The organism is Sphingopyxis macrogoltabida (assembly GCF_001307295.1).
In the GTDB taxonomy this organism is placed as follows: Bacteria; Pseudomonadota; Alphaproteobacteria; order Sphingomonadales; family Sphingomonadaceae; genus Sphingopyxis; species Sphingopyxis macrogoltabida_B.
Genome location: NZ_CP012700.1, coordinates 4,091,091 through 4,148,594, shown reverse-complemented (window position 1 = coordinate 4,148,594; position 57,504 = coordinate 4,091,091). Strand labels below are relative to the sequence as shown.

The 57,504-nt window shown below is 66.3% G+C and carries 51 protein-coding genes (2 of these 51 running past the window's edge); 29 read left to right on the top strand and 22 right to left on the bottom strand.

All coding sequences use genetic code 11. The features are described 5' to 3' along the window. The 6 genes from AN936_RS19215 to AN936_RS19190 form a co-directional block, all read right to left on the bottom strand. Positions 1-1,472, bottom strand: the beginning of a protein-coding gene (locus tag AN936_RS19215) for an error-prone DNA polymerase (RefSeq protein WP_054589494.1). It extends 1,810 nt beyond the left edge of the window; 1,472 of the gene's 3,282 nt are visible here — the first part of the coding sequence; it begins with the start codon at positions 1,470-1,472; its stop codon lies off the left edge, out of view. Beyond that, a complete protein-coding gene (locus AN936_RS19210; protein ID WP_054589493.1) occupies positions 1,469-3,007 on the bottom strand; it encodes a Y-family DNA polymerase in 1,539 nt (512 codons plus the stop codon). The genes AN936_RS19215 and AN936_RS19210 overlap by 4 nt, the downstream gene beginning before the upstream one ends. Next, on the bottom strand, positions 2,910-3,695 hold the full coding sequence (locus tag AN936_RS19205; protein ID WP_054589492.1) for an ImuA family protein: 786 nt from the start codon (positions 3,693-3,695) through the stop codon (positions 2,910-2,912). The genes AN936_RS19210 and AN936_RS19205 overlap by 98 nt, the downstream gene beginning before the upstream one ends. Positions 3,696-3,872: 177 nt before the next feature. Continuing rightward, positions 3,873-5,282: an efflux transporter outer membrane subunit gene (locus AN936_RS19200; RefSeq protein WP_054589491.1), complete on the bottom strand. Its 1,410-nt coding sequence runs from the start codon at positions 5,280-5,282 to the stop codon at positions 3,873-3,875. After that, positions 5,279-8,494, bottom strand: coding sequence for an efflux RND transporter permease subunit (locus AN936_RS19195; protein ID WP_054589490.1), 3,216 nt, complete (start codon positions 8,492-8,494; stop codon positions 5,279-5,281). Before AN936_RS19195 ends, AN936_RS19200 begins: the two co-directional genes overlap by 4 nt. Positions 8,495-8,500: 6 nt before the next feature. Continuing rightward, positions 8,501-9,640, bottom strand: coding sequence for an efflux RND transporter periplasmic adaptor subunit (locus AN936_RS19190; RefSeq protein WP_420496819.1), 1,140 nt, complete (start codon positions 9,638-9,640; stop codon positions 8,501-8,503). Between the two features lie 242 nt (positions 9,641-9,882). Here AN936_RS19190 and kduI point away from each other — a divergent pair, with 242 nt between their 5' ends. From kduI to AN936_RS19165, 5 genes are all read left to right on the top strand, one after another. Further along, positions 9,883-10,719: a 5-dehydro-4-deoxy-D-glucuronate isomerase gene (kduI, locus tag AN936_RS19185; protein WP_054589488.1), complete on the top strand. Its 837-nt coding sequence runs from the start codon at positions 9,883-9,885 to the stop codon at positions 10,717-10,719. Next, positions 10,719-11,474, top strand: coding sequence for a 2-dehydro-3-deoxy-D-gluconate 5-dehydrogenase KduD (kduD, locus tag AN936_RS19180; RefSeq protein WP_054589487.1), 756 nt, complete (start codon positions 10,719-10,721; stop codon positions 11,472-11,474). The genes kduI and kduD overlap by 1 nt, the downstream gene beginning before the upstream one ends. A 9-nt stretch (positions 11,475-11,483) precedes the next feature. Next, the gene (locus AN936_RS19175; RefSeq protein ID WP_054589486.1) at positions 11,484-12,494 is read left to right on the top strand and encodes a sugar kinase; all 1,011 of its coding nucleotides are present in this window, start codon (positions 11,484-11,486) and stop codon (positions 12,492-12,494) included. A 273-nt stretch (positions 12,495-12,767) separates the two neighbouring features. After that, positions 12,768-15,380, top strand: coding sequence for a TonB-dependent receptor (locus tag AN936_RS19170; RefSeq protein WP_158500118.1), 2,613 nt, complete (start codon positions 12,768-12,770; stop codon positions 15,378-15,380). Between the two features lie 67 nt (positions 15,381-15,447). Beyond that, positions 15,448-17,130 (top strand): hypothetical protein, encoded by a 1,683-nt coding sequence (locus AN936_RS19165; RefSeq protein ID WP_054589484.1) that lies wholly within the window; start codon positions 15,448-15,450, stop codon positions 17,128-17,130. Positions 17,131-17,133: 3 nt separating this feature from the next. On the opposite strand, the gene AN936_RS19160 is transcribed toward AN936_RS19165, so the two are convergent. Next, entirely contained in the window at positions 17,134-18,177 is a 1,044-nt protein-coding gene (locus tag AN936_RS19160; RefSeq protein ID WP_054589483.1) for a LacI family DNA-binding transcriptional regulator, read from the bottom strand. A 178-nt stretch (positions 18,178-18,355) separates the two neighbouring features. Here AN936_RS19160 and AN936_RS19155 point away from each other — a divergent pair, with 178 nt between their 5' ends. The 4 genes from AN936_RS19155 to AN936_RS19140 are packed head-to-tail and all read left to right on the top strand — an operon-like array spanning position 18,356 to position 23,191. Then, positions 18,356-19,141 carry a 2-keto-4-pentenoate hydratase gene (locus AN936_RS19155; RefSeq protein WP_054589482.1) on the top strand — a complete coding sequence of 262 codons (786 nt, stop codon included), beginning with the start codon at positions 18,356-18,358 and terminating at the stop codon, positions 19,139-19,141. Positions 19,142-19,161: 20 nt separating this feature from the next. After that, on the top strand, positions 19,162-20,469 hold the full coding sequence (locus AN936_RS19150) for an MFS transporter (protein WP_054589481.1): 1,308 nt from the start codon (positions 19,162-19,164) through the stop codon (positions 20,467-20,469). Further along, entirely contained in the window at positions 20,466-21,878 is a 1,413-nt protein-coding gene (gene uxaC, locus AN936_RS19145; protein ID WP_054589480.1) for a glucuronate isomerase, read from the top strand. The genes AN936_RS19150 and uxaC overlap by 4 nt, the downstream gene beginning before the upstream one ends. Continuing rightward, positions 21,875-23,191, top strand: coding sequence for a mannitol dehydrogenase family protein (locus AN936_RS19140; protein ID WP_234715642.1), 1,317 nt, complete (start codon positions 21,875-21,877; stop codon positions 23,189-23,191). The genes uxaC and AN936_RS19140 overlap by 4 nt, the downstream gene beginning before the upstream one ends. Here AN936_RS19140 and AN936_RS19135 read toward each other — a convergent pair. Continuing rightward, positions 23,188-24,075 (bottom strand): LysR family transcriptional regulator, encoded by an 888-nt coding sequence (locus AN936_RS19135; RefSeq protein WP_054590427.1) that lies wholly within the window; start codon positions 24,073-24,075, stop codon positions 23,188-23,190. The two genes, AN936_RS19140 and AN936_RS19135, sit on opposite strands and share 4 nt — an antisense overlap. Positions 24,076-24,174: 99 nt before the next feature. Here AN936_RS19135 and AN936_RS19130 point away from each other — a divergent pair, with 99 nt between their 5' ends. From AN936_RS19130 to mmsB, 9 genes are all read left to right on the top strand, one after another. Further along, complete coding sequence (locus tag AN936_RS19130; RefSeq protein WP_054589479.1) at positions 24,175-25,668, top strand: CoA-acylating methylmalonate-semialdehyde dehydrogenase; 1,494 nt, start codon at positions 24,175-24,177, stop codon at positions 25,666-25,668. A gap of 98 nt (positions 25,669-25,766) precedes the next feature. After that, the gene (locus AN936_RS19125; RefSeq protein WP_054589478.1) at positions 25,767-26,294 is read left to right on the top strand and encodes a hypothetical protein; all 528 of its coding nucleotides are present in this window, start codon (positions 25,767-25,769) and stop codon (positions 26,292-26,294) included. A 23-nt stretch (positions 26,295-26,317) separates the two neighbouring features. Beyond that, positions 26,318-26,620 (top strand): I78 family peptidase inhibitor, encoded by a 303-nt coding sequence (locus AN936_RS19120; RefSeq protein ID WP_054589477.1) that lies wholly within the window; start codon positions 26,318-26,320, stop codon positions 26,618-26,620. Further along, complete coding sequence (locus AN936_RS19115) at positions 26,613-27,008, top strand: RidA family protein (RefSeq protein ID WP_054589476.1); 396 nt, start codon at positions 26,613-26,615, stop codon at positions 27,006-27,008. The genes AN936_RS19120 and AN936_RS19115 overlap by 8 nt, the downstream gene beginning before the upstream one ends. A gap of 2 nt (positions 27,009-27,010) precedes the next feature. Then, positions 27,011-28,156 carry an acyl-CoA dehydrogenase family protein gene (locus tag AN936_RS19110; protein WP_054589475.1) on the top strand — a complete coding sequence of 382 codons (1,146 nt, stop codon included), beginning with the start codon at positions 27,011-27,013 and terminating at the stop codon, positions 28,154-28,156. Then, entirely contained in the window at positions 28,153-29,211 is a 1,059-nt protein-coding gene (locus AN936_RS19105) for an enoyl-CoA hydratase/isomerase family protein (protein ID WP_054589474.1), read from the top strand. The genes AN936_RS19110 and AN936_RS19105 overlap by 4 nt, the downstream gene beginning before the upstream one ends. Positions 29,212-29,292: 81 nt before the next feature. Then, positions 29,293-30,075, top strand: coding sequence for an enoyl-CoA hydratase-related protein (locus AN936_RS19100; RefSeq protein WP_054589473.1), 783 nt, complete (start codon positions 29,293-29,295; stop codon positions 30,073-30,075). Beyond that, positions 30,072-30,329 carry a hypothetical protein gene (locus tag AN936_RS19095; RefSeq protein WP_149037727.1) on the top strand — a complete coding sequence of 86 codons (258 nt, stop codon included), beginning with the start codon at positions 30,072-30,074 and terminating at the stop codon, positions 30,327-30,329. Before AN936_RS19100 ends, AN936_RS19095 begins: the two co-directional genes overlap by 4 nt. Beyond that, on the top strand, positions 30,326-31,201 hold the full coding sequence (gene mmsB / locus AN936_RS19090; protein ID WP_054589471.1) for a 3-hydroxyisobutyrate dehydrogenase: 876 nt from the start codon (positions 30,326-30,328) through the stop codon (positions 31,199-31,201). Before AN936_RS19095 ends, mmsB begins: the two co-directional genes overlap by 4 nt. A 205-nt stretch (positions 31,202-31,406) precedes the next feature. Here the strand turns inward: mmsB and AN936_RS19085 are convergent, their stop codons facing one another. From AN936_RS19085 to AN936_RS19035, 11 genes are all read right to left on the bottom strand, one after another. Next, positions 31,407-31,637, bottom strand: coding sequence for a hypothetical protein (locus AN936_RS19085; RefSeq protein WP_054589470.1), 231 nt, complete (start codon positions 31,635-31,637; stop codon positions 31,407-31,409). A 144-nt stretch (positions 31,638-31,781) separates the two neighbouring features. Then, positions 31,782-33,815, bottom strand: a complete 2,034-nt coding sequence (locus tag AN936_RS19080; RefSeq protein ID WP_054589469.1) for a 3-hydroxyacyl-CoA dehydrogenase NAD-binding domain-containing protein — start codon at positions 33,813-33,815, stop codon at positions 31,782-31,784. A gap of 22 nt (positions 33,816-33,837) precedes the next feature. After that, positions 33,838-35,040 (bottom strand): serine hydrolase domain-containing protein, encoded by a 1,203-nt coding sequence (locus AN936_RS19075; RefSeq protein WP_149037808.1) that lies wholly within the window; start codon positions 35,038-35,040, stop codon positions 33,838-33,840. Positions 35,041-35,048: 8 nt separating this feature from the next. Further along, on the bottom strand, positions 35,049-35,996 hold the full coding sequence (locus tag AN936_RS19070; RefSeq protein ID WP_054589467.1) for an aldo/keto reductase family protein: 948 nt from the start codon (positions 35,994-35,996) through the stop codon (positions 35,049-35,051). A gap of 11 nt (positions 35,997-36,007) precedes the next feature. Next, complete coding sequence (locus tag AN936_RS19065; protein WP_054589466.1) at positions 36,008-36,814, bottom strand: SDR family NAD(P)-dependent oxidoreductase; 807 nt, start codon at positions 36,812-36,814, stop codon at positions 36,008-36,010. Next, positions 36,811-37,572, bottom strand: a complete 762-nt coding sequence (locus AN936_RS19060) for an SDR family oxidoreductase (RefSeq protein ID WP_054589465.1) — start codon at positions 37,570-37,572, stop codon at positions 36,811-36,813. The genes AN936_RS19065 and AN936_RS19060 overlap by 4 nt, the downstream gene beginning before the upstream one ends. Beyond that, a complete protein-coding gene (locus AN936_RS19055; RefSeq protein WP_054589464.1) occupies positions 37,569-38,636 on the bottom strand; it encodes a phosphotransferase family protein in 1,068 nt (355 codons plus the stop codon). The genes AN936_RS19060 and AN936_RS19055 overlap by 4 nt, the downstream gene beginning before the upstream one ends. Beyond that, the gene (locus AN936_RS19050) at positions 38,633-39,724 is read right to left on the bottom strand and encodes a Zn-dependent alcohol dehydrogenase (protein ID WP_054589463.1); all 1,092 of its coding nucleotides are present in this window, start codon (positions 39,722-39,724) and stop codon (positions 38,633-38,635) included. The genes AN936_RS19055 and AN936_RS19050 overlap by 4 nt, the downstream gene beginning before the upstream one ends. 172 nt (positions 39,725-39,896) lie before the next feature. Beyond that, on the bottom strand, positions 39,897-41,186 hold the full coding sequence (locus AN936_RS19045; RefSeq protein WP_054589462.1) for an acyl-CoA dehydrogenase family protein: 1,290 nt from the start codon (positions 41,184-41,186) through the stop codon (positions 39,897-39,899). Positions 41,187-41,297: 111 nt separating this feature from the next. After that, a complete protein-coding gene (locus AN936_RS19040; protein ID WP_054589461.1) occupies positions 41,298-42,758 on the bottom strand; it encodes an MFS transporter in 1,461 nt (486 codons plus the stop codon). Continuing rightward, positions 42,755-43,612 (bottom strand): SDR family NAD(P)-dependent oxidoreductase, encoded by an 858-nt coding sequence (locus AN936_RS19035; protein ID WP_054589460.1) that lies wholly within the window; start codon positions 43,610-43,612, stop codon positions 42,755-42,757. Before AN936_RS19035 ends, AN936_RS19040 begins: the two co-directional genes overlap by 4 nt. A 172-nt stretch (positions 43,613-43,784) precedes the next feature. Here AN936_RS19035 and AN936_RS19030 point away from each other — a divergent pair, with 172 nt between their 5' ends. The 4 genes from AN936_RS19030 to AN936_RS19015 all read left to right on the top strand — a co-directional run bounded on the left by AN936_RS19030 (position 43,785) and on the right by AN936_RS19015 (position 47,718). Beyond that, positions 43,785-44,966, top strand: a complete 1,182-nt coding sequence (locus tag AN936_RS19030; RefSeq protein WP_054589459.1) for an acyl-CoA dehydrogenase family protein — start codon at positions 43,785-43,787, stop codon at positions 44,964-44,966. A 3-nt stretch (positions 44,967-44,969) separates the two neighbouring features. Beyond that, entirely contained in the window at positions 44,970-46,088 is a 1,119-nt protein-coding gene (locus AN936_RS19025; protein ID WP_054589458.1) for an acyl-CoA dehydrogenase family protein, read from the top strand. A 135-nt stretch (positions 46,089-46,223) separates the two neighbouring features. After that, positions 46,224-47,027 (top strand): SDR family oxidoreductase, encoded by an 804-nt coding sequence (locus AN936_RS19020; protein WP_054589457.1) that lies wholly within the window; start codon positions 46,224-46,226, stop codon positions 47,025-47,027. 175 nt (positions 47,028-47,202) lie between these two features. Beyond that, a complete protein-coding gene (locus tag AN936_RS19015; RefSeq protein WP_054589456.1) occupies positions 47,203-47,718 on the top strand; it encodes a hypothetical protein in 516 nt (171 codons plus the stop codon). A gap of 117 nt (positions 47,719-47,835) precedes the next feature. Here the strand turns inward: AN936_RS19015 and ppc are convergent, their stop codons facing one another. Continuing rightward, on the bottom strand, positions 47,836-50,514 hold the full coding sequence (gene ppc, locus AN936_RS19010; RefSeq protein WP_054589455.1) for a phosphoenolpyruvate carboxylase: 2,679 nt from the start codon (positions 50,512-50,514) through the stop codon (positions 47,836-47,838). 64 nt (positions 50,515-50,578) lie between these two features. Between ppc and AN936_RS19005 the strand changes: the two genes are divergently transcribed. Further along, the gene (locus AN936_RS19005) at positions 50,579-51,187 is read left to right on the top strand and encodes a hypothetical protein (RefSeq protein WP_149037726.1); all 609 of its coding nucleotides are present in this window, start codon (positions 50,579-50,581) and stop codon (positions 51,185-51,187) included. Here the strand turns inward: AN936_RS19005 and AN936_RS19000 are convergent. Both AN936_RS19000 and AN936_RS18995 read right to left on the bottom strand, forming a co-directional pair. Next, on the bottom strand, positions 51,184-51,600 hold the full coding sequence (locus AN936_RS19000) for a YbaY family lipoprotein (RefSeq protein WP_054589453.1): 417 nt from the start codon (positions 51,598-51,600) through the stop codon (positions 51,184-51,186). The genes AN936_RS19005 and AN936_RS19000 overlap by 4 nt on opposite strands. A 269-nt stretch (positions 51,601-51,869) precedes the next feature. Continuing rightward, positions 51,870-52,436, bottom strand: a complete 567-nt coding sequence (locus AN936_RS18995; RefSeq protein ID WP_054589452.1) for an HNH endonuclease — start codon at positions 52,434-52,436, stop codon at positions 51,870-51,872. Positions 52,437-52,605: 169 nt separating this feature from the next. Here AN936_RS18995 and gluQRS point away from each other — a divergent pair, with 169 nt between their 5' ends. The 6 genes from gluQRS to AN936_RS18965 form a co-directional block, all read left to right on the top strand. Then, entirely contained in the window at positions 52,606-53,469 is an 864-nt protein-coding gene (gene gluQRS / locus AN936_RS18990) for a tRNA glutamyl-Q(34) synthetase GluQRS (protein ID WP_054589451.1), read from the top strand. 9 nt (positions 53,470-53,478) lie between these two features. Beyond that, positions 53,479-53,703, top strand: coding sequence for an HIG1 domain-containing protein (locus tag AN936_RS18985; protein ID WP_054589450.1), 225 nt, complete (start codon positions 53,479-53,481; stop codon positions 53,701-53,703). Between the two features lie 26 nt (positions 53,704-53,729). Beyond that, positions 53,730-54,311 (top strand): cob(I)yrinic acid a,c-diamide adenosyltransferase, encoded by a 582-nt coding sequence (locus tag AN936_RS18980; RefSeq protein ID WP_054589449.1) that lies wholly within the window; start codon positions 53,730-53,732, stop codon positions 54,309-54,311. A gap of 205 nt (positions 54,312-54,516) precedes the next feature. Next, a complete protein-coding gene (gene egtB / locus AN936_RS18975; RefSeq protein ID WP_054589448.1) occupies positions 54,517-55,824 on the top strand; it encodes an ergothioneine biosynthesis protein EgtB in 1,308 nt (435 codons plus the stop codon). Position 55,825: 1 nt separating this feature from the next. Next, the gene (gene egtD, locus AN936_RS18970) at positions 55,826-56,812 is read left to right on the top strand and encodes an L-histidine N(alpha)-methyltransferase (RefSeq protein WP_054589447.1); all 987 of its coding nucleotides are present in this window, start codon (positions 55,826-55,828) and stop codon (positions 56,810-56,812) included. Positions 56,813-56,892: 80 nt separating this feature from the next. Continuing rightward, positions 56,893-57,504, top strand: partial view of a 3-hydroxyacyl-CoA dehydrogenase NAD-binding domain-containing protein gene (locus tag AN936_RS18965; protein ID WP_054589446.1) — the 5' portion only. It continues 255 nt past the right edge of the window; the window shows 612 of its 867 coding nt (coding positions 1-612); the start codon lies at positions 56,893-56,895; its stop codon lies beyond the right edge, outside the window.

The window sequence follows — 57,504 nt, the reverse complement described above, 5'->3', positions numbered from 1 at the left end:
CGCGGTGCCTTGAGCAGTTCGCCGACGAACCGGTGCAGGCGTTCGATTTCGCCATTGTGCGGATTGAGACCCGCCTCGACCAGCCGTTCGACGGGCACCTCGTCGCCCCAGCTTCCCCAACTGGTGTCGGCGAGCCGGGCCGTCACATCCTCGCTGAAACCCAGCGCCTTGCCGACCTCGCGGATCGTGCTGCGCGGGCGATAGTGGATGACGGTCGCGGCGATCGCGGCTCGATCGCGTGTGTAGCGATCATAGATATACTGGATCACTTCCTCGCGTCGTTCATGCTCGAAATCGACGTCGATGTCGGGGGGCTCGTCGCGTTCGGCCGAGAGGAAGCGTGAGAAGAGCAATTTATGCTCCATCGGATCGACCGAGGTTACGCCGAGCAGGAAACAGACGATCGAATTGGCAGCCGATCCGCGTCCCTGACACAGGATCGGCGGTTCGCGCGTGCGGGCGAAGCGGACGAGGTCATGGACGGTCAGGAAATAATAGACGTAGCGGCGCTTCCTGATCAGCCAAAGTTCGTTACCGACAAGCTTGCGGACTTTTTTGGCGAGGGGGATGCCGTAGCGCTTCTCCGCCGCTGTCTTCACCAGATGATGAAGATAGTTGAACGGTTTCCAGCCCGGCGGCACCGGCTCGTGCGGGTATTCGTAGCGCAGGTCGTCTAAGCGAAAGTTGATACGGGCGAGCAGCTTTGTGCTTTGCTCGAACGCCTTCGGATAGCCATCGAACAGGCGTTGCATCTCGGCAGGCGCCTTCAGATACCGCTCGCCATTGGCGCGGAGTAGTTTGCCCGCCTTCGAGATCGTCGTGCCCTCGCGGATGCAGGTGATGATGTCGTGTAGCGGGCGCTGGGCGGCGGTCGCATAAAGCGCGTCATTGGTTGCGAGCAGGGGGACACTGGTTGCTACGGACAGGCGCTGAAGTTCGACCAATCGCCGCGCATCGGTGCCCGATTGGGGCATCGTAGCTGCCAGCCACACCGATTTCGGCCGCGCGCGCTTGAGGGTGCGGAGCAGGAGGTCGTCGCCCTCCATCGCGATCAATAGCAGGTCGTCGCAATGGTCGAGCAGATCTGCGAGGTAGAGGATGCAGCCGCCCTTCTCCGCGCGCAGATTGCCGGTCGAGAGCAGGCGGGTCAGCCGCCCCCAGCCATGGCGGCTGACCGGATAGGCAACGATGTCGGGCGTTTCGTCGGCGAAGACGAGCCGCGCGCCGACTACCAGCCGGAAGTGGGCGACGGCTTCGGGCTGTCTGACCTGCAGATCTTTCAGGAACGCCCACGCCCGCACCACCCCCGCGACGCTGTTGCGGTCGGCGATGCCGATGCCGGTCATGCCGAGCGCGAGCGCCTCGGCGACCATCTCGGCGGGGTGCGAGGCGCCGCGCAGGAAGCTGTAGTTGGTCGCGGCGACCAGTTCGGCGAAGCGGGTTTCGGGGATGGTCTCGGACGCATCGCTCATGCGAAGACCCCGTGGATATACCAGCGCGGGTCGGGCTTTTCGTCGTAAAGCCCGTGTCGGAACAGCCAGAAGCGGCGGCCCTGCGCGTCCTCGACACGGTAATAGTCGCGCGTCAGCCCGCCATTGTCGCGGCGCCGCCACCATTCGGCGGCGATGCGTTCGGGGCCTTCGTAGCGGCGCACGGCATGGAAGGCGCGGCGCCAGCGAAAGCGCTGCGGCGGGCCGTCGGGGACTTCGGCGATCACCTCGATCGGCTGCGGCGGGTCGAAGATATGGAAGGGACGCGTCGGCGGCTCGCCGGCATCGGGCGCCTGCCAGGGCAGCGGCGCGGGCGCGTCGATCGCGGGCAGTTCGAGCTGCGCCTGTTCGGGGATATGGGTGTCGGCCGGACGAAGACGCCGCACCCGGCCGCGCCCGAGCCGCGTCGCCAGCCGGTCGGCAAGCTCGTCGATGGCGGCGACTTTCACCGCTCCGCCTTCGAGCTTGAGCTGGCTCGCACCGAGCGCCTCGAGCCGCGGCACCGCGAGGCGGATCATGTCGAAGCCGAAGCCGGGGTCGAGCGGGTCGGCGAGGCCGTCCATCCGTTCGGCGAACAGGCGCATGACGAGACCGGTGTCGCGCGTCGGGTGGCCGGTTTCGATCGCGATCGTCCGCGCAAGGCCATCGCTGCGAAAGAAGGTGGCGCGGAAATGACGCCCGCCCTTGCCGCGTTCGCCCAGCTCTTCCATCGCTTCGGCGGCGAGTTCGGCCAGCACTTTGGCGGCGTGCGCGGTGCTCCCCAGCGGCTCGGCGAAGCGGCGTTCGGCGGCGACCGGCGGCGGGGCGACGCGCGGGTCGAGCGGGCTCGGCGCATCGCCGAGCAGGCGGCGCAGCGCCATTGCGGCCTCGGCGCCGAAGCGCGCGGCAAGGTTCGCCATCGGGCGGCTCGCGAGGTCGCCGATCGTCTTGAGCCCCGCGCGGACGAGCGCGGTCGTCGCCTCGGCGTCGAGTTCGAGCGCAGCGACGGGCAGGCGGCGGATCGCCTGCGCCTCGTCGGGCGCGGGCCGCGCCTGATAACGCGCGAGTGCGCGCGCGGCGTCGGCGGTGGGGCCGAGCGCATGGCGCATCGTCATACCGAGCCGCGCGAGGCGGTTTTCGACATCGGCGATCACCCCCGCTTCGCCGTCATGGAGATGAGCGGCACCCGCGATGTCGAGGATCAGCCCGTCGGGGGCGTCGAGCGCGACGAGCGGCGTATAGCGCGCGCACCCCTGCGCGAGCCGGTCGAGCCATGCATGGTCGAGCAACGGATCGTGCGCGAGGACCGCGAGTTCGCCGACCTGCGCGCGTGCGTCGGCGAGCGGCATGCCGGGACGCAGCCCGGCCGCCAGCGCCGCCGCATCGACGCTCGCGAGACGCATCGCGCCGCGCTGCTTCTCGGCGAAGACGAGCGGGGCCTCAGGCGGCCGCGGTGCCGTGCGCAGCCATCGCTCGGCGGGCAGGAAGGGGAAGAAGAGCGCCAGATAGCGGCGAGTCCCCGAAACTATGTTCGTCATGGTTCCAGTCCAGTCGCCAGCGCGTCCCCGCAGGGCCGCCGCGCCAGCGCAGCAGTTCGAGGTCGAAGGCGGGCGCGCCGGGTGCATTGGCGGCGAGGGCGTGCGACGCCGCCGCGGCGACGCTCCAGCGCGTTTCGGCGACACTCGGTGCGGGGATCGCGTTCAGGCGCAGCATCAGCAGCGTCGTCCCCGCGTCGCGCGCGCCGAGCGCGAGGCGGCGGCCCGCGGTCAGGTCGAGCAAGGGGAATTTGCCCCAGCTTTCGACGATCACCGCCGCCGAACCCGCGCAGCGGATCGCATCGTTGGCGCAGGCAAGCAGCAGCTTGGGGTCGGCCGCCTCGACGAGGAGCAGCCGGTCGGGGTCGCCGCCGAGTTCGGCAATCCCGGGGGCATAGATATGCCCGGTGCGGCGCCCGGCGTCGGCGGTGCGCAGCCAGAGGAGCGGCGCCGGGCCGGGGGTGCGCAGGGCGAGGAGCGCCGCGAAAGCGGCCGCGCTCGTCGCGTCGAGCGCGTCGGCGGCAAAAAATTCATGGACCCGTCCGATCGCGAGCCCGCCGCCGAGCGCGCCGTCGAAGCGCGCATCGCCGCTGGCCAACCAGCCTTCGGCCGGACGGTTTTCATGGCCGCTGGCGGCCAGCCGGGCGACGCGTCGGCGCAGCCCGGCGAGTTGGGAAGACGACTCGCGCATGTTTGTTCCTGATATGTTCTATTAGCGCGCGAGCGGGGGCGATTGTCAAGATGAGTCGGTATCGACCTTCATCGTTATGCCGGACCCTTCGACATGCTCCGGACAGGCTTGATCCGGCATCCATTTCACGACCGAAGCATGGACCCCGGATCAAGTCCGGGGTGACGATGAAGGTCGTCAGGGCGTGCTGTTTCCCGAACCGCTGTCGCCGCCGAGGGCGCGGAACAGCGCGATTCGCGTGTTGACGAGCAGGAGCTGCGTCGTGATCTCGCTTCGCCGCGCCGTATAGAGGCTGCGCTGCGCATCGAGGCTGGCGAGGAAGCTGTCGACCCCGCCCTTGTAGCGCGCGTCGGTCAGCCGCGCGGTGTCGGCGGCGGCTTCGGTATTCGCGGCGGCGGCGCGGACGCGTTCGGATATCGTGCCCTGCACCGCAAGCGCGTCGGCGACTTCGCGGAACGCAGTCTGGATCGCGCCTTCATAGCCGGCGAGCGCGGCGTCGCGCTGCGCTTCGGTCACCGCGACCCCCGCGCGGCGGCCGCCGGCGTCGAAGATCGTCGCGGCGGCATCGCCGCCCGCCGACCAGCCGAACGAACCGCTGTCGAACAGGCTGCCGAGCGCGTCGCTGGCGAAACCGAGCAGGCCGGTGAGCGAGATCGTCGGGAACAGCCGCGCCCGGGCGACGCCGATGTCGGCGTTGGCGGCGCGGAGGCGATATTCGGCCTCGATCACGTCGGGCCGGCGCAGCAGAATCTGCGAGCTGACCCCGGCGGGCAGCGATACGATCGCCGGCGTCACCTCGGCGAGCCCGGCGGGCAGCAGTGCGCGGTCGACATCGCCGCCGACGAGCAGGCGGATCAGATTTTCGTCCTGCGCGATCGCGCTCGTCTGCGCCGCGATCGCATCTTCGGCGGTCGCGAGAATCTGTTCGGCCTGCCTGAGGTCGGTGCGCGGCGCGACGCCGCCGTCGAGCCGCGCTTTGGTCAACCGGACATTCTCGCGCGCATTGGTTGCGGTGTCCTGTGCGATCGCCAGCAGGTCGCGGTCGGCGCCATAGGTCGCCCACGCCTGCGCAAGGTCAGAGATCAGCGCGATGCGGACGGTCCGCGATGCGGCTTCGGTCGCGAGCGCGCTGTTGCGATCGGCTTCAGCGGCATTGGCGAGGCGGCCGAACAGGTCGAGTTCGAACGCGGTGATGCCGCCGCGCAGCGAGAAATCGCCGCCGCCGCCATTCCCTGCGCTATTACTTCCGCTATCCGCATAGCCGGCGCCGGCGCTGATCCCGATTTCGGGGAACTGTCCCGCGCGGCTGACGCGCGCCTGCGCGCGCGCCGTGGCGACATTGGCATAGGCGACGCGCAGGTCGCGGTTGTTCGCGAGCGCCTGTTCGGCGAGCGCCTGCAACCGCGGGTCGGTGAAGACGCTGCGATAGGAAAGGATCGGCAGCGCCGCTTCGCTCTGCAGCAGATAGGCGTCGCCGACCGGCCAGCTCTGTGGCACCGGCGGCGCGGGCAGCACCGTCTTCGGCGCGAGCGAGCAGCCCGCCAGCGCCAGCGTCCCCGCGAGCAGGAGGGGGCGGAGGGCCGTCATGCCGGAACCTCCGCCCCGCCGGAACCCGTGTCCTTGTCCCCATCCTTGTCCTTGCCGAAGCGGCGGCGCAGCGCGGCGAGGCCGTCGCGGACGCCCCTTCTGACGAGGACGAAGAAGAGCGGAATGAAGAAGATGGCGAGGAAGGCGGCGGTCAGCATGCCGCCGATCACCGCGGTGCCGATCGCGACGCGGCTGTTCGCGCCCGCGCCGGTCGCGATCGCCAGCGGCAGCACGCCGAAGATGAAGGCGAAGCTGGTCATCAGGATCGGGCGCAGGCGGATGCGCGCCGCCTCGATCGCCGCCTCGATCACGCGCTTGCCCTTGCGTTCCTCCTGCTCGGCGAACTCGATCATCAGGATCGCATTCTTCGCCGCGAGCCCCATCGTCGTGAGCAGCCCGATCTGGAGATAGACGTCGTTCTCCAGCCCGCGCAGCGTCACCGCGAACACCGCGCCGATAAGCCCGAGCGGGACGATCAGGATCACCGCGAGCGGGATCGACCAGCTTTCATAGAGCGCCGCGAGGCAGAGGAAGACGACGAGCAGCGAAATCGCATAAAGGAAGGGGGCCTGTCCCGACGACAGCCGCTCCTGATAGGAGGACCCCGACCAGGCGACGCTGGTTCCGGGAATCTGCGCCGCCATCGCTTCCATTTCGTCCATTGCCTCGCCCGAGCTGACCCCCGCGGAAGGCTGGCCCGAAATCTCGAACGCCGAAACGCCCTGGAAGCGCGACGTGGTCGCGGGCGTGGTCGCCCAGCCGATCCGCGAAAAGGCCGAGAAGGGCGACATCTCGCCGTCGGCCGAGCGGACATACCATTGGCCGAGGTCTTCGGGCTTGGCGCGATAAGGGGCGTCGCCCTGGACATAGACGCGTTTGACGCGGCCCTTGTCGATGAAATCATTGACGTAGCGGCCACCCCAGGCGGTCGCGAGGGTGTTGTTCACGTCGCTGTTGGTCAGCCCGTAGGCGGTCAGCCGCTGGGTATCGATATCGACCTTGAGCGTCGCAACGTCGGGAAGGTCGCTGAGGCGCACCGAGGTCAGCTTGGGATTGGCGTTCGCCATCGCGAGCAGCCGGTCGCGCGCGGCGGAGAATTGTTCGCGGCTGAGCCCGCCGCGATTCTGGAACTGCATCGTGAAACCCGACGTGTCGCCGAGCCCGCGGACCGCGCCGGGGACGAGCGCGAAGACCTGTGCGTCGCGCAGCCCGCTCAAGGCCTTGCGCGCGCGCTCGGTGATCGCATCGGCGGTGTTCTCGTCGCCCGGCCGGTCGTCCCAGTCGACAAGATTGACATAGCCTTGCCCGGTGTTCTGGCCTGCCGCGGCCCCGCCGCCGCCGCCGGCGATCAGGAACAGTGCGCCGGTGTTCGCCTTTTCGTGGGTCAGGAAATAATCCTCGACCGCATTGCGCACTTCGAGCGTGCGCTCCTGGGTGGCGCCGGCGGGCAGACGGAACTGGACCTGGACGCGGCCCTGATCCTCGTTGGGCAGGAAGCCGCTCGGCAGGCGCAGGAACAGCACCGCGAGCAGGACGAGGATGACGGCATAGATGCCGAGGAAGAGCCATTTGCGGTCGACCACCGCGCCGACACTGCCGACATAGCGGTTCACGGTGCGGTCGAAACGGGTGTTGAAGCCGTTCTTCAGCCGTTCGCCAAGCGCGTGCAGGCGCGGAAAGCGGTGTGTCTCCGCCGTCTCGCCATGCGTCTTGGGCTTGAGCAGGCTCGACGTCAGCGCGGGGCTGAGGATCAGCGCGACGAGCACCGACAGCGCCATCGCCGAGACGATGGTGATCGAGAATTGCCGATAGATGACGCCGGTCGAGCCGCCGAAAAAGGCCATCGGCATGAACACCGCCGACAGCACGAGCGCGATCGCGATTAGCGCGACCTGCAATTCCTGCATCGACTGGATCGTCGCTTCGCGCGCCGACATGCCGGGATTCTCTTCCATCAATCGCTCGACATTCTCGACGACGACGATCGCATCGTCGACGAGCAGGCCGATCGCGAGCGTCAGCCCGAACAGCGTCATCGTGTTGATGCTGAACCCCGCCATATAGAAAATGCCGAAGGTGCCGAGCAGCACCACCGGCACCGCGATTGCCGGGATCAGCACCGCGCGCCAGCTTTGCAGAAAAACGAACATGACGAGGATGACGAGCAGGATCGCCTCGAACAGCGATTTCTGCACCTCGCTCACCGACAGCTTGATGAAGGCGGTCGCATCGTTGGCATAGCTGTAGGTCACGCCGTCGGGGAAGTCGGCGGCGAGTTCCGCCATCCGTGTCTTGACCCGGTCGGCGGTTTCGAGCGCGTCGGACCCCGGCGACAGCGAGATCGACATGCCCGCGCCGGGATGGCCGTTGATGCGGCTGATGACGGCATAGCTTTCGGCGCCGACCTCGACCCGCGCGATATCCTTGATGCGCACGCTCGACCCGTCGGGAAGCGTCTTGAGGACGATATTCTCGAACTCCTCGACCGTCTGCATCCGCGACTGCGCGGTGACCGTCGCGTTGAGCATCTGGCCCTGCGGCGCGGGGAGGCCGCCGACGTCGCCGGCGGCGACCTCGCTGTTCTGCGCGGTGATCGCCGAAATGACGTCGCTCGGCATTAGCGACATCGCCGCTAGCCGCTGCGGGTTCAGCCAGATGCGCATCGCGTGCGGCGCGCCGAAGATGTTGACGTCGCCGACCCCCTCGACGCGCGACAGCGGGTCCTGGATGTTCGACGCCATATAGTCCGACACGTCCTGGTTCGACCGGGTGTTCGTCGAATCATAGACGGCGACGAGGAGCAGCGTATCGGCGTTCGACTTGGTGACGCGGATGCCCTGTTGCTGCACCTGCTGCGGCAGGCGCGAAATCGCGGTCTGGATCTTGTTCTGGACCTGGACCTGCGCGATGTCGGGGTCGGTGCCCTTCTCGAAGATCGCGGTGATGCTCGCCTGCCCGCGCGAGCTCGATTGCGAGCTGAAATAGAGCAGGCCGTCGATCCCGGTCAGTTGCTGTTCGAGCACCTGCGTGACGCTGTTCTCGATCGTCTCGGCCGATGCGCCGGGATAGTTGGCGCGGATATTGACCTGCGCCGGGGCGATATCGGGATATTGCTCGATCGGCAGCGAAAAGAGCGCGCCCAGCCCGCCGAGCATGACGATGATCGCCAGCACCCAGGCAAAGATCGGCCGGTCGATGAAAAGGCGCGACATGGGCCCTTAATTTCCTTTCGCTGCCGCGCCCTTGGCCGCGGGCGCCCCGACCCGCTGCGGCGTGCTCGCCGGAACCGGCTTGATCGGCGCTCCGGCCTTGAGATTGCCGATCCCCTGCGTGATGATTTTTTCGCCGGACTTCAGCCCCGCGGTGACGACCCAGTTGGCGCCGACCGTACGCTCGGCGGTGACCTTGCGCCGCACCGCCTTATTGTCCTTGCCTACGAGGTAGACGAACGCCGATCCGTCAAAATCGCGCTGCACCGCGGCCTGCGGCACCAGCATCGCGGCGGGGTTGACCGACTGGTCGAACAGCGCGGTGACGAACATGCCGGGCAGCAGCAGCCCCTTGGGATTGGGGAAGCGCGCGCGCAGCGTCACCGTGCCCGTCGCTTCGCTGACCGCGATCTCCGAAAACTGGACCGTCCCGGCGAACCCGTAATCGCTGCCGTCCTCCAGCTTCAGCCGCACCGTCGTGCTGCCGGGCTGGGTGCCGCCGCTCGCCAGCGCCTGGCGCAGCCGTATGAGTTCGGCGCTCGACTGCTGCATGTCGACATAGATGGGATCGGTCCGCTGGATCATCGCCAGCGGTTCCGACTGGCTCGCGCTGACGAGCGCGCCGGGGGTGGCAAGGCTGCGCCCGATCCGCCCGCTGATCGGCGCGGACAGCGTCGTGTAGCGCAGGTTGATCCGCGCGGTTTCGAGCGCCGCGGCATTTTGCGCCACCGTCGCGCGCGCGACGCGCGCCTGCGCCAGCGCGTCGGTATAATCCTGCTCGGCAACCGCCTGCATCTTCGCGAGCGGCTCGAAGCGCTTTGCCTTTTCGTCAGCGGCCTGCGCGCTTGCCCGCGCACTCGCCAGATTCGCCGCCGCCTGATCCGCCGCCGCCTGATACAGGCTGGCGTCGATCTGGTAGAGCGGCTGCCCGGCGCGCACGAAGCTGCCTTCGGCGAACAGGCGGCGGCGGATCAGGCCGTTCACCTGCGGACGCACCTCGCTGGTCTCGAACGCGACGGTGCGGCCGCCGAGTTGGGTGGTGACCGGAACCGCCTGCACCACAGCCGTGACATAGCCGACCTCGGGGGCGCCGCGCCCGCGTCCGCCCTCGTCGTCCTTGCCGGCGCAAGCGCCCAGCGACAGCATCATGGCACACAAGGCTCCCGCGCGGAGCAGCGGCCTGTTGTCCTGCATAATATTATCTCGTGTCGGTCCGCCGACGGCGGGGGAGGAATGATGCCTATTCCACCATTTGGAAGGCGCCATGCAAGCGCTTTCAGGGCTTTGCGACAAAGTGCGACAATTTTACCCGTGCATCGCCGCACTCGCATTGACACCGGTTACCGTCGGGTTTAGCAGATGGACACGACGAAGCCGGGACGAGGATCATCATGTTTGCCAAAACCTACCACGCGACCCACCCCGACATGATGGAATGCGTGGACAATGACGCGCTGCGCGATCGCTATCTTGTCCCCGGCATGTTCGCCGACGGCAGGATCAACCTCAACTATTCGCACAATGAGCGCTTCGTCATCGGCGGTGCGGTGCCGAAGGGCGGCGCGCTGCGGCTTCCCGACCAGAGCGAGCCGGCCTCGGCCGCGGGGCATCCCTTCCTCGAACGGCGCGAGATGGCGGCGGTCAATATCGGCACCGACGGCACGATCAGCGTCGATGGCCAGCGCTTTGCGATGAAGAACAAGGAATGCCTCTATATCCCGATGGGATCAAAGGAGGTGGTCTTCGAAGGCGACGGCGCGCGCTTCTATCTGGCGTCGCTCCCGGCGCACAAGGTCTGCCCGATCCGGCACATCACGCTCGATCAGGCGAACCCGCTCGCCCGCGGCGACCTTGCCAATTCGAACCAGCGGACGATCTATCAGCTCGTGATCCCCGGCGTATGCGAAAGCGCGCAATTGCTGCTCGGGCTCACCGTGCTCGAGGAGGGCAGCGTGTGGAACACGATGCCGCCGCACCTCCACGACCGGCGCAGCGAAATCTATCTCTATTTCGACCTGCCCGAAGAGAATGACCGCATCTTCCATTATATGGGCGAGCCCGACAGCATGCGGCACATCGTGATCGCAAACGAGGAAGCGGTGATCAGCCCACCCTGGTCGATCCACATGGGGTCGGGGACGAAGAAATATGCTTTCATCTGGGCGATGGGCGGCGAGAATCTCGACTATACCGACATGAACGTCCTCGACATCTGCCAGCTCAAGTGATGCCCGGCCTCTTCGATCTTTCGGGCAAGGTCGCGCTGGTCACCGGCGCCAATACCGGTATCGGGCAAGGCATTGCGCTCGCGCTTGCCGAAGCGGGCGCCGACATCGCCGCCGCTGGCCGCTCGCCTGCCGACGAGACCGTTGGCAAGGTGCGCGCGCTCGGCCGTCGCGGCGACAACTTCGCCGCCGACCTGTCGGGCGTCGGCGCAGTGCAGCCGCTCGTCGATGCGGTGCTCGCCGAATTCGGGCGGATCGACATTCTCGTCAACAATGCCGGGATCATCCGCCGCGCCGATGCGGTCGACTTTACCGAAGCCGACTGGGACGCAGTGATGGACACCAATCTCAAGACGCTCTTTTTCCTCTGCCAGAGCGTCGGGCGCCACATGATCGCGCGCGGCAGCGGCAAGATCATCAACATCGCCTCGATGCTGACCTTTCAGGGCGGCATCCGCGTGCCGAGCTACACCGCGTCGAAATCGGGGGTCGGCGGGCTGACCAAGCTGCTCGCGAACGAATGGGCGGCGAAGGGCGTCAACGTCAACGCGATCGCCCCCGGCTATATCGCGACGAACAACACCGCGGCGTTGCAGGGCGACGAAACGCGCAATCGCCAGATCGTCGAGCGCATCCCCGCCGGCCGCTGGGGCGGCCCCGAGGATATCGGCGGCGCTGCCGTGTTCCTCGCGTCGTCGGCCTCGGACTATGTGCAGGGCCATATCCTCGCCGTCGACGGCGGCTGGCTCGCACGCTAGCATCGCGCCATGCCGGACCGTCTCGTCTTCTTCGGCGAACTGCTGATCCGCCTCACCGCACCGGGCAACGAGCTGCTGATGCAGTCGCCGGCGCTGGCGCTCCATGTCGGTGGGGCCGAGGCGAATGTCGCGATCGGGCTCGCCCATCTCGGCCACGACTGTGCGATGGTGAGTGCGGTTCCCGGCAATGCACTCGGGCGCGGGGCGGTGGCGGCGGCGCGCGGCGCAGGCGTCGATTGCGGCGCCGTCGCGACCGGCGCGGGGCGCATGGGGCTCTATTTCCTCAGCGTCGGCGCCGGGCTGCGCGCCTCCGAGATCGTCTACGACCGCGCCGGATCGAGCTTCGCCGCGCGCGGTGCGGAGGATTATGACTGGGACGCGCTGCTCGCCGGAGCGGGACTGCTGCACCTGTCGGGGATCACCCCCGCGCTCGGGCCGCGCCCGGCCGAAGCGGCGCTGGCGGCGGCGCGCGCGGCAAAGCGGCTCAGCGTGCCGGTCAGCTTCGACGGCAATTACCGCGCGATGCTGTGGCAGGCGTGGGACAGCGATCCGCGCGCGATCCTCGGCGAACTGATCGGCCTCGCCGAAATTCTCTTCGGCAACCACCGCGACCTGTCGCTCGTCCTTGGCAAGGATTTCGGCGGCGAGGGCGAAGACCGGCGGCGCGAGGCGGCGGAGGCGGGCTTTGCTGCGTTCCCCGACCTGCGGATCATCGCCTCGACCGCGCGGCATGTCCTTACCGCCGACCATCACCGCGTCGCGGCGCGCGTCGACCGCCGGGACAGCGCCCACCAGACCGGCGAGGTCGACGTGACCGGTATCGTTGATCGCATCGGCGCCGGCGACGCCTTCGCCGCCGGGGTGCTCCACGCTTGGCGCGCGGGCGGCGATGCGCGCGCGATGGCCGAAACCGGCCTTGCGCTGACCTGCCTCAAACATTCGCTGCCCGGCGATGCCAGCCGCTTCGGCGCCGCCGATATTGCGGCGTTCCACGCCGGCGGGCTCGACGTCCGGCGCTGATCGCACCGGCGCCGGCCCGCGCGATCAAAGTTGTACGACAATCTCGCTTGACATAGATCATCCGATAGGTCACCAGTTACTGACACCGGTTACCTGAATCGGTCAACGAAACGATATCGATGGGGAGAGGGCGTCCGGCCCGCCGAAAACGGCGGCCTCCCGCTTGCTCTCGGAAAAGGATGGCAAAAGCGCGTCGATCCGTTTTTTTGCCTGCAAGAGTAACCGGTGTCATTTCTTGCTTTGGCGGAGATGCGCTGCGAAAGGGAGGGCCATATGGCTATTCGGATGAAGCGGGGCGGCGCCTTGACGGTGAAACTTGCGAGCGGCGTGTCGCTCGCGGTGCTGATGGCGGCACCTGCCTATGCGCAGGAAGCGGGCGCGGACACGCCCGAAGGCGAAATCATCGTGACCGGCATTCGCGCGTCGCTCGAGCGGGCGGCCGATATCAAGCGCGAGGCAGGGCAGGTGATGGACGTCATCACCGCCGAGGATGTCGGCAAACTTCCCGACGCCAATGTCGCCGAGGCGCTGCAGCGCGTTACCGGCGTCCAGATCACCCGCGTTTTCGGTGAGGGCCAGTCGGTGTCGGTGCGCGGGTTGCAGCAGGTCCGCGTCGAGGTCGACGGGCGCACCCTGCTCGGCTGGTCGGCGCGGCTGTCGCCACCCGAGAACGACCAGCTCGGCCGCTCGTCGGGGCTCGATTCGGTACCATCGAGCCTGTTCGGCCGCCTTGAGGTGCGCAAGTCGCCGCTCGCCAGCCAGGCCGAGGGCGGACTAGGCGGCACGGTCAACCTCGTCACCCCGAAACCGCTCTCGTTCAAGGAGCCGACCGCCTCGCTGCGGGTGCAGGGCGTCTATTCGGAGAACAGCGACAAGTTCGAACCCGCGATCACCGGCTTTGCAACGACGAAGTTTGCCGACGACCGCATCGGCATCATGATCGCGGGCGAATATCAGAAGCGCACCTCGACGACGCAGGCGTTCGAGCGCAACAATTTTCTCAATCGCAACTATACCGCGAACGGCGTTACGACCGCCCAGCCGACCCCGGCGCTGCTGCAATATGAACAGTTCACGGTCGACCGCTCGCGGCTCGGCCTCAATGGCGCGATCCAGTTCGAGGTGACGCCCGAATTCACCGTCACCGCCGACGCGCTCTATTCGAAGCTCAAGACCGGGCGCCGACAGGACTTTTTCGCATTCCGCCTGCCGACCGGCGCCAATCCGGTGACCGGTGCGGTGGTAGAGGACGGCATGGTCGTCGCGGGCAGCGCCAACGGCACCGTCACCACCGCGGGGCAGATCCGCAACGAGCCGACCGAAAGCTTCCTCTACGGGCTCAACGGCAAATATGAGAGCGGCGGGCTGACGATCGAGGCCGACGGCTATTACAGCAAGGGCACGATCGACCAGACAATCCAGATCATCACGCTGCAGGCGGCCGCGCCCGTCCCCGGCGCCTTCGATTTCCGCGACGACACCATCCCGTCGTTGACGCTCGGCGGCACTTTCGACCCCGCCGATTATGCGTCGTACAATCCCGCGAACAACGGCGTGCGCAGCAACCGGTTGATCGGGCTGCTCGAGGAATGGACCGGCAAGCTAGACGTCAGCTACGAAACCGCCGGCGGGGTCACCATCGCCGCCGGGGTGCGCTATACCGACCTGCACGCGCGGTCGAACGCCTATCGCAGCCAGGTGACCCCGACCCGCGCCGAAATCGAACCCTATCTGAAGCTGATCGACGCGAAGAATTTCCTGCCCGACATCGCCGGAAGCTTCCCGCGCGGCTTTCTCAGCACCGCGCCGACCTTCGACTATGTCTTCACTCGCGCGCAGGCGGCCGAACCCAATCCCGACGCGAACGGCCAGTCGACGCTGCTGCCCAACCTCCAGCGCGATTATGACTTCAGCGAACGCACGCTTGCCGCCTATCTGATGGTATCGGGCGAGGGCGAGATCCTCGGCATGCCGTACAAGGCGAATGCCGGGGTGCGTATCGCCAGCACCCGGCTGTCGGTCGATAGCTACGTCAACGTCGGCACGGTCAGCACGCTGCGCAACGACAAGAACCGCTATACGAACGTCCTGCCCAGCGCGAACATCGCCTTCAACGTCACCGACAATTTCCTGATCCGCGTCTCGGGATCGCAGACGATGCAGCGCGCGTCGATCGCCGACCTTGCGCCGTCGACCTTTTTCAACGCGACGAACCTGTCGGTCACCGGCGGCAATGTGAACCTCAAGCCGCCGATCTCGACGCAGGCCGATGTCAGCTTCGAATATTATACGGGCAAGAGCTCGCTGATCTCGGGCGCGGTCTTCTACAAGGATGTGCAGGATTTCATCGCCAGCTTCGTGACCACCGGCGTCGATCTCGACCTCGACGACCAAGGGCGCGAGCTTACCTTCTCGCGACCCGAAAATCTCGCCAGCGCCCGGATCAAGGGCTTCGAGATCGGCATCCAGCAGTTCGCCGACTTCCTGCCCGCACCGTTCGACGGCCTCGGCATCATCGCCAATTACACCTATTCGGATTCGGAGGATAATGCCGGCTTCCCGCTCGTTGCGGTGTCGAAGAACAGCTACAACCTCGTCGGCCTCTATGAAAAAGGTCCTTTCTCGGCGCGCATCGCCTATAATTACCGCGACGAGGCGGTGTTCGAATTTTCCGAAGGCCGGCCGAGCTTCATCGGCGCGCGCTCGCAACTCGACGCGCAGCTCGGCTTCGACCTGACCGAGAATTTCGCCCTGTCGCTGCAGGCGCAAAACCTGATGCCGAAAAAATCGGCGACGAGCGAATATAGCAATTTCAACCCGACCGCGCTCAATAGCTATGCCCTGTCGGAGCGGCGCTTCTCGGTCGGCGTGCGGGCGAAATTCTGATCCCCCACTCCGGTGGTGGCCGCCGTCCACGCCGCCACCGGAACCGGATCGTCAGGAGATTTGGATAGTGAAGATACAGCGTAATTGGCAGGCGCGTTTTGCTTTCGGCGCAGCGCTGGTGGCGATGCTGAGCGCGCCGGTGCAGGCCGAACCGGCAAAACTGCCCAAAATCCTCTCCGACCCCGCGACGGTGACGGCCAATCCGCTCCCCGATTTCTCCTACGCCGGCTATGGTTTCGGCCTCGCGCCGCTCCCCGCCGATGCGGGAACGGTCATCGAGGTTACCGACCATGGCGCGATGCCCGACGACGGGCTCGACGATACGAAGGCGGTGCTGCGCGCGCTTGCCGCCGCCAATGCGGTCAAGGGCAAGGTCACACTACGCTTCCCCAAGGGGCGAACGCAGATCACCGAAGTGCTGCGCATCACGCGCAGCGATATCGCCCTCGACGGCGCCGGCGATGGCCCCGGCGGCAGCGAACTCTGGTTCCCGCGGCCACTGAAGCTCATCGACAAGAGCGACGATTATGACGAACTGCGCGCTTATCTGGTGCGCGAGAAGAAATATCAGGTCGAGCCCGAGAACAACATCGACTATCTGTTCACCGAATATAGCTGGGCCGGCGGGATGATCACCGTCGGGCCGGAAAAGACGCGCGCCGTCTCCTACGATGGCAGCAAGGATGCGCGCGACCCGGTGCTGGCGCGCGGCGTCGCGGGAAAACAGTTTGGCCGTACGCTCACCGTCGACGACGCCACGAAGCTCAAGGCCGGCGACGTCGTTCAGTTGCAATGGTTTTCGGTCGACGGGCCCAACAGCGCGATATTGAAGTCGCTCTATGGCGACACCGACCTGCCGATCGGATCGCATCACTGGTCGTCGCCCGACCGCCCGGTCGTCGTGCAGGCGACACGCATCGCGTCGGTACGCGGCAAGACGGTGACGCTGGGCGATCCGCTGCTCCACGACGTGCGCACCGACCAGCCCGCGGTGCTCGCGAACTGGCGGCATCTCGAACAGGTCGGCATCCAGAATTTGCGGCTGCAATTCCCCGCAGCGCCGGCGTTCGGCCATCATCTCGAACAAGGCTATAACGGCATCTATATGACCGGGGTCTTCGACGGCTGGATTCGCAACCTAGTCATCGACCGGTCGGACAGCGGCATATTGACCGACAATGCCGCCAGCCTGACGATCGCCGATGTGACGACGACGGGCGATCGCGCCGCGCATTATTCGGTCCATGTCGGCGCGGTGCACAATGTGCTGGTCCGGGACCTGAAGGTCGAGAATCCGGTGATCCACCCGCTCAGCGTCAACACGCGCTCGACGCGCTCGGTCTTCCTTCGCTCCACCGTCGCGCAGGACGGCGTGATCGACCAGCACAGCGGATCGAACCACCAGAATCTGTTCGACCAGGTGACGCTGCATATCGATCCGAAGCAGGACAAGGGCGCGTGGCGTTACCGGCTGTGGATGGGCGGCGGCGCGCCTTACTGGAAGCCGGGGCACGGGCTCTACAACACACTGTGGAACGCGCGGCTGGTGATCGCCGACGCGGTTCCGGCAGATGCCGAGGTTGCGATCGTCAGCGGGATCGAGGGGCCGGGCGAGCGGATCGTCGGGCTGCACGCGAACCGCCGGATCACGGTCAGCTACGACCCCGCCCCCTATATCGAGGCGAAGGGCATGGCAGTCGATGCGGTGCCGTCGCTCTACGATTATCAGCTTGCGCGGCGGCGGCGCTGATCCTCACCGCCCGGGCGGGGCGACCGACTGGCGTTCGACGAAGGTCGAGGTGAGCGCGGCAGGATCGGGGTCGATGGCCTTGGCGCCCGCGCCGAGGAAGTCGGGGACAAGGAGCTGCGCCGCGCGCACCCCCATCTGGCGGATCGGCCAGCGCACCGTGCTCAGCGCCGGCCAGATATGCGTCGCGGTCGGCGAATCGTCGAAGCCGATGATCGACAGCGCGCCCGGCACCGCGATCCCTTTGCCATGCGCAACGCTCATTACGCCGGCCGCCATTTCGTCGTTCGAACAGAAGATCGCCGTGGGCGGTTCGGCGAGCGCCAGCAATTTTTCGCCGGCCTCGACCCCGGCGGCATAGCGGTAATTGCCGGGCGCATAATGATCGTCGGCAAGGCTCAGCCCGGCGTCGGCGAGCGCCTCGCGGAAGCCCTTTTCGCGCTCGGCCGCCGAACGGAACCCCTCGGGCCCGCGCACGAAGCCGATGCGACGGTGGCCAAGGTCGACGAGCCGCCGCACCGCTTCCTTGACGACGTCATGGTCGTTCGACGAGACGCAATGCTGCGGATCGTCGAGCGGCGCCGAGCCGACGCGGACATAGCGTACGCCGAGCGTCGCGCAGAGCGAGGCAAGATCGTCATTCTCCGAAATCGGCGGCAGCAGCATCGCGCCGATCGGGCGCTGTTTTTCGAGGAAGGTGCGGACGTCGTCGAGCATCCGGTCCGATCCCCGGTCGACCGGGCGGACGAGCAGCGCGAGGTCGCTGTCCTTGATCGCGTCGAGCACGCCCTGCTGGAAATTGAGCACCGTCTGCGCATTGGGGTTGTCGTGGAGCAGCGCGATCAGGAAATTGCGGCGAAAGGCGAGCGCCCGCGCCTGCGGGTTGGGGACGAACCCCAGTGTCTCGATCGCACCCTGAACGGCCTTGCGGGTCTTTTCGCTGATGAATTCGGACCGGTTGATGACGCGGCTGACGGTTTTTTTCGATACTCCGGCGAGCGCCGCCACATCATTGATCGTCGGTTGTTTGCCGCCCGCTTGTCCCACCATGACTCCAGCTTTCCTCCACAGGCCTTGCCCGGCGCGCCGCACCGTGTCCCACCACTTTGGCCTGTCCCTTCCCTGATGGGCGCTCGGTTGGGCAAAATCAACCGCAACAACGGCTATTTGCTTGCTTTTGACACCGGTGTCTTTTAAGCCTCGTCGCGGAAGAGGAAAAAGCAGGCCCATGGCAGCGACCACCGAACAGAAAAATATCGCCGCAGCGTTCCTCGCCGCGCGCGCAGAAAAGACACCGCTTACCTTGTATCCCGGCGCGATGCCCGAAACGATGGCCGATGCCTATGCGATCCAGGATGCGGCGATCGCGCTCGACGGACGCCGCGTCGGCGGCTGGAAGGTCGGGCGCATCGCTGCCGACCTCGTCGGCCGCTATGGCGGGAACCGGCTGACCGGGCCGATCTTCGCCGACGAAATTGTCGGGGACTCCGGTGGGATCCGCCCCGCCATGCCCGTCTATGCAGGCGGCTTCGCGGCGGCCGAAGCCGAAGTCGTGCTGTGCTTCGGGACGGTCGCCGAGCGTGACTATGACATCGCGTCGGTGCGCGACTGCATTGCGGAGGTGCGGCCCGGCATCGAAATCGCCAGCTCGCCCTTTCAGGGCATCAACCGCCACGGCCCTGCGGTCACCGCCTCGGACTTCGGCAACAACAGGGGACTGGTGCTCGGGCCGCCGCTCGCCGGCTGGCAGGACAGGGACCTGATCCATATGCCGGTCGAGTTCGCCATCGATGGCGAAACCGTCGGTGCGGCGACGATGGAAACGATGCTCGACGGCCCGTTCGGATCGGCGCTGTTCCTCATTCGCACGCTGCGCGCGCGCGGCATCGCGATCCCGCCCGGGACGTGGCTGTCGGCCGGCGCGATCACCGGCATCCACGAAATTCGCCCCGGTGAGCGCGGCGAAGCGCTGTTCGACGGAAAAATCCGCGTCGGTTGCACGATTACAAGCTAACGGAAGGGCGGGAGAGAATCATGGCACAGGCAATCGCGGGCGAGGAGGCAGCAGCGGCGCCGGTGCCCAGGGCGGGACGCTATCGCTGGCTGATCGTCGCGCTGCTGTTCGCGGCGACGACGGTCAATTATATCGACCGCACGATGCTCGGCCTGCTCGCGCCGGTCCTCGGCGACGAGCTGCGCTGGTCCGAGAATGATTATGGCAATATCGTCTCCGCTTTCCAGGCCGCCTATGCGCTGGGCTTTCTGCTCATGGGCTGGCTGATCGATCGCTTCGGCCCCAAGGTCGGCTACAGCATCGCGATCGCGATCTGGACGATCGGCCATGTCGCGCATGGTTTCGCGTCGTCGGTCGTCTCCTTCATGCTTGCGCGCGTCGTGCTCGGGGTGGGCGAGGCGGGGCATTTTCCCTCGGTCGTCCGCGCCTCGAGCGAGTGGTTCCCGCAAAAGGAACGCGCTTATGCGATCGGCTGGGTCAACAGCGCGACCACCATCGGCGTCATATTGACCGCGCCGACGATCGCGTTGTTCATGCGGGTGCTTGGTTTCGACTGGCGCGAGACATTTATCTATACCGGCGCCTTCGGCGTCGTCCTGCTGCTGCTCTGGCTCTGGCTCTACAGCAACCCGCGCGAGAGCGGGAAGGTCAGCGAGGCCGAACTCGCCTGGATCGAGCACGACCCGCCCGAAAAGGTCGCGCGCCTCGGCTGGAGCCGGATCGTCACCAAACGCGAGGCGTGGGCCTTTGCGATGGCCAAGTTCCTCACCGACCCGGTCTGGTTCCTGATGCTGTTCTGGCTGCCCAAATATTTCAGCGCCACCTACGATGTCGACCTCAAGGTCGTGCTGCTGCCGATGGTCGTCATGTATCTGCTGTCCGATGTCGGCAGCATCGCCGGCGGCTGGGTGTCGTCGAAACTGATCGAGCGTGGCCGCAGCGTCAATTTCGCGCGTAAGGCGACAATGCTCGGCGCCGGCTGCTGCGTGCTGCCTTTGCTGTTCGTCACCGGGCTCGACAATATGTGGCTTGCGGTGCTGCTGATCGGCATCGCGCTCGCGGGTCATCAGGCCTTTTCGTCGACGATCCTCTCGGTCCCGCCCGACATGTTCCCGAAACGCGCGGTCGGGTCGGTGATCGGGCTCGGCGGCTTCATGGGCGGCGTGGGCGGGATGATCATGGCAAAATCGACCGGGCTCGTACTCGATGCCACCGGCGGCAATTACACCCTTATCTTTGCGGCGTGTACGATCGTCTATTTCCTCGCGGTGCTCGCGGTCCATCTCTTGAGCCCGCGCCTCGCGCCGGTCACCGTCGAAGGCACATGACGCGCCCGTTGATCCTGCATGCCGACCGGTTGTTTCCATCCGATCCGGGCCAACGCGCCATCGCACGGCGCCTCTATCGCGAGGTCGCGGACCTGCCGATCGTCAGCCCGCACGGCCACACCGATCCGGCCTGGTTCGCGGGCAACGCGCCGTTCGGCAATGCCGCTGAACTGCTGCTTCACCCCGATCATTATGTCTTCCGGATGCTCTATTCGCAGGGCGTGCCGCTCGATGCGCTCGGCATCGGCAACGCACAGGCCGATCCCCGGGAAAGCTGGCGGCTGTTCGCGCAAAACTATCATCTCTTTCGCGGGACCCCGACGCGGATGTGGATGGACTGGGTGTTTGCCGCGGTGTTCGGATTCGATGTTCAATTTTCCGCCGGAATGTCCGACCTCTATTACGACCGCATCGGCGAAGCGCTGACGAGCGATGCCTTCCGCCCGCGTGCCTTGTTCGACCGCTTCGGGATCGAGGTGATCGCGACGACCGAAAGCCCGCTCGACACGCTGGTGCATCACGCCGCGATCCGCGCCGCGAACGAAAGCGGGGAATGGGGCGGGCGCGTAATCACCGCCTATCGCCCCGACCCCGTCGTCGATCCCGAATATGAAGGCTTCCGCGACAATCTCCGGCGCTTCGCCGAATTGTCGGGCGAGGACGCGTTCAGCTATACCGGTTACCTCGCCGCCCATCGCAATCGCCGTGAGTTCTTTGCAAGCATGGGCGCGACCTCCACCGACCACGGGCATCCGACCGCCGCGACCGCCGACCTGTCGGACGTCGAGGCCGAAGCACTGTTCGCGCGGGTCACCGGCGACCAGGTCAGCGCCGCCGATGCCGAATTGTTCCGCGCGCACATGCTGACGGTGATGGCGGGGATGAGCCTCGACGACGGACTGGTGATGCAGATCCACCCCGGCAGTTTCCGTAACCACAACCCTGGGCTGTTCGCGCGCCACGGCCGCGACAAGGGCGCCGATATTCCGATGCGCACCGACTATGTTCATGCGCTGCGCCCGCTGCTCGCGCGCTATGGCAACGAGGCGGGGCTGACGATCATCCTCTTCACGCTCGACGAGACGAGTTATGCGCGCGAACTCGCGCCGCTCGCCGGCCATTATCCGGCGCTGTGGCTCGGCCCGGCCTGGTGGTTCCACGACAGCCCGGAGGGGATGCGCCGTTTCCGGGCGCAGGTCACCGAGACGGCGGGCTTCTACAACACCGTCGGTTTCAACGACGACACGCGCGCCTTCCTGTCGATCCCCGCGCGCCACGACGTCGCGCGGCGGATCGACTGCGGCTTCCTCGCCGGGCTCGTCGCCGAACATCGCATGGAGGAATGGGAGGCCGCCGAACTCGCGGCCGACCTTGCCTGTAACCTCGCCAGAAAGGCATATCGGCTGTGAGGCTGTCGCCCGATACGCCGCTTCCCGCGGCGGTGCAGCGCCCGGCCTATGACCGGCACGCGCAGGCGACGGGGATCGTCCATCTCGGCATCGGCGCGTTCCACCGCGCGCATCAGGCGGTCTACACCGACGATGCGATGAACGCGGGCGAGCGCGACTGGCGCATCGTCGGGGTGTCGCTGCGCTCTCCCGACGTCGCTGCACAGCTCGGCCCGCAGGACGGGCTCTATACGGTGAGCGCCCGCGGCGCTGCGGGCACGCGGCTGCGCCTGATCGGTGCGGTGCAGAAATCGCTCGTTGCGGCGGAGCATCCGCAGGCGGTGATCGACGCCATCGCTGCGCCGACGACGCATATCGTCAGCCTTACCGTGACCGAGAAAGGCTATTCGCGCCGCTCCGACGGATCGCTCGACCTCGCGGCCGCGGTCGGCGGATCGAGCCTCTATCGCTTCGTCGCGGCCGGGCTCGCGGCACGCAAGGCGGCGGGGCTGGGCGGGCTCACCCTGCTCAGCTGCGACAATCTTGCCGGCAACGGCGCGGTGCTGCGCCGGTTGATGCGCGAATATCTCGCCGCTTATCATCCCGGTATCGCGTCTTGGTTCGACGGCGAATGCACCTGCCCCGCGACGATGGTCGACCGGATCGTTCCCGCCACGACCGACGCCGACCGCGCTGCTGTCGAAACCGCGCTCGGCGCCCGCGACGAGGGCGCGGTGGTGACCGAAGCCTTCAGCCAATGGGTGATCGAGGACGATTTCGCCGGCGCGCGCCCGTGCTGGGAAGAGGCCGGCGCCGAACTGGTCGCCGACGTCACGCCCTATGAAACCGCGAAGCTGCGGCTGCTCAACGGCGCGCATTCGGCGCTTGCCTATATCGGGCTCGGACGAGGATATGAGTTCGTCCATCAGGCGATCGCCGATCCCGATATCCGCCCGGTCATCGAACGGCTGATGCGCGAGGAAGCAGCCCCGACCATCGCCGCCGCGCCGGGTCAGGACCTTGCCGCCTATGCCGACGCGCTGCTCGATCGCTTTGCCAATCCGGCGCTCGACCACCGGCTCGCCCAGATCGCGATGGACGGCAGCCAGAAGATCCCGCAGCGTTGGCTTGAAACGCTGGCCTGGCACCAGCGGCGCGGGGCGCCTTGCCCTTCGCTCGAAGCTGGCGTGGCGGCGTGGATCGCTTTCCTGCGCAGCGGCGAGCCCGTCGACGACCCGCTCGCCGACCACTTGCGCGCCGCCGTAGCCGGGCCGGATGCGATGGCAAGGCTGTTCGGGGAGGGCGGCCTGATCGCGTCGGACTGGCGGCCTTAGGCCGGAACGAGCAGTCCCCGGCTCTCGCGCACCTCGGCGTCGAGCCAGTCGATGAACGCCCGGATGCGCGGTTGCGGCGCGACGTCGCGGTGAAGTGCGAGCCAGAAGGCGCGCGCTATGACCTGTTCGGGCCGCACCCGCACCAGCCCGGGATCGCCGGCGGCGATGAAGCAGGGGAGCACGCCGACCCCGGCGCCGCCCGCGATCATCCGCCGCTGCGCGAGGATCGACGACGACCGCACGCTGGCGCGCAGCCCCGGTTCGATCTCGTCGAGATAATCGAGTTCGGGCGCGTAAAGGATATCGGGCATATAACCGATCACCGGAATCCCCGCGCGCGACAGCGGCGCCGCCCCGACCGCCTTTTGCCAGTCGGGCCGGCTCGCGGGCGCATAAAGGCCGAGGCTGTAGTCCGACAGCTTGCGCGTGATCAGCGGGCCTTTTCTGGGCCGCGCGAGCAGCACCGCCATATCGGCCTCGCGCCGTGAGGGATTGAGGAAACCCGACGAGGCGACAAGGTCGATCTCGAGCTCGGGATGCGCGGCGACGAAGGTCGCGAGCCGCGGCGCGATGAAGCTGTTGCCGAACCCCTCGGTCACGCTGAGGCGGAGCTGCCCCGACAATCCCGCCCGGCCGCCCGGTGCCATATTGACGCGCGCCGCTGCTGCGGCCATCGCCTCGGCATGCGGGACCAAGGCGCGTCCCGCTGCGGTCAGCACGAAACCGGTCGGCGCCCGTTCGAAAAGCGTCTGGCCGAGCGCGGCTTCGAGCGCGCTGACCCGCCGGCTGACCGTCGTCGCATCGACATTTAGCGCCGCGCCGGCGCGTGCGAGCGTGCCGTGCCGCGCGACGAGCAGGAAATATTGCAGCCTGTCCCAATCCATATGCTGCAAATATGCAGGATCAAACTGCAAGTCTATCCCTTGCTTTCAGCGCGCGATTCGTCTGTTGCAGCGAGCAATCACAGACGGGAGATTCGACCCATGCGACAGATTGACCATCACATCGTCGGCGGTGCCGGCGGCAGCAGCCGCTTCGCCGATGTGCTCGACCCGAACAATGGCGGCGTCCAGGCGCAGGTCGCGCTCGGCGACCGCGCCGTCCTCGACCGCGCCGTCGCGGCCGCAAAGGCCGCGCAGCCCGCCTGGGCGGCGACCAATCCGCAGCGCCGCGCGCGGGTGATGTTCGACTTCAAGCGTCTCGTCGAAGCCAATATGAACGAGCTCGCGCAAATCCTGTCGGCCGAACATGGCAAGGTGATCGCCGATGCCAAGGGCGACATCCAGCGTGGCCTCGACGTCGTCGAATTCGCCTGCGCGGCGCCGCATATCCTGAAGGGCGAATATACCGTCGGCGCGGGCCCGGGCATCGACGTCTATTCGATGCGCCAGCCGATCGGTATCGGCGCCGGCATCACCCCGTTCAACTTTCCGGCGATGATCCCGCTGTGGATGGGTGCGATCGCGACCGTCGTCGGCAACGCCTTCATCCTCAAGCCCAGCGAGCGCGACCCCAGCGTGCCGGTGCGGCTGGCCGAGCTGTTCCTCGAAGCGGGCATGCCCGAAGGCATCTTCCAGACCGTCCATGGTGACAAGGAAATGGTCGACGCGATCCTCGACCATCCCGATATCGGCGCGATCAGCTTCGTCGGCTCGTCCGACATCGCGCATTATGTCTACAATCGCGGCGTCGCCAACGGCAAGCGCGTGCAGGCGATGGGCGGCGCGAAGAATCACGGCATCGTGATGCCCGACGCCGACCTCGATCAGGTCGTCAACGACCTGACCGGCGCCGCTTTCGGCTCGGCGGGCGAGCGCTGCATGGCACTGCCCGTGGTCGTCCCCGTCGGCGAGGACACCGCGAACCGCCTGCGCGAAAAGCTCGTCCCGGCGATCGAGGCGCTGCGCGTCGGCGTGTCGACCGACGACGAAGCGCATTACGGCCCCGTCGTGACGCAGGCGCACAAGGACAAGGTTGAAGGCTGGATCCAGAAATGTGCGGACGAAGGCGCCGAACTGGTCATCGACGGCCGCGGTTTCACCCTGCAGGGCCACGAAAAGGGCTTCTTCGTCGGCCCGACCCTGTTCGACCATGTCACCCCCGACATGGAAAGCTACAAGGAAGAAATCTTCGGCCCCGTGCTGCAGATCGTCCGCGCCGCCGATTTCGAAAGCGCGCTCGAACTGCCGTCGAAGCATCAGTACGGTAACGGCGTCGCGATCTTCACGCGCAACGGCCACGCGGCGCGCGAATTCGCCGCGCGGGTCAATGTCGGCATGGTCGGCATCAACGTGCCGATCCCGGTGCCGGTCGCCTATCACAGCTTCGGCGGCTGGAAGCGCTCGGCGTTCGGCGACACCAACCAGCACGGCATGGAAGGCGTGAAATTCTGGACCAAGGTCAAGACGATCACTGCGCGCTGGCCCGACGGGTCGCCCGATGGCGGCAACGCCTTCGTCATCCCGACGATGGGGTAACGCCGGTTGCGGCGGCGTCCGACCCTGTCCGGCGAAAGCGGCGCGCAATGAAACCCGCGCGCCGCACCGGGCATTTCTCCTTCCGAAGGAGACGAGAAATGACCCGCTTCATGCTTCCCGCCATGGTGCTGCTTCTCGCCGCGTGCAGCGGCGGCGAGGACAAGTCCGGACCGGAAGACACGGCCGAGATTTCGCCGTTGCAAAAGGCCGACCGCCCGGCGCCCGAAACGGCGGTGGACGGGGACCTGCCCGAAGCTGCCGCCGAGCCGGCGCCCACGAAGGAAACGGCGGAGACTGTCGGCGACGGCAAGTCGATCCCCGCCGCGATCCGTGGTCGCTGGGCGCTGAAAGCCGCCGATTGTGCGGCGAAACGGGGAACCGACCTCACCGCGCTGGTCATCGACTCCGCCAACCTGCGCTTCTTCGAATCACACGGCGAACTCGCCCGGGTTCGCGAAAGCGGTGCCGAGCGGATCGTCGCCGACTACCGCTTCAGCGGCGAGGGCGAGGAATGGGATCGCCGGATGCAGCTCGAACTCGCCGACGGCGGCAAGACGCTCGTTCGTCGCGATAGCGGCGAGGGTGCCGCGGCCGAGCCGATACGCTATACGCGCTGTGCCGGATGACGGCTTTGCAAGGGAGACTCACGATGGACATTCGCATCATGGCAATCGCCGCCGTTCTGCCGCTCGCCGCCTGCACGCAGGAACGGCCGCCCGAATCGACTCCGCCGCCGCCCGAAGCCGAAATGACGTGCAAGGCCGACGCGGTGCAAAGCTATGTCGGCCAGAGCGTTTCGCCCGAACTCGGCGCGGCGATCCTCAAGGCATCGGGTGCGCGCACGCTGCGCTGGGGCCCGCCGCGCACCGCGATGACGATGGATTATCGCGTCGACCGTGTGAACATCATGTACGACGACGCCTCGAAGATCACGCAGGTCACCTGTGGCTGAATCCAGCCGACGTAACCATAGCTCCGCATCCCCCTTCGAACCCGTCTATGGCTACAGCCGGGCGGTTCGGGTGGGGAATCGCATCGACGTCGCGGGCTGCGCGCCGATCGAGCCCGACGGTTCGTCGACCCCCGGTGATGCGGGAGCGCAGGCGGCGCGCTGCCTGACGATCATAAGCGAAGCGCTCGAAGCGCTAGGCGGCTCGCCCGCAGACGTCGTGCGCACGCGCATGTACATTACCGACGCTGCGGATGCCGATCTGGTGGGGCGGGCGCATGGATCGGCATTCAAAAATGTCCGACCGGCATCGACAATGCTGGTTGTGCCGGCGCTGATCCGCCCCGAATGGAAAGTCGAAATCGAAGCCGAAGCCATTTTAGAGAAGTGACCATGACCGACCAGTTCCAGCTTACCGACGACCAGCTCGCCATCCAGGATATGGCGCGCAAATTCACTGCCGACCGCATCACGCCCTTCGCGGCCGAGTGGGACGAGAAAAGCCATTATCCCGTCGAGGTGTGGAAAGCGGCGGGCGAGCTCGGCTTCGGCGCCATTTACGTCGCCGAGGAATCGGGTGGCATCGGGCTCGGCCGGCTGGAGGCGGCGCTGATCATGGAGGCGATGGCTTATGGCTGTCCCGCGACCAGCGCCTATGTCTCGATCCATAATATGGCGACATGGATGATCGATCGCTTCGGCGGCGCCGAGGTCAAGGCGCGCTTCCTGCCCGAACTCGTCAGCATGGAAAAGATCGCGAGCTATTGTCTGACCGAACCGGGCTCGGGCTCGGACGCCGCGGCGCTCAAGACGACGGCGAAGAAGGACGGCGACCATTATGTCCTCAACGGCACCAAGCAGTTTATCTCGGGCGCCGGCTACAACGACATCTATGTCTGCATGGTCCGCACCGGCGACGAGAAGTCGAAGGGCATTAGCTGCCTCGTCATCGAAAAGGATACGCCGGGTCTGAGCTTCGGTGCGCCCGAGAAAAAGCTCGGCTGGAACGCCTCCCCGACCGCGCAGGTGATCTTCGAGGATTGCCGCGTGCCGGTCGAAAATCTGGTCGGCGCGGAGGGCGATGGTTTCCGCTTCGCGATGGCGGGGCTCGACGGCGGCCGCCTCAACATCGGTGCCTGCTCGCTCGGCGGTGCGCAGCGCTGCCTCGACGAGGCGATCGCCTATAGCAAGGACCGCCAGCAGTTCGGGCAGCCGATCGCCGATTTCCAGAACACCCAGTTCATGCTCGCCGACATGGCGACCGACCTCGAGGCCTCGCGCGCGCTGCTCTATCTCGCCGCAGCCAAGGTTACCGCCAACGCCCCCGACAAGTCGCGCTTCTCGGCGATGGCGAAGCGGCTCGCGACCGATAATGGCAGCAAGATCGTCAACGACGCGCTGCAGCTGTTCGGCGGCTACGGCTATCTGCGCGACTATCCGATCGAGCGTTTCTGGCGCGACCTGCGCGTCCATTCGATCCTCGAAGGCACCAACCAGGTGATGCGGATGATTGTCGGAAGGGACCTGCTGCGCCAATGACCCCAGAATCTACAAACGATGTCTTGATCTCGACCGACGGCCGCGTCGGCCGCCTGTCGCTCAACCGCCCCAAGGCGATCCACGCGCTCAACCTGCCGATGTGTCAGGCGATGATCGACGCGCTGCTGAAGTGGCAGGGCGACGATAGCGTCGAGGCGGTGATCATCGACCATAGCGAAGGGCGCGGCTTCTGCGCCGGCGGCGACATCCGCATGCTCGCCGAAAGCGGCGCGAAGGACAGCGAGGAGGCGCGTTTCTTCTTCCACACCGAATATCGCCTCAACCATCTGCTCTTCACCTATGCGAAGCCCGTCGTCGCCTTCATGGACGGCATCACGATGGGCGGCGGGGTCGGCATTTCGCAGCCGGCGAAATATCGCGTCGCGACCGAACATACGCGCTTCGCGATGCCCGAGACCGGGATCGGCCTGTTCCCCGACGTCGGCGGCGGCTGGTACCTGCCGCGCCTCGAAGGCCGCGTCGGCGTGTTCCTCGCGCTCACCGGCGCGCGGCTCGACGGCGCCGATTGCCTCGCGCTCGGCCTCGCGACGCATTATCTGCCGTCGGAGAAGCTCGCCGAGGCCAAGGACCGCATCGCCGCGCATCCCGACCGCATCGGCGGCATCCTCGGCGACCTCGCGGTCACCGCGCCGCCCGCCGCGATCACCGGGCAGATCGACAAGATCAACCGCCTGTTTGCGAGCGACACCTATGAGGACATCCTCGCCGCGCTCGAAGCCGATGGCGGCGAATGGGCGGCGAAGGAGCTCGATGCGCTGCGCGGCAAGAGTCCGCAGACCTGCAAGGTGGCGCTGCGCCAATTGAAGGAAGGCGGCGAGATGCACGATTTCGCCGCGCAGATGACGCAGGAATATGCGATCGGCAGCCGCGTCGTCGCGATGCACGATTTCATCGAGGGCGTCCGCGCGCTGATTATCGACAAGGACAACAGCCCGAAATGGGACCCGCCGACGCCCGAGGCGGTCACCGACGACTGGATCGACGCGATCTTCGCGCCGCTCCCCGAAAACGAGAAATGGACCCCGCTCACTTGATCGTCATCCCAGCGAAAGCTGGGATCGGTCGCAGTCAGAATGCCAACGGCCCCCGCCTTCGCGGGGGCGACGGAGAAAAGAATGACCTACGAAACCCTCCTCGTCGAAACGCGCGGCGCCGTCACCTTGGTGACATTGAACCGCCCGCAGGCGCTGAACGCGCTCAATTCGGGCGTGCTCGAAGACCTGATCGCGGCCTTTGCGGCCTATGAGGCCGACGGCAGCCAGCGCTGCGCCGTGCTCACCGGATCGGGCGACAAGGCGTTCGCCGCGGGCGCCGACATCAAGGAGATGGCCGACAAGTCGGCGGCCGATTTCTATCTCGAGGACTTTTTCTCGAAATGGACGAGCGACTTCGTGAAGAAGGTGCGCAAGCCGTGGATCGCGGCGGTCAACGGTTTCGCCTTGGGCGGCGGCTGCGAACTGGCGATGATGGCCGACTTCATCATCGCCAGCGACAAGGCGAAATTCGGCCAGCCCGAAATCAAGCTCGGCGTCGCGCCGGGGATGGGCGGGTCGCAGCGGCTGACGCGCGCGATCGGCAAGGCGAAGGCGATGGAAATGTGCCTCACCGGCCGGATGATGGACGCCGCCGAGGCCGAGCGCTCGGGCCTCGTCGCCCGCGTCGTCGAGCATGCGACGCTGGTCGATGAAGCGGTGAAGACCGCGACCACGATCGCATCGATGCCGCCGATGGCGGCGATGGTGAACAAGGATATGGTCAACGCCGCGTTCGAAACGACGCTCGATCAGGGCCTGATCTACGAACGCCGCCTGTTCCAGATTCTCGCGGCGACTGAGGACAAGGCCGAAGGCATGGCCGCCTTCATCGAGAAGCGCGAAGGCGTGTGGAAGGGGCGGTGATCGCCGGCCTGATTTCGCTGGCCATCGGGGTTGTCGCCCTTTTGGCCGGCTGGAATCACTGGCGATACCGCAAACAGGAAACGATCAACATTCTGGAAGCGGCTATTCTGCGACCGACCGGCGAAGCGCCGCTGCCGCTCACGAAGCTCGATTGGTTTCTCAAATATCTTCAGGCCATCCTCGGGTTCATTCTTGGACCTCTCTTCATTCTCGTGGGGGTGTCCATCATTCTGGGTGAATTGGAACTGCTATGAAAATCGCCTTTATCGGACTCGGCAATATGGGCGGCGGGATGGCCGCGAACCTCGCGAAGGCGGGGCACGACGTCCGCGCCTTCGACCTTAGCGAAGAAGCGCTGGCGCGCGCGGTCGAGGCCGGCTGCACCCGCGCTGCATCGGCTGCCGAGGCGGTGACCGGCGCCGAAGCCGTCGTCACCATGCTCCCGGCGGGCAAGCATGTCGCGTCGGTCTACGAAGCCGACGTCTTCCCGAACGCGGCGCCCGGCACCTTGCTGCTCGACTGCTCGACAATCGACGTCGCCACCGCGCGCGCCAATATCGAGGCCGCGACCGCCAAAGGCCTCGTTGCGATCGATGCGCCCGTTTCGGGCGGCATCGCCGCGGCCAATGCGGGGACGCTGACCTTCATGGTCGGCGGCACCGATGACGGCTTCGCGCGCGCCGAACCGATCCTCGCCAAGATGGGCAAGGCGGTGATCCACGCCGGCGACGCGGGCGCTGGGCAGGGCGCGAAGATCTGCAACAATATGCTGCTCGGCGCCTCGATGGTCGCGACATGCGAGACGCTCGCGCTCGCGCAGAAGCTCGGGCTCGATCCGCAGAAATTCTTCGACATCGCCTCGGTCAGCTCGGGCCAGTGCTGGTCGCTCACCAGCTATGCGCCGCTCCCCGGCGTCGGACCGGCGACCCCCGCCGACAATGGTTACAAGGGCGGTTTCGCAGCAGCGCTGATGCTCAAGGATTTGCGTCTCGCGATGGAAGCGGCGGCGAGCGTCGACGCCGATGTCCCGATGGGATCGAAGGCACGCGAATTGTATGAGGCGTTTGTCGAAGCCGACAAGGATGGCCGCGACTTTTCGGCGATTATCCAGACTTTGCAGGGCTGATCGCTGCCCTCGCGCAGGAAGGCGTAGCGGCTTTAGGGTGGAGCGGACGTTCGCCCGTTTTGTGTACCCCGGCGAAGGCCGGGGTCCAGAGCGTTGGAAAGCCAGCGCCGCGCGCTTACGCCCTAGACCCCGGCCTTCGCCGGGGTACATGCCAGTTACGGCAGCAAACGGCCAAAACTCGCCGTCACGCGTGCATCCGAGCCACTCAGTAAAAATCCGCTGTCTCGCCGCCGTCGCGGCGTGGCGTGCGGTGCACCTGTGTCGGTGCGCTCTTCTCACCGGTGCGGATCTCGATCCGGCCGTCCACCCGCCGCACCTCGGCGGGCGACACGATCCGCGCGCGCGCCACGGCGATGGCGGTCGGCTGCGGCGTCGGGGTGGCGGCCGGGGCGCTCGCGGAGAGGAGCAGGATGGCGGTAACGGGCATGGCGTTCATGCTCTGCCCTGACGGCAGGTCTTGCCAGTCCTTTAACCCTGAATCGCAATATTTCCGCAGCACTGGCGGTGGAACTTTGACAAAGAAAAGGCCGCCTGCCCCACGCCGGGACAGGCGGCCTCGTCTTGTTTATCCGCGGGTGGTTCAGAAACCGGCCTTCGCCGCCGCCTTTTCCTTGAGCAGCGGTGCAACCTCGAAGCCGTGGCTTTCGAGCGCCGCGGCGATCTTGTCGGTGCCTTCCAGCCCGGCCCAGAACATCGGACCGCCGCGATAGACCGGCCAGCCATAGCCATAGATCCACACGACATCGATGTCCGAAGCCCGCTGCGCCTTGCCCTCGGCGAGGATCAGGGCGCCCTCGTTGACCATCGGATAGAGCGTGCGCTCGACGATTTCCTGATCGGTCACCTCGCGCTTTTCGATCCCCGCCTTGTTGCGGAATTCGTCAATGATCTCGGCGACGCGCGCGCTTTCCGACGGATTGCGCTTGTCGTCATAGTCGTAGAAGCCCGCCTGCTTCTTCTGGCCCCAGCGCCCTTCGGCGCACAGCGCGTCGCGGATGCTTTCGATCCGGTTCGGGTCGCGGTGCCAGCCGATGTCGACGCCGGCAAGGTCGCTCATCTGGAACGGGCCCATCGGCATGCCGAAATCGGTGTGGACCTTGTCGACCTGCGCCGGGGTCGCGCCTTCGAGCAACAGTTTCTGCGCCTCGATCTGGCGCGGCGAGAGCATGCGGTTGCCGATGAAGCCGTGGCAGACGCCCGCGACGACCGCGACCTTGCCGATCTTCTTGCCGATGGCCATCGCGGTGGCGAGGACATCGTCGGCGGTCTTGTCGCCGCGCACGACCTCGAGCAGCTTCATGACGTTCGCGGGCGAGAAGAAGTGCATGCCCAGCACGTCGCCCGGGCGGCTCGTCGCCGCCGCGATCTCGTTGACGTCGAGATAGCTGGTGTTCGACGCGAGGATCGCGCCGGGCTTGGCGATCTTGTCGAGCTTGCCGAAGATCTCCTTCTTGACGCCCATATCCTCATAGACCGCCTCGATGATCAGATCGCAGTCGGCGAGCGCTTCGAGTTCGAGCGACGGGGTGATCAGCCCCATCATCTGGTCGACCTGTTCGGGCTTGAAACGGCCCTTTGCCGCGGACGCGTCGTAATTCTTGCGAATGACGCCGAGGCCGCGGTCGAGCGCGTCCTGCTGCATCTCGACGATCGTGCAGGGGATGCCTTTCTGCAGGAAGTTCATCATGATGCCGCCGCCCATCGTGCCGGCGCCGATGATGCCGACGCGTTTGATGTCGCGCAGCTTGATATCCTTGGGCAGACCGTCGATCTTCGCGGCCTGCCGCTCGGCGAAGAAGATGTGGCGCTGCGCCGCCGACTGGCTGCCGAACATCAGCTTGGTGAATTGCTCGCGCTCGAAGGCGAGGCCCTCGTCGAACGGCAGCCGGGTCGCCGCCTCGACGCAGGCGAGGTTCGCATAGGGCGCCTCGAACCCGCGCCAGCGCTTGGCATTGGCGGTCTTGAGCTGTTCGATCACCGCGACGTCGCCGAACACCTTGCGTTCGCGCGTCGGACGCGGCCCGTCGGCGATCTTGGTGCGGGCAAAGGCGATCGCATCGGCGGCCAGGCTGTCCTCGCCCGCGAGGGCGTCGACGAGGCCGAGGTCCTTCGCCTTGGCGGCCGGAATCGGCTCGCCGAGCGAGGTCATCGTCGCCGCCGCCTCGACGCCGACGACGCGCGGCAGGCGCTGGGTGCCGCCGGCACCGGGTAGCAGGCCGAGCTTGACTTCGGGGACGCCAAGCTTCGCCGAGGGCACGGCGACGCGATAATGGCAGACGAGCGCGGTTTCGAGCCCGCCGCCGAGCGCCGTTCCGTGGATCGCGGCGACGACCGGCTTGGTCGCGGCTTCGATGCTGTTCAGCACCGCGTTGAAATCGGGGCCGCGCGGCGCCTTGCCGAACTCGCTGATATCGGCGCCGGCGATGAAGGTGCTGCCGTCGCAGCGCAGGACGATCGCCTTGACGCCATCGTCAGCGAGCGCGGCGGCGAAATGATTGGCCAGCCCTTCACGGACATGCCAGCTCAGCGCATTGACCGGCGGGTTGTTGACGATGACGACGGCGACTTCGCCGTCCTTTTCCATCGTAACGCTGTTGGGGGTTTCTTCGGACATGGGAGACTCCTTGGTTTAGCTGTCAGTCATCGATCGCGGCATGGACGAGGGTCTTGACCTCGCGCCGCACGGGATAGGTGGAGGAGGGCATGAGCTGGGTCATGAAGACCATGCAGATTTCCTCGACCGGATCGACGAAGAAACCGGTCGAGAACATGCCGCCCCAATAATAATCGCCCGCCGAGCCGGGAATGCCGGCGGCCGCCGGATCAAGCGTGACCGCAAAGCCGAGCCCGAAGCCGACCCCGGCATTTTCGTCCTCGGAAAAGATGCCGACGCTGTGCTGCGTCAGGTCGCCACCGCCGACGAGGTGGTTCGACGTCATCAGGTCCAATGTCTTGCGGCTGATGATCCGCGTGTCGCCGAGCTTGCCGCCGCCGAGCAGCATCAGGCAGAAGCGGTGATAATCGTCGACCGTCGAGGCGAGCCCGCCGCCGCCCGATTCGAAGCTGCGGTCCTTCGCCCAGCGGCTGCGCGCGCCGCCGTCGAAACCCTGCATCTTGTCCTTTTGGTGAAAGGCATAAGCGTCGGTCAGCCGGTGCTGCTGCTCGGCGGGCACCTTGAAGCCGGTATCGACCATGCCGAGCGGGCCGAAGATGCGCTCCTGCAGCACCGCGCCGAACGGCTTGCCTTCGATCCGCTCGATCACCGCGCCGAGCACGTCGGTCGCCATCGAATAATTCCAGTGCGCGCCGGGATCGAACTGGAGCGGAATTTTCGCGAGACCTGCGATGAAGCTGTCCATCGTATAATCGGCGTCGAAATCGTCGATCCGCGCCTTGCGATACGCGGCATCGACCGGAGTTCTTTCCTGAAAGCCGTAGGTCAGCCCGGCAGTGTGGCGCAGCAGGTCGACCATGCGGATCGGCTGCGTCGGCGGGCGAGTGAGAAAGGGGACGTTGCCGCCGCCGGCGACGAAGACGCCGGTGTCGGCGAATTCGGGGCAGAACTTCACCAGCGGGTCCGACAGCGCGACCTTGCCCTCCTCGACCAGCATCATGAAGGCGACGCTGGTGATCGGCTTGGTCATGCTCGCGATGCGATAGATCGCGTCGTCTTTCAGCGCCTCGCCGGGACGTGCTTCGCCGATGCACGAGCGATGCGCGATCTCGCCGCGCCGCGAGACGAGCGTCGCCGCGTGCGGCAGCCGTCCGGTGTCGACATATCGGGTGGCGAGGAAGGCGGGGATGCGGTCCAGCCGCGCGGTGTCGAAACCCTGAATCACTTTGCGGCTCACGAAACGCGAACTCCTTCGAGGATGGCGGCAGCCTCGGCGAGCAAGGCGGGGTCGATATCGAGGTCTGCCGCGGCGGCAGTCTCGCGGAGCTGCTCGGGGCGACTTGCGCCGACGATTGCGCTGGTGATGCCCGGCTGCGCGAGGACCCAGCCGATCGCGAGCTGCGCCACGCTGCAGCCCGTCTTGTCGGCGACCGGCCGCAGCCGTTGCACGGCTTCGAGCACCGGGTCGGTCATATAGAGCTTCATGAACGCCGCATCGTCGCCTGCCGCGCGGGTGCCGGCGGGCGGCGTTGCACCCGGCGCATATTTGCCGCTGAGCACGCCCATCGCGAGCGGCGACCATACGATATGGCCGATGCCGTTCGCCATGCTGACCGGGATCACCTTCGCCTCCGCGCGGCGATAGATCAGGCTGTATTGCGGCTGGCTCGACACGAATTTGACGTGCGGCGGCGCGAGCGCCAACGCCGCCTCGATCTGTTCGGGCGACCATTCGGAAAAGCCGATCGCGCGCGCCTTGCCGCTGCGCACGACGTCGGACAGCGCCGCCATCGTCTCTTCGAGCGGCGTTTCGGGGTCGTAGCGATGGCATTGATAGAGATCGACATAATCGGTCTGGAGCCGCGTCAGGCTGGCGTCGATCTGCTTTTCGATCTGCGCCCGGCTCAGTCCCCTGTCGCTGTCCGACATCGGGAAAAACAGCTTGGTCGCGAGTACATAGCTATCGCGCGGCCGCGCCTTCAGCACATCGCCGAGAAAGCTTTCGGCAGCGCCGCGGCCATAGACGTTCGACGTGTCGATGAAATTGATCCCGGCATCGAAGGCCGCATCGACGCAGGCGCGCCCGGCGCTGTCGTCGACCCCGACTCCGTAGGTGAGCCAGCTACCGAGGCAGATCGCCGAAACCTCGATGCCGCTGTCGCCAAGCTGCCGGTATTGCATATCGTGTCTCCTCAGTGCGAGGTCTGGCCGAGCAACTGACGCGTTACCGGATGCGAACTGGTGAGGCCACCGTCGACCGCGATCGCCTGTCCGTTGACATAGCTCGCTTGGTCGCTCGCCAGGAACAGCGCGACATTAGCGAGCTCCTCGGGCTGCGCCGCGCGCTTCAGCGGATTGAGCTGGCCGAGCTTGTGCGTGACCTCCTTGGCCTTTGCATAGTCGAAGGTCGGTTTGGTCATCCCGGTTTCGGTCAGCCCGGGGCAGACGGCGTTGACGCGCACGCCGCTCGTCGAAAGCTGCTGTGCCGCGACCTTGGCGAGGTTGATGACACCCGCTTTCGATGCCGAGTAAGCGCCCGGCCCGGCGCCCGAATTGATCCCGGCAACGCTCGCGGTCAGCACGATCGCCCCGCCGCGGCCCTGATCGACCATCGCCTTGCCGGCATGCTTCACCATCAGCGCGGGGCCGATCAGATTGACGCGCAGCGTCTCGGCCCAGGCATCGGGGTCGAAATCGAAGATGCCGCCCATGTCGCCGATGATCCCGGCATTGGCGAACGCTACGTCGAGCGCGCCATAGCTTTCCTGCGCCGCCGCGACGAGGCTGGCGACATCGGCCTCGACGCCGGCGTCGATCTCCAGCGCGACGACCTCGCCGCCGGCGTCCTTCACCAGCTTTGCGGTGTCGTGCACCGCCGCCGTCTTGTCGCCGATGACGAGCTTCGCGCCCTCGGCGGCGAAACGCAGCGCGCTCGCGCGGCCGATTCCCGACCCCGCACCGGTGATGATCGCAACCTTGCCGTCCAATGCTCCGCTCATACCACCACACCTCCATCGACCACGACCGTCTGCCCGGTCATGAAACTTGCCGCACCCGACCCCAGGAATACCGCCGCGCCCGCAATCTCGCGCGGCTCGCCGATGCGGCCGAGGCACGCGTTCGAGGTCGAGGCTTTCAGATTTTCGGGATTTTCCCACAGCGCCTTGGCAAAATCGGTTTTGACGAGGCCCGGCGCGATCGCATTGATACGGATGTTGGAGGGGCCGAACTCGCGCGCCAGATTCTTGACCATCTGGATGTCGGCGGCCTTGGTGATCGCATAAGTCCCGATGATCGGCGTCCCGCGCAGCCCGCCGATCGACGAGACGAGGATGATCGATCCCGAAGCGCGCGCGCGCATGTCGGGGACGACCATCGTGATCAGCCAATGCTGCGCGACAATATTATGGTCGAGCGTCTTGCGCAGTGCCTCGTCGCTGATCGTCTCCATCGGCCCGTAATGCGGGTTCGACGCCGCGTTGCAGACGAGGATGTCGATCGGGCCGAACGCCGCGCGCCCGGCATCGACCATCGCCTGCAAGGATTCCTTCGACGACAGGCTCGACGATACCGCGATCGCGTGGCCGGGATGCCGGGCGTTGATCGCCGCCGCGACCTCTTCGCACGGCTCGATATTGCGGCTGGTGATCACCACCCTTGCGCCATGATCGGCATATTCCTCGGCAATCGCGCGGCCGATGCCGCGCGACGAGCCGGTGACGATCGCGACCTTGCCGCTAAGGTCGAACAGGCTCATGCGCCGGCCTTCTTGGCAAAATCCCACGCCTTTTCGGCGAGCGGGCGGACGCGTTCGGACATGTCCCTTGCGTGCTGCGACGAGGCGGTGCCCTCGATCACCCGCTTCTTGATCCCCTGGATGATCCCGGCGAGGCGGAAGAAGTTGTACGCGAAATACCAGTTCATGTCGGGCACGCCGTCGCGGCCGGTGGCGGCGCAATAGCGTTCGACGACCTCGTCGAGTTCGGGAATGCCGAGCGCCTTGCGATCGAGGTCCATGACGCCCGACCGCCCGCCATTCTCGGTCACCCACGCCATCGCGACATAGGTGAAATCGGCCAGCGGATCGCCAAGCGTCGACAGCTCCCAGTCGAGCACGGCGAGAACCTCGGGCCGGTCATGCGCGAAGATCATATTGTCGATGCGATAGTCGCCGTGGACGACGCTGGTGCGCGTCTGTTCGGGCAGCGTCGCGGGCAGCCATTCGATCAGCCGCTCCATCTCGTCCATCGTCTCCGTTTCGGAAAGCCGGTACTGTTTGGTCCAGCGGTCGACCTGGCGCCCGAAATAATTCCCGGGCTTGCCGAAATCCGACAGCCCGGCCGCCTCGATATCGACGCTGTGCAGCGCGGCGAGCGTGTCGATCATCGCATCATAGGTGGCGCGGCGGTTTTCGGGGGTCGATCCCGGCATCGCGCCGTCCCAGATCGTCCGGCCGTCGACCATGCCCATCACATAAAACCAGCTCCCGACGACATCGTCGTCGGTGCACAGGCCATATTGGCGCGCGACGGGGAAGCCCGCCTTATAAAGGCCCGCCTGCACCTTATACTCGCGGTCGACCGCATGCGCCGACGGCAGCAGCGGACCGAAGGGCTTGCGGCGGAGCACATAGTTGCCCGACGGCGCGCTGATCTTGTAGGTCGGGTTCGACTGGCCGCCGGCGAATTTGCCCTGCGTCAGCGGGCCTTCGAACCCCTCGACATGCGCCGCCATCCACGCGGTCAGCTTCGCCTCGTCGAGGACATCGGCGCCCTCGGGCGCGACGGTGCCGCTGAAGGCCTTTTGCGCGTCGAGCGTCATTGGTCGAACACGATCACCGACCGCGCGGCATCGCCTTTCTTCATCTTGTCGAACCCTTCGTTGATCTTCTCGAGCGGGATCGTCTCGGCGACGATGCTGTCGAGGTCGAGCAGCCCGCGCAGGTAGAAATCGACGAGGCGCGGGATATCGACGGGGAAGCGGTTGCCGCCCATGATCGCGCCCTGCAATTTCTTGCCGCTGAGCAGGTCCATCGCGCCGAGCCCGACCTTTTCAGTGAGCGGCATCATGCCGAGGATCGTCGCGGTGCCGCCGCGGCGCAGCGAGGCTACGGCAAGGCTCGCCGAAGCCGGCCGGCCGACCGCCTCGATCGCATGGTCGACACCGCCCTTCGAGATTTCGAGAATCTGCTTCGCGGCATCGTCGGCGAGCGCATCGACCACGTCGGTCGCGCCGAGTTTCTTCGCGAGTTCGCGTTTTTCGGATACCGGGTCGGCAGCGATGATCCGCCCCGCGCCGGCGATCTTCGCGGCGTTGATCGTCGCCAGCCCGACGCCGCCGCAACCGACGACCGCAACCGTCTCGCCCGGTGTCACCTTGCACGCGTTAAAGATCGTCCCCGCGCCCGTCGTCACCGCGCAGCCGATTACCGCCGCGCGGTCGAGCGGCATGTCGGGATCGATCGCGACGCAGGCATGTTCGTGGACCAGCATCGTCTCGGAAAAGGCGCTGAGGTTGAGCATCTGGTTGACCGGCGAACCGTCGGGGCGCGTGATGCGCGGCGCCGACCCCGCCGGCCGCCGCGTGTCGCCGCCCATGCACAGCGACATCCGTCCCGATACGCAGAATTCGCAATGGCCGCAGAAGGCCGAAAGGCAGGTGACGACCGCGTCGCCGACCTTCACCGTGCGCACTTCGCTGCCGACCGCTTCGACGATCCCCGCCGCTTCATGGCCGGGAATGGCCGGAAGTGGGTGCGGATAGGCGCCGTCGATGAAGTGCAGGTCCGAATGGCAGAGCCCGCACGCGGCGGTGCGGATGCGCACCTCGTGCGGGCCGCAATCGGCGACCACCACATCTTCGATGACGAGCGGCTTGCCGGGTTCGATCAGGATCGCGGCCTTGGTCATGTGGAACTGCAACCTTTCCCATTTTTGCGGGGCAAAACCCGCTTATCCAATTCCGTCATTGCGAGCGGAGCGAAGCAATCTCCAGCCTGGATCATGGCGCAAGGCCGATGGCTGGAGATTGCTTCGTCGCTTCGCTCCTCGCAATGACGATATTCGGCTTAGGTCGATGCGTTTAACGCGTCGCGCCGATGTCGCCCGACGAGAAGCCCGGGTCGCTCGCTTCGCTGTGCTTGGCGAATTCGATGCGGGCGATGGCGCGTTCGTGCACTTCGTCGGGTCCGTCGGCAAGCCGCAGGGTGCGCTGGTGCGCATAGACCTGTGCAAGGCCGAAGTCCTCGGAGACGCCGGCGCCGCCATGCGCCTGGATCGCATCGTCGATGATCTTCAGCGCCATGTTCGGCGCCTGCACCTTGATCATCGCGATTTCGGCCGCGGCGGACTTGTTGCCGACCTTGTCCATCATGTCGGCCGCCTTCAGGCAGAGGAGGCGCGTCATCTCGATGTCGATGCGCGCGCGGGCGAGGCGATGTTCCCAGATGCTGTATTCGGCGACCTTGCGGCCGAAGGCGACGCGCGACTGCAGCCGCTTCGCCATCTTGGCGATCGCTTCCTCCGCCACCCCGATGGTGCGCATGCAATGGTGGATGCGTCCCGGCCCGAGGCGCCCCTGCGCGATCTCGAAGCCGCGGCCTTCGCCGAGCAGCATCGCTTCCTCGGCGTTGACGCGGACGTCCTTCAGTTCGATTTCCATATGGCCGTGCGGCGCGTCGTCATAACCGAAGACGGGCAGGTGGCGCAGGATGTTCACGCCCGGCGCGTTCAACGGCATCAGCACCATCGACTGCTGCGCATGGCGCTTGGCGGCGAAATCGGTCTTGCCCATCACGATCGCGACTTCGCAGCGCGGATCGCCGGCGCCTGACGACCACCATTTGGTGCCGTTGATGACATAGTCGTCGCCGTCGCGCTCGATGCGCGTCTCGATGTTCGTCGCGTCGGACGAGGCGACGCGCGGCTCGGTCATCAGAAAGGCTGAGCGGATTTCGCCGTTCATCAGCCGGCCGAGATATTTTTCCTTCTGCGCGCGCGTGCCGTAGCGGTGGAACACCTCCATATTGCCGGTGTCGGGCGCCGAGCAGTTGAACACCTCGCTCGCGAAACCGACGCGGCCCATTTCCTCGGCGCACAGCGCATATTCGAGGTTGGAAAGGCCGGGCCCTTCGAACTCGAACGTCTCGTCGACATGATGGTGCGCGCCGCTGCGCGGCGGCATGAACAGGTTCCAGATGCCGGCTTCCTTCGCTTCGGCCTTCAGATCCTCGACGATCTGGATTACCTTCCAGCGGTCGCCCGCGGCGTCCTGCTGCTTGTAGGTCGGCACCGCGGGGCGGACCTTGCGCTCGATGAAATCGCGAACCCGGTCGCGCCAATAGACCTGCCGGTCGGTGAGATCGAAGTCCATCTTCGCTTCCTTTCCCTTTACGTTCACGTAAACCTTTGGACCGATTCGCGGGCCTTGCCAAGTCCTGCGGGCCGAAAATTACCCCATTTGGTCGGCCTGCGACATTTTCCGTTACGGGTGCGCCCCCGTCGCGTCGGGCTCGGCGCGCGCTGCATCGTCGAGCAGCGCCAGCCGTGCTTCGTGGTCAGCGCGCGAGATCGGGAATTTGCGCATCACGAGCAGCCCCAGCGTGCCGATGACGAGGATCGCGAGTGCATAACCCGCCGCCAGATTGCCGAGCACCGCGTCGCCGACTTCGCCCGGCTTTGCATTGGCCGGAAAGGCGGCGAAGGACAGGATCAGCCCGGCGGCGAAGATGCCGATGCCGGTCGCGCATTTCTGCATGAAGAAAAATCCCGCGAAGAACAGCCCCTCCGACCGGCGGCCGGTTTCGCTCTGCGAGGCTTCGACGACGTCGGCCATCATCGAGGAGGAGAGGATCATCAGGATGATCGAGAAGGTGTTCGAGACAAAGACCAGCGCGAACATCGCCGCGACGCTCGGCTTGCCGGGCAGGCCGGGGAAAAACCCCTGGATCCACGCGAAATAGATACCGCTGTTGACGAGCAGCGCGATCGCTCCGGCGACGATCGCGCCGTCGCGCTTGCCGAGCCGGGCGGACAGCGGCGCGACGAGGACGAAGGCCGCGATCATCGTCCCGAACAGCAGGAAGACATAGGCGATCATTTCGCCCTGCGTGAACCGCCAGAAGAAGCTCAGCAGGTAGTTGTTCATCGAGAAGGTGATGCCCTGGTTGACGTATCCGAACAGCGCCGCGAACACGAGCCACAGGAAGGCACGGTTCGACAGCGTGTCGCGCATGTCGCGGACGATATGGGCAAGGCTCGCGGCGGGCTTGACGTCGGCGAGGTTCGACACCGCGATCCTCCGGTGCTGCCCCGCGGCCGACACCAGCACCGCCCCCGACATCATCAGCGCTCCGGCGAGCGCATAGGGGAAATAGCCGTCGGGATCGACGAGCCCCTTGGCGCCGCCGAAAAACACGCCATAGGCGAGGAGCAGGATGACGAGGCCGCCGCCCCAGCCGAACAGGAAACGAAAGCGCATGACGGCGGTGCGCTCGTCGTAGTCGGCGGTGAGTTCGGGGACGATCGCGACCGACGGCACCTCGCACATCGAGACGAGCGAGCGGACGACGATCGCCAGCCCGATCAGCCAGGCGACGGTCATCGCGTCGCTCATTTCGGGCGGGCTCCACAGCAGCATCCACGCGATCGCGAGCGGGATCGGCGCGCCGTAAAGCCAGGGCAGGCGGCGGCCCCAGCGGCTGCGCGTGCGGTCGGTGAGTTCGCCGATCACAGGGTCGACAAAGGCATCGGCGATCAGCGCGATCATGATCGCGGCGCCGACGATGCCGGCGTCGAGGCCGATCACCTGATTGTAGAAGAGCAGCAGGAAGGTCGAAAAGCCGTTGTCCTTGACGCCGTAGGCGATACTGCCGAGCCCGTGCGTCGCCTTCAGCCAGAGGGGCAGGCGTTTGGGTGCAGGCACCGCCGTGGCGGCGGCGCTCACGCGGCGGCTCCGGCCTTTGCCGCTTCCTCCATCGCCAGCAGGGCGTCGAACATGCCCGGCGTTTCCTTGTCCCACGCGTGCCGCTGGCCGATCGTCAGCCCGCCGTCGACGAGCAGATGGGTGCCCGTCATGAAGCTCGACTCCTCGCTCGCCAGATAGGCGACGGCGTTCGCGATGTCCTCGGGCTGGCCGCCGCGCGCGACGGGCTGCGCGTTTGCGCTCATCCCGGCGATCACTGCATTGGCCTGCGTCTTGAGTTCGCCGGGCACGTCGAGCGAGGCGGTGAAGATATTGGTGTTGATGAAGCCGGGGCAGATCGCGTTCACGCGGATGCCATATTGCGCCAGATCGGTCGCCGCGACCTTGCTGAGGTGGAGTACGCCCGCCTTCGCGACAGCATAGGCGATCGGCGAATAGCCGGCGCCGAGCGCCGCGACGCTCGCAGTGTTGACGATGCTCGCGCCCTTGCGGCCCTTCATGTGCGGCGCCGCGTAACGGACGCCCATCGCAACCGATTTAAGGACAAGGTCCATCGTCCGGTCCCAGCCTTCGGGCGTAATCTCGTCGATCGGCGCGCGGTCGCCGCCCGCGGCGGCATTGTTGAAAACGATGTCCATGCCGCCCGTCTTTTCGGCGGCGGCGTTCATCAGCGCCTCGATGTCGGCGGGGACGGTGACGTCGCAGCGGACGAAATCGATCTTGCCATTCGACGCGGCGGCAAGCGCCTTGCCGCCCGCTTCGTCGATGTCGGCGGCGAAGACATGCGCGCCTTCGCCCGCCAGTTTCAGCACCGTGGCTTTGCCGATGCCCGACGCCGCGCCGGTGACGACGGCGACCTTGCCTGCGAATCGCATATCCTCTGCTCCCGTTTTCTTTTGCCACTCAGCTTAGGCGCCCGAAAAGCGGCGTCAACGGCGGTCGAACGGACGCTACGGCGCCGTAGCGGCAGGTCGGCCCGCCCAAGTTGACGCTTGCGTAAAGTGGCGAACCGGACGTAGATTTGCGGGAGAGAAGAGGAGCCTTGAGATGAGCGATCTGGACGCCTTCCGCGCCGAAGTGCGCGCGTGGCTGGAAGCCAATTGTCCCCCGGAAATGCGCGAACCGGTGCGCGAGGAAGGCGACGTCTGCTGGGGCGGCCGCAACTGGGAATTCAAGAATGAAGCCCAGAAGCAGTGGCTCGAAGCCTGTGTCGCCAAGGGCTATACCGTCCCCGACTGGCCCAAGCCTTATGGCGGCGCCGGCCTCTCGCCCGAAGAGACCAAGATCCTCAAGCAGGAAATGAAGCGGATCAATGCGCGCTCGCCGCTCGACAGCTTCGGCATCTGGATGCTCGGCCCCGCGCTGCTGCAATTCGGCACCGAGGAACAGAAGGTCCATTATCTGAACCCGATCGCGCGCGGCGAAATCCGCTGGTGCCAGGGCTATTCGGAACCCGGCTCGGGCAGCGACCTCGTCTCGCTGCAGACCTTTGGTGAAGACAAGGGCGATCACTGGGTCGTCAACGGATCGAAGATCTGGACCAGCTACGCCGACAAGGCCGACTGGATCTTCTGCCTCGTCCGCACCGACAAGGCGAACAAATATCAGGGCATCACCTTCATGCTCTTCGACATGGCGAGCAAGGGCGTCACCACCAAGCCGATCCTGCTGATCAGCGGCAATTCGCCCTTCTGCGAAACCTTCTTCGACGATGTCGAGGTGCCGAAGAGGCAGTATGTCGGCGAGATCAACCGCGGCTGGGACGTCGCCAAATATCTGCTCGGCCACGAACGCGAGATGATCTCGGGCGGCGGCGCCGGCGGCGACATGGTCAGCATCGGCACGCTCTTCGCCAGGTCGCTCGGCAAGAACGACCATGGCGAACTCGACGATCCGATCCTGCGCGCCGAAATGGCGGCGTTCGACGTCGACGTCTTCGCCTATCGCGCGATGGGCGAGCGTTTCATGGATATGTGGAAAACCGGCCGCGCGCACCCGGCCAGCTCGAACATGATGAAATATGTCGGGACCGAGCTCAACAAGCGCCGTCATGAGCTGGTGATGTCGGGCGGCGGCAGCGAGGCGCTCGAATGGGACAGCGAAGAGACCAAGGGCGGCGCGCGCGCGCGCGGATGGCTCAGGACCAAGGCCAATTCGATCGAAGGCGGGACGAGCGAAGTCATGCTCAACGTCATCGCCAAGCGTATCCTCGACCTGCCCGGAGCCTGACCCATGCCGCTTTATCACAATGACGACCAGGCGATGCTCAAGGACAGCGTCGCCCCCTTCGTGGCCGAACAGGCGCCGGTGTCGCACCTGCGCAGCCTGCGCGACAGCGCCGACGCCACCGGCTTCTCGCGCGACCTCTGGGCGCAGTTCACCGAAATGGGCCTGCCCGGGATCCTCGTTCCCGAGGCGCACGGCGGGCTCGGCATGGGGCATATGGAAGCGGGCATCGTGCTCGAGGAAATCGGCCGCAACCTGACCCCGTCACCCTTCCTGTCGACCGGCGTCGGCGCCGTCGCTGCGCTCGCGAAAGCGGGCGGCGCGCAGGCGGGCCGCTGGCTCCCTGCGATCGCATCGGGTGAGGCGATCGTCGCGCTCGCGATCGACGAGGGTGCCAAGCACCGCCCCGACCGCATCGCGACGACAGCAACGCGCGCGGGCAATGGCTTCCGTCTCGACGGCAAGAAGAGCTTCGTGCTCCATGGCCATGTCGCTGACATGAGCATCGTCGCGGCGAAGACCGATGGTGGCATCACGCTCTTTGCGGTGCCGAAGGACGCAAAGGGTCTCACGGCCGATCCGCGCCGCCTCGTCGATTCCTCGCTTGCGAGCCATGTTACGCTGGGCGGCGTCGAGGTCGATGCCGACGCGGTGATCGGCGAGGTCGATGCCGGCGGCGAGATCCTCGATGCGCTGCTTGCCGCCACCCGCACCGGCGCCGCCGCCGAAATGGTCGGCGTCGGGCAGGGCGCGATGGACATGACGGTGAACTACCTCAAGGAACGCAAGCAGTTTGGCAAGCTGATCGGCGAGTTTCAGGGGCTTCAGCATCGCGCCGCGCATCTCTATGGCGAAATGGAAGTCGCGCGCGCCACGGTGATGAAGGCGCAGCAGCTGCTCGACGAGGGCAGCGAGGGCGCAAAGCTGATGGTCTCGGTCGCCAAGGCCAAGGCCGGCCGCGCCGCCAACCTCGCGGTGCGCGAAGGCGTGCAGATGCACGGCGGCATCGGTATGACCGACGAATATGACATCGGCCTCTATATGAAACGCGACCGCGCGCTCGCCGAATTTATGGGCGATGTGCATTATCACATCGACCAGGTCGCGCGGATGAACGGGTACTAATCCCACCCCTCCCGCTTGCGGGAGGGGCAGCGAGACTTGCGAGCTTGCTCGCTAGTCGTAGCGGGGAGGGCATTGCGCCCGACATGCCCCACCCCAACCCTCCCCTGAAGGGGAGGGAGTCGAAAGGACAAAGCCATGAACCTCAATGAAATGTTCGGCCTCGACGGCCGCATCGCGCTCGTCACCGGCGGCTCGCGCGGCATCGGCAAGATGATCGTCGAGGGCTATCTCGCCGCGGGGGCCGCGCGCGTCTATATCTCGGCGCGCAAGACGGCGCAGATCGAGGAAGCCGTCGCCGATTTCGAGACGCGCTATCCGGGCAAGGTCATCGGTCTGCCGGTCGACCTCTCGACCGTCGAGGGCTGCCGCGCGCTCGCCAAGGAACTCGAAGCGCGCGAAGAACGCCTCGACATCCTCGTCAACAACGCCGGTGCCGCGTGGGGCGAGCCTTTCGAGGGCTTCCCCGAGGCGGGCTGGGACAAGGTGATGGACATCAACGTCAAATCGCCCTTCTTCCTGACGCAGGCGCTGCACGCCCTCCTGAAGGCGGGCGGCTCGCACGACCGCCCGGCGAAGGTGATCAACATCGGCTCGATCGACGGCATGCGTTTGAACCCGTGGGAAACCTACAGCTATCATGCGTCGAAGGCGGCGATCCTCTACCTCACCAAGCGGATGGCGGCGCGGCTGGTCACCGATCATATCCTCGTCACTGCGATCGCGCCCGGCGCCTTTCAGTCGGACATGAACAAGGCGGCGCGCGATCATGGCGATGCGGTGGCGCAGAGCATCCCGACCAAGCGCATCGGCGTGCCCGAGGATATGGCGGGCGCGGCGATCTTTCTCGCATCGAAGGCGGGCGACTATGTCGTCGGCGACACGATCACCGTCGACGGCGGACTGGTGCACGGTGACCTGAAGACGAGCATCGACGCCTGACCTCTCCGTTATCGTCACTCTCGAACGAGGCACGTGGCTCGTTCGACTCGATCCGGGGCCCATGACTAGGGCCGTTGAATGGATCCTGGATCAAGTCCGGCATGACGATAGTGGATAAGTTGACTCGCCCAACTCCAAGGTGTATTATTTAACTAATGCACCAAGGAGATGTGCCATGCGTTTCGCGTTCCTCATTCCGCCGCTAATGCTCCTCGCCGCCTGCGGGCAGGGCGAGGACAAGAAGGACGCCCCGGAGATCAGGATCAACGCCGGCGGTGCCGACGGCGGGGTGCAGATCACCGCGGGCGAAGGCGGCGGCAAGCTCAAGATCGGCGGCGAAGGGGTCGATATCGACATGAAGATCCCCGATTTCGTCAATCTCGACGTCTCGGGCGATTTCGATATCGACGGGGTGAAACTCTATCCCGGCAGCCATGTCACGACGGTCAATGTCGATGCGAACGATACCAGCGGCGCGGGCAAGGCGACGGTCCAGCTCGGCTTCACCGCCCCCGCGGCCCCGGCGAAGGCGGCCGACTGGATGGCGGGCGAGTTCGCGAAGCAGGGCGTCAAGATCACCCGCTCGGGCGACGCGCTCGCGGGGACCGACAAGGACGGCGACGACTTCACGATCAACTTCGCGCCCGACGGGGCGAATACGAAGGGCGAAGTGCGGATCGTTTCGAAATAGGGCTTCGCTGCACGCCGACCCGAAAACCCGTTCGCATCGAGCGAAGTCGAGATGCCCCTCGGCCTTGCGCTGTCCTGACGGGTGTCTCGACTTCGCTCGACACGAGCTGAGATAGCTCTATCCGCTATTCCGAAGCGCCGTCGCGATCGCGTTGATCGTGAGCTGGATGCCCTCGCCGATCCGTTCGTCGGTTTCGCCGGCGCGGTGGCGCTTCATCAGCTCGATCTGGAGCAGGTTGAGCGGCTCGATATAGGGCAGGCGAAGGCGGATCGACGCTTCGAGCGCCGGATTTTTTTCGAGCAACCGCGTCTGGCCGGTGATCGCCAGCAGCCCGTCGTGGGCGCGGTTCCAGCCATCACGGATACGCCCGAAGATCTCGGCATGTCCGTCGACGCCGCTTGCCAGCTCGGCATAGCGCGCCGCGATCCCCATGTCCGATTTCGCGAGCACCATCTCCATATTGCCGAGCAGCGCCGCGAAGAAGGGCCAGCCCTGCGCCATATCGGCAAGCAGCGCCTTGTCGGCGAACGCCGCAAAGGCCTCGCCGGTGCCGTACCAGCCGGGCAGCATCGCGCGCGACTGTGCCCAGCTGAACACCCACGGGATGGCGCGCAGATCCTCGATCGCGTTGCTCTTGGTGCGGCTCGACGGCCGCGATCCGATCTTCAGCGTCGCGATCTCGGCGATCGGCGTCATCGCGCGGAAGAAGTCCTTGAACGCCGGCGTGTCATAGACGAGCCCGCGATAGGCGGCGAAGGCGCTGTCCGACAGCGCATCCATCGCGGCGGTAAAGCGTGCGGTATCGGCGTCGCTCGCCGCTTCGGGCTCGAGGCTCGCGAGCAGGCTCGCCGAGACCATCGCCTCGAGGTTCGTCGCCGCGCTGTCGGCGGTGCCATATTTGGCAGCGATCACCTCGCCCTGTTCGGTGATGCGGATGCGCCCCTGCACCGTGCCCGCCGGCTGCGCGCGGATCGCGGCGAAGGCGCTGCCGCCGCCGCGCCCGACCGCGCCGCCGCGGCCGTGGAACAATTGCATCGCGGTGTCGGCCTCCTCGAACACCGGGGTCAGCGCCTGCGACGCCTGATGCAGCCCCCAGGTCGAGGTCAGATAGCCGCCGTCCTTGTTCGAATCCGAATAGCCGATCATCACTTCCTGATGCCCGCGCACCCCGATCTGCGGGCCGATTTCGGGCATCGCGAAATAGCGCGCCATGATCGCCGGCGCGCGATCGAGGTCGGCGATCGTTTCGAACAAAGGCACGACCATCAGATTGGCCTTGCCCGCCGCGGCGCCGCTCCGCCACAGCCCCGCCTCGCGCGCGAGCAGATGGACTTCGAGTAGGTCGGACAATTCCTGCGACATCGAAATGATCCACTGGCAGATCGCATCCTGCCCCAGCCGCTCGCGGATATCGGCGGCGGCGTGGACGATCGCCAGTTCGCCCGCGGTCTCGTCGCTCCATTTGTGCCATGGCGCGGCGAGCGGGCGGTCGCTCTGCAGCTCGGCAGTGAGCAGCGCGATGCGCTCCTCCTCGCCCAGCGCCGTGTAATCGGCGCAGACGCCCGCGACCGCCAGCAGCTCGGCGAGCACGCGTTCGTGCACCGCGCTGTTCTGCCGCATGTCGAGCGTCGCGAGGTGAAAGCCGAACACCTCGACCGCGCGGATCAGCCGCCCGAGCGCGCCGATGCCGATGAGCTGGCCCTCGCCGCTCGCTGCCAGCCCGTCGGCGAGGGTGACGAGATCGCGGCGGAAATCGCCCGGCGCGGCATAGGCTTCGCCCTTCAGCGCCGACGGGCGCGGCGGTGCCTTGCCGGCGATCGCCGCGTAAGTGGCGCAAACGCGCGCATAGATGCCCGAGAGCGCGCGGCGATAGGGTTCGTCGCGGCGGCTCGGGGCGTCGTCGCCGCTCGCTTCGGCGAGCGCGCTGACGGCGCCCGGCACCGGCGCGAGGCTCGCCGACACCGACAGCTCGGCGCCGAGCGCATGCACCGCATCGGCATAATGGCCGAGCACCGCCGCGGCGTTGCGCGCCGTCGCCTGTTGCAGCGTGTCGGCGGTGACGAAGGGATTGCCGTCGCGGTCGCCGCCGATCCAGCTCCCGACGCGCAGGAAGGGCGCCGGGCGCTGGCCGAGTTCGGCCTCCCAGCGCGCATAGAGTTTGGGCACCACCGGCAGGAAGACGTCGCGCAAATAGGTCAGCGCATTGTCGATCTCGTCGGCGACGAAGAGTTTCTCGGTGCGCAGCGGCCGCGTTTGCCAGAGGAGAACGATCTGCCGCCGGATCGCTTCCTCGACGACGTCGCCCTGCGGCGTCTCCTCGGCGCCCGCGTCGCGCAGCAGCATCAGCTCGGCGATGCGGTTCTTGTGGTCGAGCATCGACTTGCGGCGCACCTCGGTCGGGTGGGCGGTGAGGACGGGGGCGATCAGCGAGGCGCCGAGCAGTGCATGGACGGCATCGCCGTCGATCCTGTCGGCCTTGAGCTTCGCGAGCGCCGCCGCGACCGTCGCTTCGGGCTCGGCGGCGACCCCCTGCCGGTCCTCGGCAAGGTTCGCGAGCATCGAGAAGAGCATGAAGCCGCGCACAAAGGCGATGGTGTCGTCGAGGCTCAGCGCGTCGAGCCCCGGATCGATCGCCTCGGCCCCCGCGATGCCGCGGTGCCGGTCGACGCTCGACGAGCGGATATATTCGGTCTGGCGGAACAATTTGTCGCCGCCATAGGCGCGGATGACATCGCCGAGGATCCGCCCGAGATAGCGGATGTCGGGATTTTGCGAGATCTGGATAGGCGGGCCCATGGGCGCAGCTTGCTGCACTGCAACAGGCGCCGGGTCAAGCGGCGCATAGCTATGCCTTTGTTGCGTGTCTGATAAAGCTATTGAAATGGCTTGGGCCGAGGGAAACGATATGAAGCAAAGAAATGCCATGGTCGCTGTCTGGACCGCGTTGTTCATCGCTATCGGCGCGACCCTTTCGCTTGCCATGCCGGACAGCAAGTCTCCGTTGAAGGGGGACCCTTTTGTCCTGTCCAAAAACGAACTGAAGCCAGGGGAGCGTCGACCGGTTGTCGTCAGCCCCGAAGCCGTTGAGGTGAGGTTGTTTGTCGATGGGCTCCCGTTCCGTGAGTCGTCACATGTTCAGGCGCTCATGAACGATACCGAAGGGCTGCGGCTTTCTAGGGCCCAGCGCGAAATTCTAGACCGCTCGCTCACTCGTCATCGCCTGTCGCCATCCGAGAGCGATGCGACACCTGCTTGTTACGATCCGCACCACTTCTTTCGTTATTTCGACGCGAAGGGAGAACGGATTGGCGAACTGGAGGTCTGTTATTGCTGTCGCCAAGTCCGTCTTTATGCCCCGGACCAGAAGTTGAACGAAGGAGAAATCTGGGAGTTCGACTTTGAGGGAGCAGCTAAGCTTCTGAAGGCCATGAATGTGCCGACGGACATCAATTGCCCGGGACGCGGCTAGCGCACCATCACCAGATTAAGCGTCCCCATCGCGACTTCGGACACGCCTTCGAAATCGACGCTGTTGCGGGTGTCGGTGATGAACATCAGCTTGCCGTCGTCGCCGGTGATCCGCGCCGACACGGCATAGCTGTGCCGCGGGTCGATCTGGCGGCGGTCGAAGCGGAGCAGGAAGTCGATCGGCACCTGCCGCCCGTCGGCGCCGAACGCCTGCCGCGCGATCGTCCGCGACGGCGCGTCGGCAAGGCTGACATCGTCGAGCCGCACCTCGATCTGCGCCGTCGGCGGCAGCGCGATGCGCTCGCGATAAGCGATGCTGCCGCTGACCGTGAATTGCTGGTTCTCGGCCTCGCCGGTCGTGGCGCACGCCGAAAGCGCGAGCGCGGAAAGCCCGAGGGCGAGCATGCGAACCATCTTCTTTCTCCTTCGAGCGGTCTCTTCACGGGAGGCAGGCGATTGTATCGCGCGTCGCGGCGAGATGGAAGGCCGCTGGCGGTTGAAAACGGGCATAAGCAAGGTGTACCCCGGCGAAAGCCGGGGCCCAGAGCGCCATTGCGCAACCTTGGCCTTCTAACGCCGTGGCCCCCGGCTTTCGCCGGGGTGCACCAAAGAGCGAACGGCAGCTCTCCACTCCAAAGCCGTCGCCGACTTGACCTGCAAGAACGCCCCCCCAACGCAGCTCGTCAGCCCTCCAGCTCGACATCCCAATAGAGCCAGTCGATCCAGCTCGTGTGCAGATAATTGGGCGGGAAGGCGCGGCCATTGTCCTGCAACTGCCAGCTCGTCGGGCGCCAGGGCTGGCGATAGAGCGGCATATGCGCCTGTTTGGGGGTGCGCCCGCCCTTCTTGAGGTTGCACGGCGCGCAGGCGGTGGTGACATTTTCCCAGGTCGTGCGCCCGCCCAGCCGGCGCGGTACGACATGATCGAAGGTCAAATCCTTGCCCGACCCGCAATATTGGCACGCGAAACGGTCGCGCAGGAACAGGTTGAAGCGCGTGAACGCCGGATGCTCCGACGGCTTCACATATTGGCGCAGCGCAATGACACTCGGGATCGCCATCGTCCGCGTCGGCGAATGGATCTCGCGCTCGTAATTTTCGACGATGGTGACGCGGTCGAGGAACACCGCCTTCACCGCGGTCTGCCAAGGCCAGAGGCTCAGGGGATAGTAGCTGAGCGGCGTATAATCGGCGTTGAGGACGAGCGCCGGACAGCTATCGGGATGCCGGGCAAGATCGGGATGGAACATGGCTTGGTAACGCTGCCCCCTATGTTCGCGGGATGGCGCGCCACTGCCGTTCCTGCATGACACCATCATTACATGCCGCATCAGATTCTGACGTCAAGGGGGCTTGTGCCCGCAAGATATGGATCGATTGCCTTTGACTCGGCACAGCATATGGATTCATGACGCGGCGATGCTGACCCGCTTCGCCCCCAGCCCGACCGGCGATCTCCACCTCGGTCACGCCTATAGCGCGGCGCTTGCGCACGCCGCCGCGCGCGCCGGCAGCGGGCAATTCCGCATTCGCATCGACGACATCGACGGCAGCCGCTCGCGCGAGGATTATGTTGCCGCGTCGCTCGCCGATCTCGCCTGGCTCGGGATCGATCACGACGGCGAAGCGGTGCGCCAGTCCGAACGGCTCGGCACTTATGCCGCGGCGCTGGACGACCTCGGCAGCCGCGGTCTTGTCTATCCCTGTTTCTGTACGCGCGCCGACATCGCCGCGAGCCTCGCCGCGCCGCACGGGTCGCCGAACGGCTCGGCGGGTGCGATCTACCCCGGCACCTGCCGCCACCTCGACGCGGCGACGCGCGACCGCCGGATGGCGACGGATGCGCATTGCTGGCGCCTCGACATGGCGGCTGCCGCCGCGCTGGCGGGCGACCTCGACTGGGAGGAAGCGGGACAAGGCAGGCGCACCGTCGACAGCCAAACGCACGGCGATATCGTCCTCGCGCGCAAGGATGCGCCGGCGAGCTATCATCTCGCGAGCACGCTCGACGACGCCGCCATGGGGGTGACGCACGTCATCCGCGGCGCCGACCTCATCGCCTCGACCGACGTCCACCGGCTGCTGCAGGCGCTGCTCGGCTTGCCGACGCCGGTCTATCGCCATCACGCACTCGTCTGCGGCCCCGACGGGCGGCGCCTCGCCAAGCGCGACGCGGCCGCGTCGCTCGCGGCGCTTCGCGATGCGGGCATCGATGGCCGGGCGCTTGCCGCCGATTTGCGCGGCGGGCGGCTTCCCACTGGTTATTCGCTGCAAATGCCCTAAATAGGGGGCATGGAACTTCTGCTTGTCCTTGGCGTCGTGGTCGCCGCCGGCTTCGTCCTTTTCTCGCTCGCGCGCGGGCTCTTCTATTTCTCGCAGGGCCATCGCGCCCAGATCGACGGCACGGTGCGCGAGAATCAGGTGATGCAGAACAAGATGATGATGGCGCGCGTGAAGTGGCAGGCGATCACCATCGTGCTGCTCATCCTGATCGGTGCTTTCGCCGCGGGCAGCTAGGGCTTCGCCGCCGCCAGGCAGATAAGATGGTCAAGCTCAACAAGATCTACACGCGCACCGGCGACGACGGCACGACGGGCCTCGTCGACGGCTCGCGCATCGCGAAGTCGGCGCCGCTGATGGCGGCGATCGGCGATGTCGACGAAGCGAACAGTTGGGTCGGCATTGCCGCCGCCGCGCTTGACCCGGCAAGTGACGAAGCCGCGATGCTGTCGCGCATCCAGAACGAGCTGTTCGACCTCGGCGCCGACCTTGCGACCCCGCCCGACATTCAGTTCGGTTTCGGCCCGCACGAGATGGCACTGCGCGTCGTGCCCAGCCAGATCGCCCGGCTTGAGGACGAAATCGATGGCATGAACGACGGTCTCGACGCGCTCAAAAGCTTCATCCTGCCCGGCGGGACCGAGGCGGCGGCGCGGCTCCACCTCGCGCGCGCGGTCGCGCGCCGCGCCGAACGCGCCGCGGTGGCCGCGAACGGAGAGCGCGACCTCAACCCGCTCGCGCTCACCTATCTCAATCGCCTGTCGGACCATCTCTTCGTCCTGACCCGCCACCTCAATGCCGCGGCGGGCGGAGACATCCTCTGGAAACCCGGCGCAACGCGCTGATCCTGAACTTCGTCACCCCGGACTTGATCCGGGGTCCACCGAGACGCCGAAGGAATGGATGCCGGATCAAGCCTGTCCTGAGCGTTGCCGAAGGTTCGGCACGACGAGGCATAGATGTTCCCTTAATGTTCTAGACAATCGGGCCCGGCGCCATCATATTCCTCCCCTTGCGAAACCGAATCGCGCCTCGGGGGATTGTCTCGATATGGCCAGCCAGAACGACGCTTTACCCCTGACCGCCGGCACCGACGCGATGCTGGCGCTGAGCGGCCGCTTCGCCGCGACGCGGCGCCTGTCGCTCGATCTGGTCGCCGCGCTGTCCGACGCCGACGCCAGCGCGCAGTCGATGCCCGACGCTTCGCCCGCCAAATGGCATCTTGCGCACACGACATGGTTTTTCGAAACCTTCGTGCTGCGCGATCACCTCCCCGGCTATCGCCTGTTCGATGCGCGTTATCCCTATCTCTTCAACAGCTATTACGAGGCCGAAGGACCGCGCCACGCCCGCCCGCAACGCGGCTTGCTGACCCGTCCGTCGCTCGACGAAATTTGCGTCTGGCGCGCGCATGTCGACGCAGCGGTGCAAAGCGCGCTACCCGCGTTGCCGCTGGCCGCGCACGCGCTCGTCACCCTCGGCATCCAGCACGAACAGCAGCATCAGGAATTGCTGCTCACCGACATCAAGCATCTTTTCGCACAGAACCCGCTCGGCCCCGCGATATGGCCTACAGACGATGCAATCGCGCGTGAAGTTGCGCAGATTTCCGCGGCTTCGGCCGATGCCGGCCCGATGCGCTGGATCAAGGGCGCCGAGGGCGTCGTACAGATCGGCCATGCGGGTGAAGATTTTGCCTTCGACTGTGAACTTCCGCAGTTTTCCGCCCTTCTCACCCCGCACGCGCTCGCGAGCCGGGCGGTGAGCAATGGCGAATGGCAGCAATTCATCGGCGACGGCGGCTATCACACCCCGTCGCTATGGCTCAGCGATGGCTGGGCGTGGGTGCAGGACGAGGATATCGACGCGCCCGCCTATTGGGACGGTGGGCGTCAGTTCACCCTCTCGGGGTGGCGGGACATCGATCCCGCCGCGCCGGTGACCCATATCAGCTTTTACGAGGCCGACGCGTTTGCGACATGGGCGGGCGCGCGGCTGCCGACCGAGATCGAGTGGGAGGCCGCGGCGGCGACGTTCGATCCGGCGTCGGGGCAGCAACTCGATCGCGCGGGGCCGATCCAGCCGGCAGGCGATACGAGTGACGCCGACACCGATCTGCAACAGATGTTCGGCAGCGTATGGGAATGGACCGGCAGCGCCTATCGCCCCTATCCCGGCTTTCGCGCCGCGCCCGGCGCGGTCGGCGAATATAATGGCAAGTTCATGAGCGGCCAGTTCGTGCTGCGCGGCGGCAGCTGCGCGACGCCGCGCGGCCATTGCCGCGCCTCCTATCGCAATTTCTTCTACCCCCACCAGCGCTGGCAGTTCACCGGCGTTCGCCTCGCGAAGGATCTTTGACATGGGCGTTGTGCGTCAACTTCGGCAGATTTCCGCCGATGATGCGGGGGTCGACGTCGCCTTCCGCGCCGACGTCCGGGCGGGCCTCGCGCAGCGGCAAAAGGCGATCCCGGCGCGCTGGTTCTACGACGCGACCGGCTCGGCGCTGTTCGAGGATATCACCGCGCTCCCCGAATATTATCCGACGCGCAGCGAAACCGACCTTCTCACCCGCCATGCCGCCGCGATGGCGGCGGCGATCGGGCCCGGCCGCGCGGTCGTCGAACTGGGGTCGGGCAGCTCGACCAAGACGCCGCTGCTGCTCGCCGCGATCGATCCCGCCGCTTATGTCCCGGTCGATATCTCAGGCGACTTCCTCCGCGACAGCGCGCTCGCACTCGCGGAGCGTTTTCCGGGCCTGCCGGTCTATCCGGTCGAGGCCGATTTCACCCAGCGCGTCGCGCTGCCGCGCGAGATCTGCCCGCTGCCCAAGCTCGGCTTCTTTCCCGGGTCGACGATCGGCAACATGGTCGCGCGCACCGCGATCGACCTGCTCCGCAACTGGCGCGAGGCGCTCGGCGATGAATCACTGCTGCTGATCGGCATCGACCGGATCAAGGATGTCGGCATATTGGAACGCGCCTATGACGATCCGGCCGGGGTGACCGCGGCGTTCAACCTCAACCTGCTCGAACGGATCAACCGCGAGCTCGGCGGCACCATCCCGGTCGAGAATTTCTCCCACCGCGCGATCTGGGACGATGTCCATGCGCGGATCGAAATGCACCTCGTCGCCGCCTGCGACATGGATTTCACCGTCGACGGCCAGCTTTATCATATGGCGAAGGGGGAGACGATCCACAGCGAGAACAGCCATAAATATGGTCCGCGCGACGCGAACCTGCTGCTTCGCGCCGGCGGCTGGACCCCGCTCGCGACATGGGACGACGCCGATCCCGCCTTCGCGCTGATCCTTGCAGCCGCGACCGAGTTTCGCTCGGCTCCCTGATACGCGCCCTTGACGCTGACCCTTGACGCTTCCGGCCGAAGCCGTAGGGGCACGGGCAGGATATAGCGAAAGGGCAGAATATGATCGTTGGCGTCATCGGGGCAGGGCAAATGGGCGCGGGCATCGCGCAGGTTTCGGCAGGCGCCGGGCACGACGTTCTGCTCTCCGACATCGACATGTCGCGCGCCGAAGCGGGCAAGGTGGGTATCGCCAAGGCACTCGGCCGTCTCGCCGCCAAGGAAAAGATGACGCAGGCCGATGCCGACGCGCTGCTCGGCCGGATTACCCCGGTCGCCGATCACAGCACCTTCGCCCCCGCCGACCTCGTGATCGAGGCAGCGACCGAGCGCGAGGAAGTCAAGCGCGCGATCTTCGCCAGCGTCGGTCCGCATCTGTCGGCTACCGCGATCCTCGCGACCAACACCAGCTCGATCCCGATCACCCGCCTCGCGCAGGCAGCGCACGACCCTGCGCGCTTCATCGGCGTCCATTTCTTCAATCCCGTCCCGGTGATGGGCCTGATCGAACTGATCCGCGGCCTCGCGACCAGCGACGCGACGCTCGCCGCCGTCGAGGCGTTCGGCCGCGGGCTCGGCAAGGAAATCGTCCACGCCAACGACGCGCCGGGCTTCATCGTCAACCGCGTGCTGATGCCGCTGATCAACGAGGCGGTGTTTGCCTTGGGCGAAGGC

Excerpts from the sequence above, each read along its gene's own strand:
- kduI (WP_054589488.1), top strand. The coding sequence starts at position 9,883 with ATGTTTGCCAAAACCTACCACGCGACCCACCCCGACATGATGGAATGC.
- mmsB (WP_054589471.1), top strand. The coding sequence starts at position 30,326 with ATGAAAATCGCCTTTATCGGACTCGGCAATATGGGCGGCGGGATGGCC.
- AN936_RS19025 (WP_054589458.1), top strand. The coding sequence starts at position 44,970 with ATGCCGCTTTATCACAATGACGACCAGGCGATGCTCAAGGACAGCGTC.
- AN936_RS19110 (WP_054589475.1), top strand. The coding sequence starts at position 27,011 with ATGACCGACCAGTTCCAGCTTACCGACGACCAGCTCGCCATCCAGGAT.
- AN936_RS18995 (WP_054589452.1), bottom strand. The coding sequence starts at position 52,436 with ATGTTCCATCCCGATCTTGCCCGGCATCCCGATAGCTGTCCGGCGCTC.
- AN936_RS19155 (WP_054589482.1), top strand. The coding sequence starts at position 18,356 with ATGGCAGCGACCACCGAACAGAAAAATATCGCCGCAGCGTTCCTCGCC.
- ppc (WP_054589455.1), bottom strand. The coding sequence starts at position 50,514 with ATGGGCCCGCCTATCCAGATCTCGCAAAATCCCGACATCCGCTATCTC.
- AN936_RS19020 (WP_054589457.1), top strand. The coding sequence starts at position 46,224 with ATGAACCTCAATGAAATGTTCGGCCTCGACGGCCGCATCGCGCTCGTC.
- egtD (WP_054589447.1), top strand. The coding sequence starts at position 55,826 with ATGGGCGTTGTGCGTCAACTTCGGCAGATTTCCGCCGATGATGCGGGG.
- AN936_RS19125 (WP_054589478.1), top strand. The coding sequence starts at position 25,767 with ATGACCCGCTTCATGCTTCCCGCCATGGTGCTGCTTCTCGCCGCGTGC.
- AN936_RS19210 (WP_054589493.1), bottom strand. The coding sequence starts at position 3,007 with ATGACGAACATAGTTTCGGGGACTCGCCGCTATCTGGCGCTCTTCTTC.
- AN936_RS19175 (WP_054589486.1), top strand. The coding sequence starts at position 11,484 with ATGCCGGACCGTCTCGTCTTCTTCGGCGAACTGCTGATCCGCCTCACC.
- AN936_RS18980 (WP_054589449.1), top strand. The coding sequence starts at position 53,730 with ATGGTCAAGCTCAACAAGATCTACACGCGCACCGGCGACGACGGCACG.
- AN936_RS19100 (WP_054589473.1), top strand. The coding sequence starts at position 29,293 with ATGACCTACGAAACCCTCCTCGTCGAAACGCGCGGCGCCGTCACCTTG.
- uxaC (WP_054589480.1), top strand. The coding sequence starts at position 20,466 with ATGACGCGCCCGTTGATCCTGCATGCCGACCGGTTGTTTCCATCCGAT.
- AN936_RS19065 (WP_054589466.1), bottom strand. The coding sequence starts at position 36,814 with ATGAGCGGAGCATTGGACGGCAAGGTTGCGATCATCACCGGTGCGGGG.
- AN936_RS19035 (WP_054589460.1), bottom strand. The coding sequence starts at position 43,612 with ATGCGATTCGCAGGCAAGGTCGCCGTCGTCACCGGCGCGGCGTCGGGC.
- AN936_RS19150 (WP_054589481.1), top strand. The coding sequence starts at position 19,162 with ATGGCACAGGCAATCGCGGGCGAGGAGGCAGCAGCGGCGCCGGTGCCC.
- AN936_RS19190 (WP_420496819.1), bottom strand. The coding sequence starts at position 9,640 with ATGATGCTGTCGCTGGGCGCTTGCGCCGGCAAGGACGACGAGGGCGGA.
- AN936_RS19205 (WP_054589492.1), bottom strand. The coding sequence starts at position 3,695 with ATGCGCGAGTCGTCTTCCCAACTCGCCGGGCTGCGCCGACGCGTCGCC.
- AN936_RS19060 (WP_054589465.1), bottom strand. The coding sequence starts at position 37,572 with ATGAGCCTGTTCGACCTTAGCGGCAAGGTCGCGATCGTCACCGGCTCG.
- AN936_RS19200 (WP_054589491.1), bottom strand. The coding sequence starts at position 5,282 with ATGACGGCCCTCCGCCCCCTCCTGCTCGCGGGGACGCTGGCGCTGGCG.
- AN936_RS19045 (WP_054589462.1), bottom strand. The coding sequence starts at position 41,186 with ATGGACTTCGATCTCACCGACCGGCAGGTCTATTGGCGCGACCGGGTT.
- AN936_RS19055 (WP_054589464.1), bottom strand. The coding sequence starts at position 38,636 with ATGACGCTCGACGCGCAAAAGGCCTTCAGCGGCACCGTCGCGCCCGAG.
- AN936_RS19050 (WP_054589463.1), bottom strand. The coding sequence starts at position 39,724 with ATGACCAAGGCCGCGATCCTGATCGAACCCGGCAAGCCGCTCGTCATC.
- gluQRS (WP_054589451.1), top strand. The coding sequence starts at position 52,606 with ATGCTGACCCGCTTCGCCCCCAGCCCGACCGGCGATCTCCACCTCGGT.
- AN936_RS19070 (WP_054589467.1), bottom strand. The coding sequence starts at position 35,996 with ATGCAATACCGGCAGCTTGGCGACAGCGGCATCGAGGTTTCGGCGATC.
- AN936_RS19135 (WP_054590427.1), bottom strand. The coding sequence starts at position 24,075 with ATGGATTGGGACAGGCTGCAATATTTCCTGCTCGTCGCGCGGCACGGC.
- AN936_RS19085 (WP_054589470.1), bottom strand. The coding sequence starts at position 31,637 with ATGAACGCCATGCCCGTTACCGCCATCCTGCTCCTCTCCGCGAGCGCC.
- AN936_RS19160 (WP_054589483.1), bottom strand. The coding sequence starts at position 18,177 with ATGGTGGGACAAGCGGGCGGCAAACAACCGACGATCAATGATGTGGCG.
- AN936_RS19080 (WP_054589469.1), bottom strand. The coding sequence starts at position 33,815 with ATGTCCGAAGAAACCCCCAACAGCGTTACGATGGAAAAGGACGGCGAA.
- AN936_RS19105 (WP_054589474.1), top strand. The coding sequence starts at position 28,153 with ATGACCCCAGAATCTACAAACGATGTCTTGATCTCGACCGACGGCCGC.
- AN936_RS19120 (WP_054589477.1), top strand. The coding sequence starts at position 26,318 with ATGGACATTCGCATCATGGCAATCGCCGCCGTTCTGCCGCTCGCCGCC.
- AN936_RS18985 (WP_054589450.1), top strand. The coding sequence starts at position 53,479 with ATGGAACTTCTGCTTGTCCTTGGCGTCGTGGTCGCCGCCGGCTTCGTC.
- AN936_RS19030 (WP_054589459.1), top strand. The coding sequence starts at position 43,785 with ATGAGCGATCTGGACGCCTTCCGCGCCGAAGTGCGCGCGTGGCTGGAA.
- AN936_RS19015 (WP_054589456.1), top strand. The coding sequence starts at position 47,203 with ATGCGTTTCGCGTTCCTCATTCCGCCGCTAATGCTCCTCGCCGCCTGC.
- AN936_RS19000 (WP_054589453.1), bottom strand. The coding sequence starts at position 51,600 with ATGGTTCGCATGCTCGCCCTCGGGCTTTCCGCGCTCGCGCTTTCGGCG.
- egtB (WP_054589448.1), top strand. The coding sequence starts at position 54,517 with ATGGCCAGCCAGAACGACGCTTTACCCCTGACCGCCGGCACCGACGCG.
- AN936_RS19195 (WP_054589490.1), bottom strand. The coding sequence starts at position 8,494 with ATGTCGCGCCTTTTCATCGACCGGCCGATCTTTGCCTGGGTGCTGGCG.
- AN936_RS19130 (WP_054589479.1), top strand. The coding sequence starts at position 24,175 with ATGCGACAGATTGACCATCACATCGTCGGCGGTGCCGGCGGCAGCAGC.
- kduD (WP_054589487.1), top strand. The coding sequence starts at position 10,719 with ATGCCCGGCCTCTTCGATCTTTCGGGCAAGGTCGCGCTGGTCACCGGC.
- AN936_RS19170 (WP_158500118.1), top strand. The coding sequence starts at position 12,768 with ATGGCTATTCGGATGAAGCGGGGCGGCGCCTTGACGGTGAAACTTGCG.